The organism is Kitasatospora misakiensis (assembly GCF_042656005.1).
Classification (GTDB): domain Bacteria; phylum Actinomycetota; class Actinomycetes; order Streptomycetales; family Streptomycetaceae; genus Kitasatospora; species Kitasatospora misakiensis.
On the sequence record NZ_JBHSOF010000021.1, the window covers coordinates 55070 to 110866 of the forward strand.

The 55797-nt window shown below is 75.3% G+C and carries 51 protein-coding genes and 1 riboswitch (2 of these 52 only partly in view); of the genes, 25 read left to right on the forward strand and 26 right to left on the reverse strand.

Annotated elements, in window-relative coordinates:
• From ACFP3U_RS17935 to ACFP3U_RS17945, 3 genes are all read left to right on the forward strand, one after another.
• Positions 1–1534, forward strand: partial view of a DUF58 domain-containing protein gene (locus tag ACFP3U_RS17935; RefSeq protein WP_380226544.1) — the 3' portion only. It extends 68 nt beyond the left edge of the window; the window shows 1534 of its 1602 coding nt (coding positions 69–1602); its start codon lies off the left edge, out of view; it ends in the stop codon at positions 1532–1534.
• Positions 1531–2142, forward strand: a complete 612-nt coding sequence (locus ACFP3U_RS17940) for a hypothetical protein (protein ID WP_380226545.1) — start codon at positions 1531–1533, stop codon at positions 2140–2142. The genes ACFP3U_RS17935 and ACFP3U_RS17940 overlap by 4 nt, the downstream gene beginning before the upstream one ends.
• A 199-nt stretch (positions 2143–2341) precedes the next feature.
• Positions 2342–3652 (forward strand): serine hydrolase domain-containing protein, encoded by a 1311-nt coding sequence (locus ACFP3U_RS17945; RefSeq protein WP_380226546.1) that lies wholly within the window; start codon positions 2342–2344, stop codon positions 3650–3652.
• Positions 3653–3727: 75 nt separating this feature from the next.
• Here the strand turns inward: ACFP3U_RS17945 and ACFP3U_RS17950 are convergent, their stop codons facing one another.
• The 5 genes from ACFP3U_RS17950 to ACFP3U_RS17970 form a co-directional block, all read right to left on the reverse strand.
• Positions 3728–4210: a hypothetical protein gene (locus tag ACFP3U_RS17950; RefSeq protein WP_380226597.1), complete on the reverse strand. Its 483-nt coding sequence runs from the start codon at positions 4208–4210 to the stop codon at positions 3728–3730.
• 188 nt (positions 4211–4398) lie between these two features.
• On the reverse strand, positions 4399–7395 hold the full coding sequence (locus ACFP3U_RS17955) for a bpX6 domain-containing protein (RefSeq protein ID WP_380226547.1): 2997 nt from the start codon (positions 7393–7395) through the stop codon (positions 4399–4401).
• The gene (locus tag ACFP3U_RS17960) at positions 7392–9158 is read right to left on the reverse strand and encodes a hypothetical protein (RefSeq protein WP_380226548.1); all 1767 of its coding nucleotides are present in this window, start codon (positions 9156–9158) and stop codon (positions 7392–7394) included. Before ACFP3U_RS17960 ends, ACFP3U_RS17955 begins: the two co-directional genes overlap by 4 nt.
• A complete protein-coding gene (locus tag ACFP3U_RS17965) occupies positions 9155–9553 on the reverse strand; it encodes a bpX5 domain-containing protein (protein ID WP_380226549.1) in 399 nt (132 codons plus the stop codon). The genes ACFP3U_RS17960 and ACFP3U_RS17965 overlap by 4 nt, the downstream gene beginning before the upstream one ends.
• A gap of 44 nt (positions 9554–9597) precedes the next feature.
• Positions 9598–10791, reverse strand: a complete 1194-nt coding sequence (locus ACFP3U_RS17970) for an AAA family ATPase (RefSeq protein WP_380226550.1) — start codon at positions 10789–10791, stop codon at positions 9598–9600.
• Positions 10792–11004: 213 nt separating this feature from the next.
• On the opposite strand from ACFP3U_RS17970, the gene ACFP3U_RS17975 reads away from it, so the two are divergent.
• Positions 11005–11913: a CAP domain-containing protein gene (locus ACFP3U_RS17975; protein WP_380226551.1), complete on the forward strand. Its 909-nt coding sequence runs from the start codon at positions 11005–11007 to the stop codon at positions 11911–11913.
• 54 nt (positions 11914–11967) lie between these two features.
• Here the strand turns inward: ACFP3U_RS17975 and ACFP3U_RS17980 are convergent, their stop codons facing one another.
• A complete protein-coding gene (locus tag ACFP3U_RS17980; protein WP_380226552.1) occupies positions 11968–12477 on the reverse strand; it encodes a DUF4240 domain-containing protein in 510 nt (169 codons plus the stop codon).
• An 84-nt stretch (positions 12478–12561) separates the two neighbouring features.
• Positions 12562–14271: an MFS transporter gene (locus tag ACFP3U_RS17985; protein ID WP_380226553.1), complete on the reverse strand. Its 1710-nt coding sequence runs from the start codon at positions 14269–14271 to the stop codon at positions 12562–12564.
• A 260-nt stretch (positions 14272–14531) separates the two neighbouring features.
• On the opposite strand from ACFP3U_RS17985, the gene ACFP3U_RS17990 reads away from it, so the two are divergent.
• A complete protein-coding gene (locus tag ACFP3U_RS17990) occupies positions 14532–15185 on the forward strand; it encodes a transcriptional regulator (protein ID WP_380226554.1) in 654 nt (217 codons plus the stop codon).
• A 5-nt stretch (positions 15186–15190) separates the two neighbouring features.
• Here ACFP3U_RS17990 and ACFP3U_RS17995 read toward each other — a convergent pair whose 3' ends face one another.
• Positions 15191–15742, reverse strand: a complete 552-nt coding sequence (locus tag ACFP3U_RS17995) for a hypothetical protein (RefSeq protein ID WP_380226555.1) — start codon at positions 15740–15742, stop codon at positions 15191–15193.
• 159 nt (positions 15743–15901) lie between these two features.
• On the opposite strand from ACFP3U_RS17995, the gene ACFP3U_RS18000 reads away from it, so the two are divergent.
• A complete protein-coding gene (locus tag ACFP3U_RS18000) occupies positions 15902–17212 on the forward strand; it encodes a phospholipase D-like domain-containing protein (RefSeq protein ID WP_380226598.1) in 1311 nt (436 codons plus the stop codon).
• 13 nt (positions 17213–17225) lie between these two features.
• Here the strand turns inward: ACFP3U_RS18000 and ACFP3U_RS18005 are convergent, their stop codons facing one another.
• Positions 17226–18443 (reverse strand): ROK family transcriptional regulator, encoded by a 1218-nt coding sequence (locus ACFP3U_RS18005; protein ID WP_380226556.1) that lies wholly within the window; start codon positions 18441–18443, stop codon positions 17226–17228.
• A gap of 343 nt (positions 18444–18786) precedes the next feature.
• Between ACFP3U_RS18005 and helR the strand changes: the two genes are divergently transcribed.
• On the forward strand, positions 18787–20976 hold the full coding sequence (helR, locus tag ACFP3U_RS18010; protein WP_380226557.1) for an RNA polymerase recycling motor ATPase HelR: 2190 nt from the start codon (positions 18787–18789) through the stop codon (positions 20974–20976).
• A 203-nt stretch (positions 20977–21179) separates the two neighbouring features.
• Here the strand turns inward: helR and ACFP3U_RS18015 are convergent, their stop codons facing one another.
• Positions 21180–22127, reverse strand: coding sequence for a LysR substrate-binding domain-containing protein (locus ACFP3U_RS18015; RefSeq protein ID WP_380226599.1), 948 nt, complete (start codon positions 22125–22127; stop codon positions 21180–21182).
• 107 nt (positions 22128–22234) lie between these two features.
• Here ACFP3U_RS18015 and ACFP3U_RS18020 point away from each other — a divergent pair, with 107 nt between their 5' ends.
• The gene (locus ACFP3U_RS18020; RefSeq protein ID WP_380226558.1) at positions 22235–23152 is read left to right on the forward strand and encodes an NAD(P)H-binding protein; all 918 of its coding nucleotides are present in this window, start codon (positions 22235–22237) and stop codon (positions 23150–23152) included.
• Between the two features lie 63 nt (positions 23153–23215).
• Here ACFP3U_RS18020 and ACFP3U_RS18025 read toward each other — a convergent pair whose 3' ends face one another.
• The gene (locus ACFP3U_RS18025; protein ID WP_380226559.1) at positions 23216–24073 is read right to left on the reverse strand and encodes an SDR family NAD(P)-dependent oxidoreductase; all 858 of its coding nucleotides are present in this window, start codon (positions 24071–24073) and stop codon (positions 23216–23218) included.
• Positions 24074–24200: 127 nt separating this feature from the next.
• Between ACFP3U_RS18025 and ACFP3U_RS18030 the strand changes: the two genes are divergently transcribed.
• Positions 24201–24665, forward strand: a complete 465-nt coding sequence (locus tag ACFP3U_RS18030; protein ID WP_380226560.1) for a MarR family winged helix-turn-helix transcriptional regulator — start codon at positions 24201–24203, stop codon at positions 24663–24665.
• A 63-nt stretch (positions 24666–24728) separates the two neighbouring features.
• On the opposite strand, the gene ACFP3U_RS18035 is transcribed toward ACFP3U_RS18030, so the two are convergent.
• The 4 genes from ACFP3U_RS18035 to ACFP3U_RS18050 all read right to left on the reverse strand — a co-directional run bounded on the left by ACFP3U_RS18035 (position 24729) and on the right by ACFP3U_RS18050 (position 28619).
• Positions 24729–25922, reverse strand: coding sequence for a trans-sulfuration enzyme family protein (locus ACFP3U_RS18035; protein ID WP_380226561.1), 1194 nt, complete (start codon positions 25920–25922; stop codon positions 24729–24731).
• Positions 25923–26139: 217 nt separating this feature from the next.
• Complete coding sequence (locus ACFP3U_RS18040; RefSeq protein WP_380226600.1) at positions 26140–26994, reverse strand: alpha/beta fold hydrolase; 855 nt, start codon at positions 26992–26994, stop codon at positions 26140–26142.
• A gap of 182 nt (positions 26995–27176) precedes the next feature.
• The gene (locus tag ACFP3U_RS18045; protein WP_380226562.1) at positions 27177–27989 is read right to left on the reverse strand and encodes an MBL fold metallo-hydrolase; all 813 of its coding nucleotides are present in this window, start codon (positions 27987–27989) and stop codon (positions 27177–27179) included.
• A 42-nt stretch (positions 27990–28031) separates the two neighbouring features.
• Positions 28032–28619, reverse strand: a complete 588-nt coding sequence (locus tag ACFP3U_RS18050) for an NADPH-dependent FMN reductase (protein ID WP_380226563.1) — start codon at positions 28617–28619, stop codon at positions 28032–28034.
• Positions 28620–28760: 141 nt separating this feature from the next.
• On the opposite strand from ACFP3U_RS18050, the gene ACFP3U_RS18055 reads away from it, so the two are divergent.
• From ACFP3U_RS18055 to ACFP3U_RS18065, 3 genes are all read left to right on the forward strand, one after another.
• Positions 28761–29651, forward strand: a complete 891-nt coding sequence (locus tag ACFP3U_RS18055; RefSeq protein WP_380226564.1) for a pirin family protein — start codon at positions 28761–28763, stop codon at positions 29649–29651.
• A complete protein-coding gene (locus ACFP3U_RS18060; protein WP_380226565.1) occupies positions 29648–30853 on the forward strand; it encodes an MFS transporter in 1206 nt (401 codons plus the stop codon). Before ACFP3U_RS18055 ends, ACFP3U_RS18060 begins: the two co-directional genes overlap by 4 nt.
• 122 nt (positions 30854–30975) lie before the next feature.
• Entirely contained in the window at positions 30976–31668 is a 693-nt protein-coding gene (locus ACFP3U_RS18065) for a TetR/AcrR family transcriptional regulator (RefSeq protein ID WP_380226566.1), read from the forward strand.
• A gap of 72 nt (positions 31669–31740) precedes the next feature.
• Here the strand turns inward: ACFP3U_RS18065 and lepB are convergent, their stop codons facing one another.
• The 4 genes from lepB to ACFP3U_RS18085 all read right to left on the reverse strand — a co-directional run bounded on the left by lepB (position 31741) and on the right by ACFP3U_RS18085 (position 36213).
• Positions 31741–32733, reverse strand: coding sequence for a signal peptidase I (gene lepB / locus ACFP3U_RS18070; protein WP_380226567.1), 993 nt, complete (start codon positions 32731–32733; stop codon positions 31741–31743).
• 146 nt (positions 32734–32879) lie between these two features.
• The gene (locus ACFP3U_RS18075; protein WP_380226568.1) at positions 32880–33941 is read right to left on the reverse strand and encodes a helix-turn-helix transcriptional regulator; all 1062 of its coding nucleotides are present in this window, start codon (positions 33939–33941) and stop codon (positions 32880–32882) included.
• Between the two features lie 162 nt (positions 33942–34103).
• Positions 34104–35276 (reverse strand): magnesium and cobalt transport protein CorA, encoded by a 1173-nt coding sequence (locus ACFP3U_RS18080; protein ID WP_380226569.1) that lies wholly within the window; start codon positions 35274–35276, stop codon positions 34104–34106.
• A 375-nt stretch (positions 35277–35651) separates the two neighbouring features.
• A riboswitch (M-box (ykoK) riboswitch) is annotated at positions 35652–35830 on the reverse strand.
• Positions 35831–36024: 194 nt separating this feature from the next.
• Positions 36025–36213 (reverse strand): hypothetical protein, encoded by a 189-nt coding sequence (locus tag ACFP3U_RS18085; protein WP_380226570.1) that lies wholly within the window; start codon positions 36211–36213, stop codon positions 36025–36027.
• A gap of 198 nt (positions 36214–36411) precedes the next feature.
• Here ACFP3U_RS18085 and ACFP3U_RS18090 point away from each other — a divergent pair, with 198 nt between their 5' ends.
• The gene (locus tag ACFP3U_RS18090) at positions 36412–36552 is read left to right on the forward strand and encodes a hypothetical protein (protein WP_380226571.1); all 141 of its coding nucleotides are present in this window, start codon (positions 36412–36414) and stop codon (positions 36550–36552) included.
• Between the two features lie 214 nt (positions 36553–36766).
• A complete protein-coding gene (locus tag ACFP3U_RS18095) occupies positions 36767–38368 on the forward strand; it encodes an ABC-F family ATP-binding cassette domain-containing protein (protein WP_380226573.1) in 1602 nt (533 codons plus the stop codon).
• A gap of 188 nt (positions 38369–38556) precedes the next feature.
• Here the strand turns inward: ACFP3U_RS18095 and ACFP3U_RS18100 are convergent, their stop codons facing one another.
• Both ACFP3U_RS18100 and ACFP3U_RS18105 read right to left on the reverse strand, forming a co-directional pair.
• Complete coding sequence (locus ACFP3U_RS18100) at positions 38557–39063, reverse strand: DinB family protein (protein WP_380226574.1); 507 nt, start codon at positions 39061–39063, stop codon at positions 38557–38559.
• A 42-nt stretch (positions 39064–39105) separates the two neighbouring features.
• Complete coding sequence (locus ACFP3U_RS18105; RefSeq protein ID WP_380226575.1) at positions 39106–39843, reverse strand: lysophospholipid acyltransferase family protein; 738 nt, start codon at positions 39841–39843, stop codon at positions 39106–39108.
• Positions 39844–40048: 205 nt separating this feature from the next.
• On the opposite strand from ACFP3U_RS18105, the gene ACFP3U_RS18110 reads away from it, so the two are divergent.
• Positions 40049–41545 carry a bifunctional phosphatase PAP2/diacylglycerol kinase family protein gene (locus ACFP3U_RS18110; RefSeq protein WP_380226576.1) on the forward strand — a complete coding sequence of 499 codons (1497 nt, stop codon included), beginning with the start codon at positions 40049–40051 and terminating at the stop codon, positions 41543–41545.
• Positions 41546–41635: 90 nt separating this feature from the next.
• Here ACFP3U_RS18110 and ACFP3U_RS18115 read toward each other — a convergent pair whose 3' ends face one another.
• On the reverse strand, positions 41636–42748 hold the full coding sequence (locus ACFP3U_RS18115) for an ABC transporter substrate-binding protein (protein ID WP_380226577.1): 1113 nt from the start codon (positions 42746–42748) through the stop codon (positions 41636–41638).
• Between the two features lie 302 nt (positions 42749–43050).
• Here ACFP3U_RS18115 and ACFP3U_RS18120 point away from each other — a divergent pair, with 302 nt between their 5' ends.
• Entirely contained in the window at positions 43051–43257 is a 207-nt protein-coding gene (locus ACFP3U_RS18120; protein ID WP_380226578.1) for a hypothetical protein, read from the forward strand.
• A gap of 126 nt (positions 43258–43383) precedes the next feature.
• Here ACFP3U_RS18120 and ACFP3U_RS18125 read toward each other — a convergent pair whose 3' ends face one another.
• Positions 43384–44568, reverse strand: coding sequence for a DUF6745 domain-containing protein (locus tag ACFP3U_RS18125; RefSeq protein ID WP_380226579.1), 1185 nt, complete (start codon positions 44566–44568; stop codon positions 43384–43386).
• A gap of 131 nt (positions 44569–44699) precedes the next feature.
• Positions 44700–45026 (reverse strand): hypothetical protein, encoded by a 327-nt coding sequence (locus ACFP3U_RS18130; RefSeq protein ID WP_380226580.1) that lies wholly within the window; start codon positions 45024–45026, stop codon positions 44700–44702.
• Between the two features lie 205 nt (positions 45027–45231).
• On the opposite strand from ACFP3U_RS18130, the gene ACFP3U_RS18135 reads away from it, so the two are divergent.
• From ACFP3U_RS18135 to ACFP3U_RS18175, 9 genes are all read left to right on the forward strand, one after another.
• Positions 45232–45780 (forward strand): hypothetical protein, encoded by a 549-nt coding sequence (locus ACFP3U_RS18135; RefSeq protein ID WP_380226581.1) that lies wholly within the window; start codon positions 45232–45234, stop codon positions 45778–45780.
• A gap of 82 nt (positions 45781–45862) precedes the next feature.
• A complete protein-coding gene (locus ACFP3U_RS18140; protein WP_380226582.1) occupies positions 45863–46573 on the forward strand; it encodes a hypothetical protein in 711 nt (236 codons plus the stop codon).
• A gap of 491 nt (positions 46574–47064) precedes the next feature.
• On the forward strand, positions 47065–48018 hold the full coding sequence (locus tag ACFP3U_RS18145; RefSeq protein ID WP_380226583.1) for an STM4015 family protein: 954 nt from the start codon (positions 47065–47067) through the stop codon (positions 48016–48018).
• A 119-nt stretch (positions 48019–48137) separates the two neighbouring features.
• On the forward strand, positions 48138–49091 hold the full coding sequence (locus tag ACFP3U_RS18150) for an STM4015 family protein (protein WP_380226584.1): 954 nt from the start codon (positions 48138–48140) through the stop codon (positions 49089–49091).
• Between the two features lie 13 nt (positions 49092–49104).
• Positions 49105–50331, forward strand: coding sequence for an STM4014 family protein (locus ACFP3U_RS18155; protein WP_380226601.1), 1227 nt, complete (start codon positions 49105–49107; stop codon positions 50329–50331).
• Between the two features lie 74 nt (positions 50332–50405).
• Positions 50406–51284 (forward strand): STM4013/SEN3800 family hydrolase, encoded by an 879-nt coding sequence (locus ACFP3U_RS18160; protein WP_380226602.1) that lies wholly within the window; start codon positions 50406–50408, stop codon positions 51282–51284.
• Complete coding sequence (locus ACFP3U_RS18165) at positions 51281–52741, forward strand: STM4012 family radical SAM protein (RefSeq protein WP_380226585.1); 1461 nt, start codon at positions 51281–51283, stop codon at positions 52739–52741. The genes ACFP3U_RS18160 and ACFP3U_RS18165 overlap by 4 nt, the downstream gene beginning before the upstream one ends.
• A gap of 11 nt (positions 52742–52752) precedes the next feature.
• Positions 52753–53670: an STM4011 family radical SAM protein gene (locus ACFP3U_RS18170; protein WP_380226586.1), complete on the forward strand. Its 918-nt coding sequence runs from the start codon at positions 52753–52755 to the stop codon at positions 53668–53670.
• A gap of 102 nt (positions 53671–53772) precedes the next feature.
• Positions 53773–54156 (forward strand): VOC family protein, encoded by a 384-nt coding sequence (locus ACFP3U_RS18175; protein ID WP_380226587.1) that lies wholly within the window; start codon positions 53773–53775, stop codon positions 54154–54156.
• Positions 54157–54232: 76 nt separating this feature from the next.
• Here ACFP3U_RS18175 and ACFP3U_RS18180 read toward each other — a convergent pair whose 3' ends face one another.
• Both ACFP3U_RS18180 and ACFP3U_RS18185 read right to left on the reverse strand, forming a co-directional pair.
• Positions 54233–54688, reverse strand: coding sequence for a hypothetical protein (locus ACFP3U_RS18180; RefSeq protein WP_380226588.1), 456 nt, complete (start codon positions 54686–54688; stop codon positions 54233–54235).
• Between the two features lie 197 nt (positions 54689–54885).
• Positions 54886–55797, reverse strand: partial view of a DNRLRE domain-containing protein gene (locus tag ACFP3U_RS18185; RefSeq protein WP_380226589.1) — the 3' end only. It continues 7086 nt past the right edge of the window; only the last 912 of its 7998 coding nucleotides appear in the window; its start codon lies off the right edge, out of view; its stop codon occupies positions 54886–54888.

Here is a 55797-nt window from a genome sequence, read left to right on the forward strand (position 1 = left end):
CAGGCTGGCCGCCCAGGCCGGTGCGGCCGGCGGTGGGCCCGGTGCCCCGTCGGGCGCGCGGCCGGTGCGCGCGCTGGCGGTGACCGCCCCCGAGCCGCCCCGCCGCGGTGGCGCGACAGCGGGCTCCGCCGGAGAGGTCCACCCGCCCCGCCTCCGGACCCGGTCCACGCCGGCCGCCCGCCGCTCCGCCCCGCCGCCCGGGACGGTTCCGGACCCGGTCACCGCCCGGATCCTCGCCCGCAGCACCCGGGCCACCCTGCACGGCCTCCCCCACGACCCGCCCTCCCCGCACTGGCGGATCACCGAACGCACCCTGCGGCTGCTGACCGTGGCCGCCGCCGCGACCGCCGCCGCCCTGGCCACCGGGCACGCCTGGCTGCTGGCGCTCGCCGCGGCACCCGCCGTCCTGCTCGCCCTGGCCGCTCCCGGCGCCGGCCGGCCCACGAAGCTGACCACCGCCGTCGGCACCGAACCGCGGCGCTGTTTCGAGGGCGAGCGGATCACCGTCCGGGTCGACCTCCGGCACGACGGGACGACCGGCGGGCTCGACCCGGTGATCGCCCTCGGCCGCGGGCTGGAGCTGGAGTCGGTCGCGGTCGGTCCCGCCGTCCTGGCACTCACCGTCCGGGCCGACCGCTGGGGACGCTGGGCGCTGGGCACCATCGACATCGACGTGTCCGACGCCGGCGGCCTGACCTGCCGCACGGTGCGGGCCGACCTCGGCGAGGTGGACGTCTTCCCGGTGCCCACCGCGGCCCGGCTGACCCCGGTCCCGGTGCGGCTGCCCGAGCGGATCGGCGAGCACACCACCGCCCACGAGGGCTCCGGCATCGAGGTGGTCGGCGTCCGCCCGTACGTGCCGGGCGAACGTCAGCGGCGCATCCACTGGCCGTCGACGACGCGGCGCGGCAGCGTCCAGATCAACCAGTTCGCCGCCGAGCGGGCCGCCGACGCGGTCGTCCTGCTGGACGCCCTGGGCGACTTCCACGACGCGGCCACCAGCAGCTCCAGCCTGGACGAGAGCCTGCGCGCGGCCACCGGGCTGACCCGCGCCTATCTGCGGCGCCACGACCGGGTCGGCCTGGTCGCGGTCGGCGGGCAACTGCGCTGGCTCACCGCCGACACCGGCGTGCGCCACCTCCACCGGATGGTGGAGAGCGTGCTGGAGGTACGCCGGGACCGCGCCCTGCGCGACTCCGTCCCGCCCCGGCTGCCGCTGCCCGCACTACCCCGGCACGCCCTGGTGTACGCCTTCACCCCGCTCGCCGACCAGCGGATCCTGGAGGTCCTCGGCTGGATCGGCGAACGCGGCAACCCGCTGGTGGTCGTGGAGGTCCCGGCGGGCGAGCCGACGGTGGAGCCCGGCGACGAGATCGGGGCGGTCGCCCTGCCGCTCTGGCGCGCCGAGCGCGACGCGATGCGCCGGGCACTGCGCAACCGCGGCGTCCCCGTCGTCCAACACACCCCCGGCGAGGCGCTGGACCTGGCGCTCGCCCCACTGCTGCGCCGCCGGATCGGAGGCCGGAGCCGATGAACTCCCCTACCGTCACTGCTCCCCCGACGGGCTCCAGCACCCGCCGCGCACGCCACACGCTCCGGGCCGAACGGGCCGCCCTGCGGTGCACCGGTGCGCTGCTGGCCCTCGCCGCAGCCGGGGCGGGCGGCGTGCCGGGCGGGGTGGTCGACCGGGCGGGCTCCGCCGGCGTCCCGGTCGCCGCCGCCCTCGCCATGTTCGGCGCGTGGGCCGCCGTCCCGTCCGAGGAGTCGCCGCGCCCCGCGTTCACCTGGCCCGCCCGCCTCGCCGCCCGCCGCACCACCGTGCTCGCGACGGCCGCCGTCCTGCTGGCCGCACCCGGCGACCCGGGCCCCTGGCGGGCCGCCGGCCTGGTCGTCCTGCTGACCGCCCACCTGCTCCTGGTCGACGCCTTCGGCCCGCACCGCCGGACGCCCCGCCCGGCCCACGCGCTCGCCGCCCTCGCCGCGGCGCTCCTCGTCCTGCCCGTGGCCCTCGCCGCCACGCCCGCCGGGGAGTGGTCCCGTCCGATCGCCCTCCTCGGCATCACCGCCGCCGCCTGGGGCATCGGCCGCGCCCTCCGCCCACCCCGGCCGGGCGCGGAGGAGACGGGGGAACCGGGGGTTTGAAGACGGACCCCAGGCCGTCCCGCGCACCACGTCAAGCCACCTGGCGATGATCTGACGGTACGTCATCTCCGTCGATCGGCGGGCGGCCCGGTCCTCGGGGCTCATGCGTGATGACCCCCCGGAGGACGATGCGCACGGGGTGCGGCGGCTGCGAGGGTGGTGCCGGCGGCCCGGGACCGGGCCGGAAGGGGCGGGCATCATGACCATCGTTCAGGCTGGAACACCGCGCAGGCGCGGCCGGTTGGGCACCCGGCTGGCCGCCGTCGCCCTGGCCGGTGCCACCGTCGTCACGCTCGCCCCGACCGTGGCGGTGGCGGCGGCCGGGACGGACGCGTCCGTGACGGAGCGCCGACCCCGGGTCGAGGGGCAGCGGGAGCTGCGGGACCTCGTGGAGCACGGCGGGACGACCGCCGCGCTCGCGGAGATCCGCCTCCCCGGCCGCTCCCCGTGGCGGGGCGCCGCCGGGACCGCCGACCTCGTCACCGGGCAGCCGGCCAGGTCGGACGGCCGGTTCCGGATCGGCAGCGTGACCAAGACCTTCGTGGCGACGGTCGTCCTCCAACTGGTCGGCGAGGGCCGGCTCCGGCTCGACGATCCGGTCGAGCGGCACCTGCCGGGGGTCGTCCCGAACGGCGCCGCGATCACCGTCCGGCAGTTGCTGAACCACACCAGCGGCCTGTTCAACTTCACCGAGGACGAGCGCTTCCTGGTCACGGACGAGGCCAAACTGCGGGACTTCGCCTACGGGGGGTGGCGCTACCGGGACTACCGCCCGCAGCAGTTGGCCGCCGTCTCCGCCGAGCACCCGCCGTACTTCGCGCCCGGGCAGGGCTGGCACTACTCCAACACCAACTACGTGCTCGCCGGGATGATCGTCCGGAAGGTCACCGGGCACAGCTGGCAGCACGAGGTCGAGCGCCGGATCGTCCGGCCCCTGCACCTGGACGGCACGGTCTTCCCGGGCTCGGAGACCGGCCTCGGCGGCCCGCACGCCCACGCGTACCTCGACATGCCGGCCGGGCCCGCCGACATCACCCGGCTCAACCCGTCCGTGGTGGACGCGGCCGGCAACGGCATCTCCACCACCGCCGACCTCAACCGCTTCCACGCCGCGCTGTTCGGCGGCAGGCTGCTGCGGCCGGCCGAGCTGACCGCGCTGACGGACACGGTGCCGACCACGTTCGAGGGCGCGCGGTACGGGCTCGGTGTGCTCCGCATCGACCTGGGCCCGGGCTGCGAGGCGGCCTGGGGCCACGACGGCAGCCTCCCCGGCTGGAGCACCCTGCTGCTCGGCAGCCTGGACGGGCGGCGGCAGTTCGCGCTGTCGCACAACCCGTTCCTGGGCAAGGACACCTCGGCGAGCAGCGAGCCGATCGATTCGCTCATCGCCAAGACGCTCTGCGGCCCGGGGACGGGCCAAGGCGCCGCCGCGGAAGCCACCCCAGTCCCGAGGACGCTCCCCCGCACCGACCCGGAGCCGCGGGTCGGGCCCGTCCCGGCCGTCCGCTGAACCCCGCCCGCCCTGCCGGGCCGCCGTGGCGCGGCCCGGCAGGGCGGGCGGAGGGGCGGTGGTCCGGCCCCGGGGTCAGACCTCGTCCGTGACGGCCAGGGCGTCGGCGATCAGGCGGGTGGCGAAGTCGTGGTCGTCGCCGACGATCCGGTTGATGTGCTCCGCGAGGAGCACGGAGGTGGCTTCCAGCGGGTTCATCTCGGCCCTGGTCCAGTCCCCGTACTGCGCGCGCCACAGGTTGGGGCTCAGCCCGGTGCCCGCGGCGATGAGGAGGCCGGCCATGGTGGGGATGACCTCGGGGCGGAAGGTGTTGGGCATCATCCGCATGGTGGCCACCAGGGTCGGCACGATGTGCTCGACGACCTCCTTGTCGTGCCGCTCGCAGACCACCCGCAGCCAGTCCATGTACATGTAGATGAGCGTGCAGACGCCCTCGAGCAGCGCGTCGGCCTCCGCGGGGCCCAGGGAGGCGGCGAACTGGTCGACCATCCGCTGCTGTTCGGGGTCGGTGCCGGTTCGGCCGTCGTAGATGGCCTTGAGCCGCGAGTCGATCACCATGAGCGCGGTGCTCACATCACCGACGGGCGCGTTGGCGGGGTCGCAGGGCGATGACGATGACACAGATCCTCCTCGGGCGGACGCAGTGAGTAGCGTCGCATGTTCGCAGGGTGGTGTGTCGAGGAAAACCGGAATCCCGGCCCAGCTGATGCCCGGTCAGCGGACGCCGGGCGCGCGGTCGGTGGGGATCAGCGCACGGTCACCCGGAGGTTGGCGAGCAGGGTGGTGCCGTCGGCGGAGGTGGCGAGGACCCGGCCGGAGCGGTGCCGGTAGGTGACGGTGTCGGCGTGTCGGCGCACCTCGATCCGGCCGCCGGACGCGTTCGGGACGAGGACGGTGAGCGCGGGCTCGGAGCACGGGCCGGTGCCCGCGGCGGCGACCAGACCGGTGCCGTCCTCGCTCGTGAGGGTGAGCGCCCAGTGGTCCCCGTCGGTGGCGGGGGCGAGCCGGGCGCGGCCGTCGACGGACAGTTCGGCGTCCGGGAGTTCGGAGGTCCAGCGCAGGACGGTGCGCCCGGGGCCCAGGCCGCCCTCGTCGTCCATCGGCCCGGGGTCCACCGGTTCGGCGGTGAGCAGGCCGCCGGCGGCGAGGGCGACCGGGTCGAGCGCGTCCGCCGGGTCCGTCCGGTACAGCAGCTCCGTCAGGGTGTCGTCCACCCGCAGGCGGGCGCGCAGTTCCCAGCCCGGCAGGTCCCAGCGCCACACCTCGGTGAGCGAGGAGCGCGCGGTCGACGGGGTGCGGACGATCGCCGCGCAGCCGCTAGGGGTCCGCGTGATGCCGCCCAACAGCCGGTGCTCGCCGCCGAGTTCGCGCCACACGGCGGTGGGGCGCGGGGCCAGGGTGTCGAGCACGACGATGCCGCCGTCGGCCTCGGCGAGCAGGTGGCGGCCGTCGTAGGACGGCGCGAACTGCCGGGCCCGCAGGGTGATCCAGGGCCGGACGGTGCGGGTGGCGAGGTCGAGCCGGGCGAGTCCGCGCAGGTCCGGGCCGTGGTCGGTGACCAGCAGGGCGCTTCCCCCGTGGTCGGCGAGGACGAAGCGGTCGGTGGGCGTGTCCCAGTGGGCGCGGGTGCGGCCGTCCGGGCCGAGCAGCCGGGCGCCGGCCTGGCCGCAGGCGACCAGCAGGGAGCCGGAGGCGAGCAGCGCGGCGTCCAGGACCGGCAGCGTGCCGGGCCGGTCGGCCGCCGTGTACCCGGGGGCGGTGCCGCCCGGCCGGGGCAGTGGCCGGGGGCGGGGCAGGTCGGCGGCGGTCAGCGGGTCGGCGCGGTGCAGCAGCTTGTCGAAGAGGGGGTGCTCGGCCGCGCCGGCCGGGCCGCCGTGGGCGCCGAAGCCGCCGTCGCGGACGGCGGCGCGGGCGGCGGTGGTGGCGAGTTCGCGGTCGGTGGCCTGGTCGGCGGCGGGCAGGCCGGCCAGGGTGGCGGCCAGCGCGGAGCGGCCGGTGGTGCCGGGGTCGCCGTCGCCGTCGAGGACGGCGCGGGCGGGCGCCCGGGTGGCGTCCCCGGCGCCCAGCGCCAGCAGGTACGGCAGGGCCCGGCCGCGAGTCGGGCCGCCGAGGGCGACGGCGTCCCGCAGGTCGGCGGCGACCGTGGGGCGCAGTCCCTCGTCCGGCCAGACCGCCTCGACGGCGCCGAGCCGGTCGCCGGCCGCGCGGCAGTGCTCGGCCCAGGCCGCGCGGAGCCCCCGGGCGGCCTGGGGGTCGGTGGCGGTCAGGCGGTCGACGGCGGCGGCGAAGGCGCTCCGGCGGTGGGCGGTGCGGACGGCCCGCTCGTGCTCGCCGGCCCGCCACCAGAGGCGGACCACCAGATCGGCGGCGAGGCTCCGGCCCTCGGCGAGTTCGGCGGCCTGCGCGCTGCGGCCGTGCCGGTCGAGCAGGGCGACCGCCTCGGCGGGCGCGTCCAGCAGGTCGGCGAGGACGAAGGCGGCCTCGTCGAACCGCTCCTGCTGCTCCAGCCGCTCGGCGGCGTGCCGGTAGAGCTCGGTGAGGTGCTGGTGGACGCTGAGGCCGCCGAACGCGCTCGTGGCGGCCGGACCGACGCGGTGCGGGGTGGCGCGGAGCTGCCCGGTGAAGCGCTTGGGCAGGGCGAGGGAGAACCAGGTGCGCGCGGCCGCCCGGCCGTCCTGCCGCTTGCCGGCGAGCGGGACGGCGTCGCGCAGGGCGTCCTCCCAGCGGTGCTGCTCGAAGGCCCGGGTGAGTTCGCTCAGGTAGCGGACGTGCCGCTCGTGGAGCAGGTGGGCGGCGGGGGTGCGCAGGGTGAGGCGGGCGAGCAGGTCACCGAGCCAGGGGCGGCCGGTCCGGCGGGGGGCGGGGGCGCCAGGGCTCGACGGCGCTCCGGTGGAGGTGCCGCCGTCCGCGGTGGCGGTCGCGCTGCCCGTGCCGCTCCTGGCGCTCCTGTCGCGCCTGGCTTCGGCCCAGCGGGAGAGCAGCAGATAGGTGACGGCCGCGGCGACCGAGGTGTAGACCACGACACCCGGGTCGATGGCGCTGCCCTCGAAGAGTCCGAGGCCGTAGAGCACGATGAGGAGCATCGGCAGCAGCACCACCAGGACGACGACGACCGTCGCGCTGCGGTCGTCCAGGGCGGACTGCGAGCCGACGCGCCGCCTGGCGGAGCGCCGGGCGAGCGCGCCGTCGGCGGGCAGGGCCTCGGCGGCGGGCGGCTCGACGGCGGCCAGCCGCCGGGCCCGGGCGGAGGTCGGCCGGATGCCGGCCGCCGCCCTGAGGTCCGGCCGGAGGGTCACGGGCAGGGACTCCTCGACGGGCGCCGCGCCGGACGCCGGGGCGACGCCGAGCGGGCCCGGCCGGTGCAGGGTGAGGCCGGTCAGGAGGAGCCAGTCGGCGGGATCCGGCGACGGCAGCCCGTCGATGGTGTGAGTGACCGTCAGATCGCCCTGTATGAGGATAAGTTGACCGGCCCCAGCGGCCGTATGGAAAGGCGCTCCGACGGCCGCCAGCGCGCCGTGCCCGGTGCGTTCCAAGGGAACCCCCGGGGCCCGGTCGGCCCGGGTGCGGACCGGGTCCGGCAGCTGCAGGAGCCACCGGCCGTCCGGCAGTTCGTTCAACCGCGCGCCCTCGCACCAGAGTTCCAGGACGCGCTCCGCGGCCTCCGGCACGCCGATCAGCGGCACGTCGAGCACGAAGCCCGCCGCCAGGACGGTCCCCGTGGCGCGCCCGGTGGGGGTGTTCACTCGTTGCTCCCGATCACGTGGTGGATCCGGCCGGTGGTGGCGTCGCCGACCACGACCCGGCCGGGCGGGCACTCGCTCGCGATCAGCGGCAGGGTGGGGTGCACGGCCGGCGGGGTGTCGCCGCCGGAGAACCGGCTCAGGGTGCGGACGCTGTCGGCCCGGATCGCGCGCACCATGCGGCTGCCGGGCGCCCAGGTGATCAGCACCGGCTCGCGCCGGTCGTGGACCAGGCCGACCACCTCGGCGTTCTCCCGGAACGACAGTCGCCGCTCCTCGCCGAGCCTGGTCCAGACGGTCCACGTCCGGCCGTTGTCGGACCAGGCGGCCGTGCCGCCCGCGTGCACCAGGTGCCGGGCCCGCGCCGCCTCCGGCTGCGGCGTCCGGTCGAACAGCCGTGGCTCGCGGTACCGTTCGAAGCCGTGCGGGCCCTCCGTGCGGCGGCCCACCGGCCCGTCGTCGGTGACCGCGCCGTCGGGCGCGATCCGCCGCCACCGGCCGGCGATCGGGACGAGCAGGTCCTCCCCGGAGCGCAGCAGCGGCAGCACGGGGCGGCTCGCCAACTGCTCCGCGACCGTCCCGTCGAGGCCGAGGAAGGCCGGGTCGAGGACGAACTCCGCCGTCCCGCCGATCGGTCGCCCGCTGACGTAGCGGAGTACCCGGCCGCGGTGCAGGTGCAGGGCGATCAGCCGTCGGCCGGTCCGGCCTGCGGCGATCACCTGGCCGTTCAGGCGGTGCGACTTGGACCGGGTGACGGCGGCGTTCCTGTACTCGGCGTCGCGCACGTCCGTGGCGAGCAGGGTCCCCCCGTCCAGGCCGCCGCGGACGAGCAGGACGGGGGCGTCGGTGGTGAAGACGGGCATGGCCCGGCCGAGCGGGCCGGCCCCGTCGGCGGGCGGCGGGACGACGACCGGCCCGTTCCGCCGGAACTCCGCGCCGCGCAGCGCCCGGACGGCGATGTCGGCGGCGGGCAGCGCCAGTTCGAGCGCGGTGCGGTCGAGGCGGACGGTGACGTGGGTGGCGCCCGCCGGGCCCCAGCGGGTCGCCTCGGCGGCGAGGACGCGCGGCTGGACGGCGGACGGGCCCGGGGCGGCGGACGGGAGCCGATCAGCGAGCCCGTCGGCCAGTCGGTCGACGAGTCGCTCGGCCAGCCGCTCGGCGAGTCGGGGCGAGGTGAGCAGCCAGGCCCGGTCGGCGGCGTCCAGGTCGGCGACGGCGTCCCGCACGTCCTCGGCGGTCGGCTCGGCGGTGCGGCGGGCCGCGAGCCAGACGGGCAGCAGGTCGGCGGGTTCGCCGGAGATCCAGCGGCCGGGCCGGTCGCCGAGCACGCCCACCAGCAGTTCGCTGCCGTGGGCGGCGGCCCGGCGGTGCAGCACGAGCAGCGCGGCCAGCTGGACCAGTCGGCCGGGCCCGGCCTGGGACGGGCCGGCGTCGACCAGCACGACCGTCCGGCCGCGGGCCTCGGTGGTGCGGAACTCGGGTTCGAGGTAGAGGAGTTCGCGGTCGACGAAGCGGCGCAGGAACTCCTCGGGGTGCTCCTCGGCGAGCAGCCACTCGCTGGGCAGCAGCTGTTCGGGCCGTCCTGACCGGCCGAGCCCGCCCGTGCCGTCCGGCTCCCCCGGCCCGTCGGTCACCGGTTCGCGGGCGCCGACGAGCGCGTCCAGGCGTCGCACCAACGGCCCGAGGGCGACGGCGAGTTCGAGGCTCAGGGCGGACAGCGGCCCGGCCCAGGGGGCGAGGGCGGCCGGCAGCCGGGTACCGCTCACCACCCGGCCCGCGAGGCGAGGGGCGCGAGGGCGTCCGGGTCGGTGGCGGGGGCGGGCGGGGCAGCGACCAGGGCGTGACCCGGGACGAGCGCGCAGAGGTCGCCGGGCCGGGCCCCGAGGGCGGCGCGCCAGAGGGTGGCGGCGGGGCGCGGGCGGGCGGTGGTGGGGAGGAGCAACTCGCCGTCGTGGCCGAGGTAGTGGGCGCCGTCCGACCACGGGAGGTCGCGTTCGTCCCCGAGGACGAGCAGGGTGGTGTCGTCGGCGAGCACGCCGAGCCGGGCGCCGTCGGTGAGCCGCTCCCGGGTGGCGGCGGCGAGGGCCGGGACGGCGTCGCCGACCGCGAGGACGGCGGCGGCGGTCAGCGGGGGCTCGCGGCGCTCCCAGGTCAGCGCCACGGCGACTGGGGCACTGGCGGGCGCTGGGTTCGGGTGGTCGGCGGTCACGAGGGGGCGACCGCCGCGACGAGTTCGGCGCGTATGCCGGCGAGCGCGTCCGGCAGGTCGGCCGGGGCGAACCCGGCGTCGATCTCGCGCAGCGCGGCCTCCAGGCGGAGCCGGGAGTCGCGGCCCTCGGGCAGGTCGCGGTGGTCAGCGAGCAGGGCGGCGCCGGTGCGGGCGAGTCGTTCGGCGCGGGCGGCCGTGCTGCGCGAGAGCTCCTCGGCGGCGTTGGCGAGGCTCTGGTTGGCGGCCTTCTCGATGAGGTCGGCGAGGGTGTCGCGGGCCAGCGCCTGGGTGTCGGCGGTGGGGGCGATCAGCGGCAGGACCCACAGGTCACGGGCGGTGGCGGTGGTCCGGCCGTCCAGCACGGCCGCGGCCGCGACCAGTCGCTGCGAGCGGACGGCCCGTCGGTCGCCGACCGGCACCCCCACGGAGCGCAGCCGGCGCAGCGCGGTGGCGAGCAGCGGGGTGACGGCGTCGAGGTCGCAGCCGCGGGCGGCGGCGGCGAGCCGGTCGAGCGCGCCGAGCAGGCCGTCCGGGCCGAGCGGGTGGTCCGGGTCGCCCTGGCGGAACGGCGCGGGGGCCGCCGGGCGGCGGCCGGCCTCCAGGAGCTCCTCCAGCCGGGCGTCGGCGACCGGGTCGACGAAGACCCGGGCGAGGAAGCGGTCGGCGAAGGCGGCGAGCGCCGGATCCTCCGGCAGGTGGTTGGCGGCGCCGACGCAGACCCGCAGCGGGCTGGCGAGCACGGTGCCGCCGCGCCGGAAGACGCGCTCGTTGAGCAGGCCGAGCAGGGTGTTGAGGACAGCCGTGGAGCCGAGGAAGACCTCGTCGAGGAAGGCGATGTCGGCCTCGGGCAGCATGCCGGCGGTCTCGAACTCGACCCGGCCCTCGCGCAGGCTGCGCAGGTCGACCGGGCCGAACAGCTCGTTGGGTTCGGTGAACCGGCCGAGCAGGTACTCGAAGTAGCGGCCGCCGAGCTGTCCGGCCACCCGCCGCACGGCCTCCGACTTGGCGGTGCCGGGCGGGCCGACGACCAGCAGGTGCTCACCGGCGACCGCGCAGAGCGCCACCACCTCGCCGACCGTTTCACGGTCGACCATGCCGCGGCCGGCGGCGGTCACGGCGGCCGCGATCAGCTCGGAGTCCTGGCGGAGCGCGGCGGCGGGGGCGTCGGACGGAGTACGGATGTCGGTCACGAGCACCGGAGTCTACGGGGCCCGGATCCGCCGTCACCAGCGGGTTTCCGCCGGCACCGGCCGCTGGCCGCTACCCGGCGCGCCCGGGCCGGCGTAGACGCGTGATGTACGGCGGATGTACCGAGCGCTGATCGATCGTCGACACCCGCCTGGTGTCCTGCTCGGGCCCGCGGCCGCCGTCGGACGCGGGCCATCGAGCTGAAGGAGAACACCGTGTCAGACACCTCCGCCCCGGTCACCGGCGTCGGCAGCAGGCTGGCGAGGCTGGCGCTCGCCGCGTGCACGCTCTCGGTGAGCGGTCTCGCCCTGGTCGCCGCACCGGCGAACGCCGCCACGACGGACGTGGTCGAGCAGTCGATCACGATCCAGGACCACCAGAACCACCACGCGCTGGCCACCGCGGACGGGGAGGGTTCCCGGATCGTCGCGCGCTCCTACCGGGACGCCTCCACCCAGTTCTGGATCTCCAACAAGCCTAACGGCCGGGTCGACTTCGTCCGCAACGTCAACGGCACCGAGCGCGTCGTCGAGATGGACCTCAACGACGGCCGGACCACCCAGTTCATCCACTGGTGGGCGGGCGACAACCAGCAGTGGACCCTGGAGAACGCCGCGGAGGGCGGCACCTACCTGCACAACGCCCGGGACAACCGCTGCCTGACCTACCACGGCCAGGACCGCGAGGTCACCGTCGAGACCTGCGACGGCACCATGTCCCAGCGGTTCGACCTGGTGCCCGGTTCCGGCACCACCCCGCCGTCGACGCCCTCGGCCGAGCAGCGCTTCCTCCAACGCCTGAACGAACTGCGCGCCCAGTACGGCAAGGCGCCGGTCCGGCTCAACCCGACCCTCGCCCAGGCCGCCCAGTGCAACGCCGGCCAGATGGACCAGCGTCACGTCTCCGGCCACTTCTGCGACTCGGCCGGCGTCGCCAAGGGCCTCGGGTACAACGCGCGGGCCTGGGGCGAGATCGCCTTCTACGGCCCCACCAGCGTCGACGCCGCCTTCGACGGCTGGGTGAGGTCCCCCCTGCACCTCGGGATCATGGTCGGCGACTACGCCGAGGTCGGCCTCTCCCACGTGGGCGCGGCCTCCTGGAACGCCGACTTCGCCACGCGCTGAGCCGTCCACGGCGGCGGGCGGACGGCGGCGGGCGGTGGACGCGGCGGTGGACCGCTAGAGGTTCGGCCAGCCCTCGCGGTTGGAGCAGGACTCGAAGTCGTAGCGGGTGACGTGCTCCCATTCCTCGCCCGTCGCCGTCTCGTAGGCCTCCTCGTGGGCGTACAGCAGGGACTCGCCGCTGCGGAAGGAGTGCGCGGCGAACAGCGCCGGGTCGGCACGCACCTGCTCGTACGCGGCGCGGCCGGCGGCGACCACGGCGGCTCGGGCGTAGAGGAAGCCGTCGTCGCTCAGCGGCAGCGGCTCCTCCTCGGGGTCGTCCGGGTCCACGGCCCGCTGGGTGCCGTACTCCTCGCGATCGAGACCGTACAGGGCCTCGGCGAAGCGTTCGCCGAAGCCGACGATCTCCTCGACCGGCCCGGCGGCGAGGGCCGCGGTGAGCCGCTCGCAGCCGTCGTCGAAGGTGGCGCACACGGCGACCGCGGGCGCGCCGCCGATCAGGTCGATCAGTTGCCAGAAGCGCTCCCAGGGCAGTTCGGGCGCCGGTGCCTCGTCGATCGTGCTCACGATGGTGCTCTTCCGTTCCGTCCTCGGGTGGATCGGGGACATCGTGGCACAGGCCACCGACATCCCGGCCGCGCCGACGGACCACTACAGCGACGAGCCCTCCGCCGCCGGCTGAACGGTCGGTGGCCGGCCCTCGCCCTCGGCCTGCGCCGGTAGCGGCACCGGTAGCGCCAGCGGCAGCGGTCCGGCGGTGGCGTCGAAGGCGTGCGTCACCTCCGGCGCCGTGCCCGGGCGGAGCAGCGCCCGGGCCGCCTCCTCGTCCCGGCGGTCGGCGGCCGTCAGCCGGCCGCCGTGCTGGGCGAGGTGCTCCGCCCAGGAAGAGACCAGGTACGTCTCGACGAAGCGCTCGGGCTCGCCGCCGTCCTGGTAGAGGCCCCAGCTGAGCGCCCCGGTCCGGCGGCGCGAGGCGGCGACCCGGCGCATCCGCTCGGCGAAGGCGGCCCGGTCCGCCGGCGCCACCCGGTACCCGACGGTGACGAGCACCGGCCCGTCCGCGCGCCCCGGTTCGAACACCAGCGGCGGCACCGGCCAGTGGCCGGACGGCGTCGGATCGACCCCCTCGCCGCCAAGCAGCGGCAGCCGACGGCCGGCCACCGCGCCCGCGAGCAGCAGGGCAGCGGCGGCCAGCAGGGCGACGCCCGGCCCGGGTCCGTCCGCCAGCAGCCCCCACAGCGGGGCCGCCAGCGCCTGACCGCCCTGGAAAACCAGCAGATAGACGGCCAGCCCACGGGCCCGCACCCAGCCGGGCAACCGGGTCTGCACCGCCGCGTTCAGGGTGGACAGCGCGCCGATCCAGGCGACCCCGGCGGGCAGCAGCACGAGGCCGACCAGCCAGGGCGCCCGTACCGTCGCCACGACGGCCAGCACCCCGGCGAGCACCACCGTGCCCGCCGTCAGCGTGCCGTTGGCCCCCAGCCGGCGCCGGAGGACCGGCAGCGCGAACGCCCCGCCCACCGCGCCGACCCCGACCGCCCCGAGCAGCAGCCCGTACCCCCCGGGGCCGAGCCCCAGCGACTGCCGCGCGACCAGCGGCAGCAGCGCCCACAGCGCCCCCGCCCCGGGGACGAACAGCGCGGTGCGCAGCAGCACCCGCCGCACACCGGGCGCGTGCCGCACATACCGGCGGCCCGCCTGCACGGCCGCCGACAGCCCCTCCTCCCGGAGCGCGGCCGGGCCGGTCGGCGCGGGCCGGCGCCAGCGCAGCAGCACCGCGACGACGCAGAGGTAGGAGACGGCGTTGAAGGCGAAGACCCAGCCCGCGCCCGCCGCCGCGACCACCGCGCCGCCGACGGCCGGGCCGACCGCCCGGGCGAGGTTCATGCTGACGGCGCCGAGCGCCGCCGCCTGGGCGAGCTGCGGGCGCTCCACCAGCTCCGGCTGGACGGCCTGCCAGGCCGGTCCCATGACGGCGGTGCCGCAACCGAGCAGGAAGGTCAGGCCGAGCAGCGGCCCGGGGGCCAGGGCGTCCGCGAAGGCCAGCGCCGCGAGGACGGTGGCGACGGCGAACATCGTGAACTGCGCGGCCAGCAGCACCGAGCGGCGGTCGTGACGGTCCGCCAGGACGCCGGCGGGCAGGGCGAGCAGCACGACCGGCAGGCTCGCGGCGGTCTGCACCAGGGCCAGCAGCGCGGCGTCGTGCCCGACCAGCAGCCACTGGGCGCCGACGGTCTGCATCCAGCCGCCGACGTTGGAGACGAGTTGCGCGATCCACAGGGCGCGGAAGACCCGGGACGCGAGCGGCGCCCACGCCGAGTCGTCGGCCGGGCGTCGGGCGGGGGGTGTCACTGTGCTCATACCGGTCCGTTGCGGGTGGGGGTCGGGGGCCACGGGCCCGACGGAACGGCGGCCGGAGGTACGGCGGTCCGGCGTCGGCAGAACGGAGGCTAGGGCGGGCCGGGCACCCGGGTGTGCCGCTGGACGCACCGACACTGCCCCGAGAGCGCACTGGCCTAGGGCCCGTCCGGACCGTCCACGGCGTGCCACAGGACGGGACGGGTCCGGCACGGTAGTAATGAGGACCCGGGGGCCGGACCAGCGACACGGAGGCGCCGCACATGCCGTCGGACCAGTCGATCGAACACCAACTGCGGGACCTACGCGCCGAATTGACGCCACCCGGCGAAGATCAGCCCGCCCTGGTACGGGAGTTCGCGACCGGCCGGGGGCGACTCGGCGCGCTCGCCGTGCTGGCCGCGCAGCAGGAGCGGATCATCGCCTCCGATCGCCGCAGCCTGCTGCTGCTCGCCACCCGATGCGCGGACGAGCCACTGGGGGCCTGGTTCGCCGGGCTCGCGGACGGGGAGAGCGCGGCCCTGCGGACGCTGCCCGCCCTGGCCGCCGCCTGCGGGCCGGCGACGGACCGGGAGCCGTTGGCGGGCTGCCAGGCCTATCCGGCGTACCTGGCCTGGCTGGCGCTGAACGGCCGCCCGCCCGCCGTCGCGGCGGCGCTGGTTGCCAACTTCACGGCCTGGGGCGGCTACTGCGCGGCTCTGGCGGGGGCGCTGCGGCGGTTCCACGGGTTCGACGAGGAGGCCTGCGCCTTCTTCGACTTCTTCGCGCAGCCCGCCACCGCGCTGGAGCAGGCGGCGGCCGAGGCCCTAGGACCGGCGGGGCTCACCGGTCCGGACCTCGCCGCCGCCCGCGAGTACGGTCGGCTGCTCCAGGCCTACGAAGGGCTGTTCTGGAGCACGCTCGCCGAACTCCCCTGAGGTGATCAGGCCTGCCAGTGCGGCTTGCCGCTGACCATCCGGCAGGTGATCACGCGGCCACCGGCCTCGTGGGTGGTCCGGCCGAGGTCGGCGTCGCGGCAGAACTGGCCGGCCTTGTAACAGTTGCCCGCGTTGGACTTGATCTCGCAGTCGCCGGTGGCGGCGGGCTTGGTCTCGGCGGGCGTCGGATCGGTGGTCGCCTTGGGCTGCGGGGTCGCCCTGGTGGGCGTCGGCTGCGCCTTGGCCGGGGCGGTGGGCGCGGCCGGCTCAGGCACGGCGGCCTTGGTCGGCTCGGGCGCGACGGTGGTCGGCGTGACGGTGGTCGGCACGGCGGCCGGGGGCGGCGTCGGGACGGGCGCGGCCGGCGGCGTGGTGGCCACCGGCGCCGGCGCGGCCGGGGTGGTGGCAGCGGGCGGGGTGGTGGCGGGCGCGGAGACCGCGACGGTGGCGGTGTCCGCCGTCGTCGGGTCACAGCCGGTGAGCGCCAGGCCGACGGTGAGGACGAGTCCGGCGACGGCGGCCAGGCCGCGACGACCACCGCGCATCCGTGAAGACATGGACGTGAACACTCCGTTCCATTTGAAAAGAGAGTGGTGAGTCAATCAGAGCTGTCACACAATCCGTCCATCGTTCAAGCACTTGTGAGCAGATCGAGACCTGGTGATCACGGAGCGTCGATCCACCGGGGCCGCGCACTACACTGCGCGTCCGTGATCATGAACAGAAACGTTTCAGCACTCGCCCTCGCCGCCGCGCTCGCCGCCGGCACCCTCGCGGGCACCACGGTCGCGGGCAGCACCGCCGCGGCCGCTGAGCCGCAGGCTCAGCCGACGCTGACCACCGGGGCCGTCTTCAACAACCCGACGGACACCGCCCAGCAGAACGCGATCTTCGCGCACCTCTCGCACCTGATCGACGGCGCGGTGCCGGGGTCCACCATCAAGACCTCCCAGTACGTGCTGGGTTCCGACTGGCTGGCCGACCGGCTGACGGCGGCGCACCTGCGCGGGGTCAACGTCGAGGTGCTGCTCGACAGCGCCAGCCCGAAGCACTGGGCCGGCGGCACCACGTACACCAAGCTGGTCCAGGGACTGGCCCAGAAGACCGCCAAGTCCGGGACGTCGTGGGTGAACGTCTGCCCGGACAACCAGGCCTGCCTGGCCCTCGACCCCAACCCCAAGGACACCTACTACAGCAACAACCACAACAAGTTCTGGCTCTTCTCCGCCACCACCGGCAGTTCGACCGGCACCGTCCCGGTCAACGACGTGGTCGTGCAGACCTCCGCGAACCAGACCCCCTGGGACCGGACCACCGCCTGGAACGACGCCCTGACCGTGGTCGGCAACAAGGAGCTGTACGCCGCCTACGCCACCTACTTCGGCGACCTGGAGGCGGCGCGCGCGGACCGCAGCAAGCAGGTCGCCGACTACCCGACGGCGTACCAGGCGGGCAGCGCCAAGGTGTACTTCTTCCCCCGCTCCGGCACGGACGTCGTCCTCGACATCCTCAACACGGTCGACAACCCGGTGAACGGCCGGCCCGCCTGCTACGGCAACTCCGCCGGCTTCGGCACGACCGACGGCCGCACGGTGATCCGGATCGCCATGCACCAGATCTCCCGCATCGAGATCGCCCGGAAGCTGTGGGAGCTCGACGACGCCGGCTGCTACGTCGACATCGTCTACCGCGATCTCGACACCAACGGCACCGCCGTCCGCGACCAGCTGACCAAGCCGACCAGGTTCGGCGGCATCGCCCTGCACCGGCTGAACGACGACGCGGCGGGCCGCACCGCGACGCACTCCAAGTACCTGCTGGTGGAGGGCGGTTACAAGGGACTGCCGGACCAGAAGATCGTCTGGACCGGCAGCCACCCGTACACGTACATGGGGCTGACGAGCAACGACGAGGCGCTGCTCAAGTACGAGGACGCCGCGGTGCACGACGCCTACCGGGAGAACTTCCAGACCCAGCGCGCCGCCGCCGACCGGCAGACGGCACAGACGGCGCAGACGGCGCCGTAGCGGCCCGGCCCGGTCAGTCCACCAGGGCCGAGCGGCGCTCGAACACCTCGGGCCGGGCGCGGTCGAGGGCGGTGGCGACGGCGCCGAGGAGGACGGCCTCCTCGCCGAGGCTGCTCGGCGCGAGAGCGGGCCGCATCGGGGTGAGGCCGTGCAGGGCCTGGCCGAGGGGTTCGAGCAGGAGGTCCGCGCTGGCGCCGATGCCGCCGCCGAGGACGATCAGGTCCGGGTCCAGCACGGCGGACAGCACGGCGAAGGCGTAGGCGAGCCGGTCGGCCGCGCGGTGCACGGCGGTGGCGGCGAGCGGGTCGCCGGCGCGGGCCGCGTCGAAGACCTGCCTGGCCGTCAGCGGGCCCGTCATGCCGAGGTCGAGCGCCGTCCGGACGACGGCGTCCGCGGCGGCGGCCTGCTCGACGGTCCCGCCCGGGGTGCCGTCGGGGTGCGGCGGGAGCGGGACGAGGCCCACCTCGCCGAGCGCGCCGTGCGCGCCGACCAGCGGTTCGCCGTCCTTGACCACGCCGACGCCGATTCCCGTCCCGACCAGCACATAGGCGAACATCCGGCTGCCGCTCCCCCGGCCGGCCCCCAGGGTGTACTCGCCGAGCGCGGCGAGGTTGGCGTCGTTGCCGACGGTGATCCCGGTCCCCAGACCGGCCGCGATCCGGTCGAACAGCCCGGGTCTGCCCCAGCCGGGCAGGCTGGTCGCGTACCGCACGCCGCGCCGTTCCTCGTCCCAGACCCCGGGGGTGGCGATCACCGCGTGCACGATGCCGGACGCCGCGACCCCGGCCTCGGCGGTGGTCTCCCGGGCCGCGGCCACCACGGCGTCGGCCACCGCGTTCGCCGTCCGCCCCTTGTTCGGGACGTCCCGGCGGGCCACGATGTCCCCGGCGAGGTCCGCGACGGCGACCCGCAGCCGGGCCCGGCCGATGTCGACGCCGAGCACGTGCCCGGCGAGCGGGTCGGGCTCGTACAGGACGGCGGTGCGCCCGCGCTCGGGGACGAACCGCCCGGCCTCGCGGGCCAGCCCGGCCTGTTCGAGGGCGGCCAGCGCGGTGGAGACGGTGGGCTTGGACAGCCCGGTGTCGCGGGCGAGTTGGGCGCGCGAGGACGGGCCGCCGAGGCGCAGCCGTTCGAGCAGCAGCCACTCGTTGTTGCTGCGCAACCGCTGCCGGTTCCACGGCTGCGCCGGCGCGGGGCCCGGCGGAACGGTGGTCGGCAGGTCGCGGCTCATCAGGTCCTCCGGTCTGGGGCGCTGCTTCCGGGCACGCCGCTCGGCGCCCCGGCCTGGGCACCAGCCAGTATGACCCGTCGTCAGGGCGCTCACCGGTGGGTTTCCGTCCGGGGTGGACACGCGCGGACACGCGCGGACGGGACGCGGAGGGGAGGAAGGGAAGCGCGGCGGGAGCGGTAGGGCGTCACACTCCTCTTGCCACTCTCAAGATATAGCGCAAGGGGGGCCTTGCCGCAAGGCCCCCGTCCTGCCGCACAATCGTCAACCTCACCGCTACCGGCCCACCTGGGAGTTTTGCTCAGTGCACCAGCCCCTGTCGGATTCACGGATCGGAACCGCTGCCATGACCACCCTCACCACCAGCGCGTTCGACCTCCCCGACCGTCTCGCCCCCAAGGCCGACCCCGCGCTGATCGGCCGGGACGAGCGGCACTTCGCGGCCGTCGCGGAGAGCCTGGAGCGGGCGATCGCCGAGGCCTCCGACACCCTCGACGCCGCGCGCCGGGCCCCCGGCGGCGCCGGCCGGGCCGCGATGGACCGGGATCTGGAGGTCCACCGCCTGACCGGCCGGCTGCGCGCCCTACGCCGCTTCGGGCTGGACCTGTGCCTGGGGCACATCGTCCCGGCGGAGGACGCGGAGCCGGTGTACATCGGGCGCCTCGGTCTGACCGACAGCGAGGGCCGCCGGCTGCTGCTCGACTGGCGTTCGCCCGCGGCCGAGCCGTTCTTCGCCGCGACCCACGCCAACCCGATGGGCCTGGCCAGCCGCCGCCGCTACCGCTGGACGGGCAGCCGGATCACCGACTACTGGGACGAGGTGTTCGCGGCCGAGGGGCTCGACGGGCACGCCGCGCTGGACGACCAGTCCGCGTTCATCGCCACGCTGGGCAGCAGTCGTTCGGAGCGGATGCGGGACGTGCTCGCGACCATCCAGGCCGACCAGGACACCATCGTCCGGGCCGGCTCGCGCGGCGCGCTGGTCGTCGACGGCGGCCCGGGCACGGGCAAGACCGTGGTCGCCCTGCACCGCTCCGCCTACCTGCTCTACTCCGACCCGCGCCTCGGGCACCGGCGCGGCGGCCTGCTGTTCGTCGGCCCGCACCAGCCGTACCTGGACTACGTCGCCGACGTGCTGCCCAGCCTCGGCGAGGAGGGCGTACGGACCTGCACGGTGCGGGACCTGCTCCCCGAGGGCGCGGGCGCGACGGTCGAGCGCGACCCGGAGGCGGCCCGGCTGAAGGCCTCGGTGGACATGGTGCGGGCGGTGGAGAAGGCCGTGCGGATCTACGAGGAGCCGCCCACCGAGGGCATGACGGTCTCCACCGACTGGGAGGACCTCTGGCTGAGCGCCGACGACTGGGCCGAGGCCTTCGAGGCGCCCGACCCGGGCACCCCGCACAACGAGGCGCGCGAGCAGGTCTGGGCCGAGCTGGCGGAGCTCCTGCTGGCCAAGATGGACGGCGGCGAGGACATCCCGGTCGAGCTGTTCCTGCGCTCGCTGCGGCGGGACGAGGAGCTGGTCGAGGCCCTGCACCGCGCCTGGCCGCTGCTGGAGGCCGCCGACCTGGTCGGCGACCTGTGGACGGTGCCCGCCTACCTGCGACTGTGCGCCCCGTGGCTCGCCCCCGAGGAGGTGCGCCGGTTGCAGCGCGCCGAGGCGCAGGCCTGGACGGTGTCCGACCTGCCGATCCTGGACGCGGCGCGCCAGCGGCTCGGCGACCCGGAGGCCGCCCGCCGCCGGCGTCGGCAGGAGGCCGCCCTCGCCGCCGAACGCGACCGGATGGCCGAGGTCATCACCGACATCCTCGCCGCCGACGACGACGGCGAGGGGGCCGTCGCCATGCTGCGCGGCCAGGACCTCAAGGACACCCTGGTCGACGGGAGCGCCCTGCCCGCCGCCGACCCGGACCGGCTGGCCGGCCCGTTCGCGCACATCGTGGTGGACGAGGCCCAGGAGCTGACCGACGCCGAGTGGCAGATGCTGCTGCTGCGCTGCCCGTCGCGCAGCTTCACCATCGTCGGGGACCGGGCCCAGGCCCGGGACGGCTTCACCGAGTCCTGGCAGGAGCGGCTGGCCCGGATCGGTCTTGACCGCGCCGAGGTGGCCTCGCTGAGCGTCAACTACCGCACGCCGGAGGAGGTCATGGCGGAGGCCGAACCGGCCATCCGGGCCGCCCTGCCGGACGCCAACGTGCCCACCTCGGTGCGCCGCAGCGGGGTGCCCGTCACCCACGGCACCGTCGACGAGCTGGACGGGGTGCTGGCCGCCTGGCTCGACACCCACCCGGAGGGCACGGCCTGCGTCATCGGCGACGCGGCCTTCGCGGCGGAGTTCGCTGCGAGCTGCCGCGAGGAGTTCCGGGCCACGCCCCGGATCCGCGCGCTCACTCCGCGGCTGGCGAAGGGCCTGGAGTTCGACCTGGTCGTCCTGGTCGACCCGGCGGGCTTCGGCGAGGGCGTCGGCGGCGCGGTCGACCGCTATGTCGCGATGACCCGGGCGACCCGGCAGCTCGTGGTCCTCACCGGCGCCTGACCGGCCCTCGGCCCCGGCCCGGGTGGCGGTGGCGGTGACACCCCGTCACCGTCACCGCCGTCCTCACCGCCGCAGGCCGACGAGGTGTTTGCAAAATCGCGACTTTGCAAAGTCACGTCGCTTCGGACCAGGCAGCACTAGGCAAAATCGCGTCGCATCGGCTCGGGCAAAACTTTGCAAAGTCATGACTTTGCAAACAGGCCCTACTTCCCCCCACCCGGACGGAGGACCCGGCGCACCGCGCCGCGCAGCCACTGGTGGGCCCCGTCGGCGGTGTGGCGCGGGTGCCAGGCCATACCGATCGTCAGCGGCGGTAGCGGCAGCGCGATGTCCAGCAGGCGCAGTCCCATCGCACGCGCCGCGTCACTGAGCGGCGACGGGGGCTCGCCCGGCAGCGCGACCGGCACCAGGCAGACCACGTCCCCGGCGGCGGCCAGCGCCATCGCCGCCAGGTGCCCGTGCAGGACGACGCTGACCCGCCGGCTGAGCTCCTGCTCGGCCAGCGCCGCGTCCAGCGGACCGGTGAAGCGCCCCCGTCGGCTGACCGCCACATGCTCGGCCGCGGCCAGCCGGGCTGGCGTCAGGGTCCCTTCGGTCAGCGGGTGCCCGGCCCTGACCCCGGCCGCCATCCGCAGCGTGACCAACTCCTCGACCAGGGTCTCCGGGTCGACGTGGCCGATGGATCCGACCTCCAGGTCGATCCGGCCCTCGCGCAGCGCGGGGCCGGCCTCCCACTCCTCGCCCAGCACCCGCAGCGAGACGCCGGGCGCCCGGCGCCGGGCCAGTTCGAGCAGGCCGGGCGCCAGCGCCGCGCCGACCACGTCCGCCGCCTGGACGGTGAAGGTGCGCCGCAGGGCGGCGGGGTCGATCCCGCCGCTCGGGGTGAGCAGCGCCTCCAGCCGGCGCACCACCGCGGCGGCCTCGTCCCGCAGCTCCTCGGCGCGGGGTGTGGGCACCATCGCCTGCCCTGCCCGCACCAGGAGCGGGTCCTGGAGCACCCGGCGCAGCCGGGCCAGGGTGCGGCTCATCGCGGCGGGCGAGGTGTGCAGTCGCGCGGCGGCCCGGGTGACGCTCTGCTCGGTCAGCAGGGCGTCGAGGGCGACCGCGAGATTGGCGTCGAGGTTCGAATCTGGGCTGGTCACCGGTGTTATTCCGTTTCGGGCAATGATTGGATGCTGAAGTTCCCATTGTGGCAACGCGGGTCGGATCCGCACGATGAGGGGGCCGTACGGATCTGCCCCCGAACCGCGAGGAATTCATGATCGTCATCACTGCCCCCACCGGGAACATCGGTCGGCGGCTGCTGTCGCTGCTGGTCGAGGCCGCGCCGGCGCGCGGCGAGGAGTTGCGGGTGGTGGTCCGCGACCCCGCCAGGCTCCCCGACGCCGTGCGCGGCCGGGTCGAGGTGGTCACCGGCTCGCACGGCGACGCCGCGACCGTCGAGCGCGCCTTCGCCGGGGCCGACGCCGTGTTCTGGCTGGTGCCGCCGGACGCCTCGGCCACGCCCGACGAGGGGTGGAGCGGCTTCACCCGCCCGGCCGCCCGGGCCTTCGCCGCGCACGGCGTCGGCCATGTCGTCGGCGTCTCGGCGCTCGGCCGCGGCACCCCGCAGGCCGCCCGGGCCGGACTGGTCACCGCCTCCCTGGCCATGGACGACCTGATCGCCGGCTCCGGCGTGGCCTACCGCGCCCTGGCCTGTCCGTCCTTCTACGAGAACCTGCTGGAGGAGGCCGCCTCGATCCGCGCGGACGGCGTCTTCACCGACACCGTCGCCGCCGACCGTCCGGCCCCGCTGGTGGCCGTCGCCGACATCGCCGCGGCGGCGGCCGAGCTGCTGCTGGACCGCTCCTGGAGCGGCGTCGGCGAGGTCCCGGTGCTCGGCCCGCAGGACCTCTCGCCCCAGGACCTGGCCCGGATCATGACGGAGGAGCTGGGCCGTCCGGTCCGCTACCGGCGCCGGCCGCTCGACGAGTTGCGCTCCGCCCTGCTCGGGTACGGCCTCAACGAGGCGTTCGTCGAGGGCGTCGTCGACATGAAGCGCGCCAAGGACCAGGGGCTGGACGCGGGCGTCGACCGCTCGCCGCAGGCCGGTCCGGCCACCGGCTTCGCGCAGTGGTGCGCGCAGACCCTCAAGCCCGCCGCCCTCGCCGCGCCGGAGGCCGTCGATGCCCACTGAGCCCATCGCGGTCGCCGGGACTGAGCCCATCGCGGTCGCCGGGGCCGCCGCCCCGCGCCGGGCTCAGACCACCCAGCCGGCCGTCATCCCCTGCACGGCGGAGCCGTCCAGGTCGGCGAGCTTGGCGCCGACGAAGGCGCGGGCCCGGTCGGAGGTCTGGAGGCGGAACGGCGGCTTCTCTGCGGTGAGCGCGGTGACGATGCTCCCGGCCGCCTCCGCCGGGGTCTGCGCCTGGTCGAAGGCGGTCCGGGTGCGGGCCACATAGGCGTCCAGCGCGGGCGCGTACGGACCGGCGGCGGCCAGCAGGGCCGGCAGGTCGATGCCCTGACTGGCGACGAACTCGCTGGCCACGGCGCCCGGTTCGACGACCGTGACGGCGACGCCGACGGTGGCGGCGACCGGGGCGAGCGACTCCATGAAGCCCTCGACGGCGAACTTGGCGGCGCAGTAGGCCTCGTTGAAGGGCTGGCCGACCACCCCGCCGACGCTGGTCACGGTGATCACCCGGCCACCGCTCGCCCGCAGGTGCGGCAGGGCGGCGCGGGTCACGTCGACCACGCCGAAGAAGTTGACCTCCATCACCTCGCGGACGGGGGCGAGCCCGTCCTGCTCGACGGTGCCGACCCGCCCGGCGCCCGCGTTGTTGACCACGGCGTCCAGCCGGCCGTGCCGGGCGACGACGTCCGCGAGGCAGGCCGCGACGGAGCCGGCGTCGGTGACGTCGAGCCGGGCGACCTCGATCCGGTCCGCGACGCCGGCCGCCTCGGCCGCCTCGGCCGCCTCGGTCAGCGCACCGGAGCGGCCGGTGTCGCGCATGGTGGCGACGACGCGGAAACCGGCACCGGCGGCGGCGACCGCGGCGGCCAGGCCGATGCCGCTGGAGGTGCCGGTGATGAGGACGATCCGGTCGCTGGTGGTCATCGGGACTCCTTGCCTTGCCCCTGGGCGGCCGGGCCGTCGAGGCCCCGCCCCGGACGGGGGTTTGTGTGCGTGCACACACACCCTAGCAGGATGCGTGCACGTACACGCAAAAGGTAGGCTGACCGCCATGTCGCAGCGCACCGACCTCACCCTGGGAGACCTCACCGCCCGCGACCACGCCTTCTACGGCCTGGTCTGGGCCGGCACCACCCTGAGCGCCCGGGTCGACCAGGCCCTCGCCCGAGCCCACGACCTGCCGCTCTCCTGGTTCGAGGTGATGCTCTGGCTGCACGGCCAGGCCGAACCGGTGGCCGCCTCCGACCTGGGCGCCAAGACGCTGCTCAGCCGCAGCCAGGTCTCCCGGGTCGCCGACGCCCTCCAGGCCCGCGGCCTGGTCGAACGCGCCCCCTCCCCCACCGACGCCCGCTCGGTGCGGATCGCGCTCACGCCGGAGGGGCGGCGGCTCTTCGCCGCCGCCGACGCCACCCGCCGGGCCGCGCTCGCCGAGGTCTTCGACGACCGCCTCGACGACGCCGACATCGCCGCACTGGAGACCGTCTGGGCCAAGCTCAAGCGGCCCGCCGACGGCTGACGGCCGTTCGCCGCGGCGCGCCGGGAGCGCCTGTCCCGACCGGCCCGCCGCTCGGCACCGGGCTCAGAGCTTGGCCAGCGCCTGGTCGAGGTCCGCCCAGAGGTCCTCGGGGTGCTCGATCCCGACGGCGACCCGGACGGTGCCCGGGCCGATCCCGGCGGCGGCCAACTCCTCGTCGGAGAGCTGGCGGTGCGAGGTGCTGGCCGGGTGCAGGACGAGGGTGTGCACCCCGCCGAGCGAGGGCGCGAGCGAGGCGAGCCGGACCGCGCCGACGAAGGTCCGGGCCGCCTCGCGGCCGCCGGCCAGGTCGAAGGAGAGCACGCCGCCCTGACCGTCCGGCAGCAGCCGGCGGGCCAGCTCGTGGTCGGGGTGGCCGGGCAGTCCGGGGTGGCGTACGGCGGTGACCGCCGGGTGGGCGGCGAGCCGGCCGGCCAGGTCGAGCGCGGACTCGCAGTGCCGGCGCATCCGCAGGCCCAGGGTCTGCATCCCGCGCAGGGTCAGCCAGGCGGCGAACGGGTCGAGGGCCGCGCCGAGTTCGACGCCGTGTTCCCAGACCCGGTGGTGCAGCCCGGCGTCGGCGAAGACGGCGATCCCGGCCAGCACGTCGGAGTGCCCGCCCAGGTACTTGGTGGCCGAGTGGACGACGACGTCCGCGCCGTGCTCGATCGGGCGGCAGAGCAGCGGGGTGGTGAAGGTGTTGTCGACCACGCTCAGCACCCCGGCCTCCCGGGCGACGCCGATCAGGGCGGGCAGGTCGGTGACCCGCGTGGTCGGGTTGGAGACCGTCTCCAGGTACAGCAGCCGGGTGGTGGGCCGCAGGGCGGCCCGGACCTCCTCCGGCTCGTCGCCGCGAACGCGGGTGACCGTCACGCCCCAGCGCGCGGCCAGGTCGGCGAGGGTCGCGAACGTGCCGCCGTACAGGCTCTCCTGGGCGATCACGTGGTCCCCGGAGCGGAGCAGGGCGAGCAGCACGGTGTTGATCGCACCCATCCCGGAGGAGGCGGCGAGCGCGCCGCTGCCGCCCTCAAGGTCGGCCACCGCGCGCTCCAGCGAACGGACCGTCGGGTTGCCGAGCCGGTTGTAGAGGAAGGCCCGGTCGGGCCCGCCGAACGCCTCGGCGAGCGCGTCGCTGTCGGGGAACGCGAAGACGTGGCCCTGATGGATCGGCACACCCAGCGACCGGCTGCCGGCCACCTCCTCGACGGGCGGGTGGACGATCCGGCTCTCGGGGCGCAGCCCGTGGTGGAAGTCGTTCATGCCCTCATCCTGGCCGGGCCCGACGGTCCGGACCAGGGCCAATCGCACGCAGGTGGCCCCGGATCCGCACCCGTCGCCGCCGTCGGAGCCGGACCCGCCGCCGCACCAACCCCCCGGCTCGCGGTGTCCGCCCGTTCCTCCTCACCCCCGTGATGGAGGAGGAACGGGCGGACGGTCCCGGGGCTCCGGGGACCGGGCCCGTGCCCGGTCCCCGGGGTCAGAGGTGACGGCCGAGGAAGTCCCGGATCAGCGCGGCGATTTCCGGTCCGTGCGTCTCCAGGGCGAAGTGTCCGGCGTCGAGCAGGTGGATCTCGGCGTCGGGGAGGTCGCGGGCGAAGGCCTCGGCGCCGGCCGGGCCGAAGATCTCGTCGTTGCGCCCCCAGGCGACCAGGGTCGGCGGGCGGTGCGTCCGGAAGTACTCCTGGAAGGCCGGGTAGCCGTCGAGGTTGAACTGGTAGTCCCAGAAGAGCTGGAGCTGGATCTCCTGGTTGCCGGGGCGGTCGAGCCCGGCCTGGTCGAGGGCCCAGGTGTCCGGGGAGATCCGGTCCAGCCGGTCCGCGGGCACGCCGTGGGTGTACTGCCAGTGGGTGGCCGAGGCGGTGAGCAGTTCGCGGACGGCGGGCTCGTGGGTGGCGCGGTCCCCGGCGTGGGCGAACAGCACGTCCCAGAACGGGGTGAAGCCCTCCAGGTAGGCGTTACCGCTCTGACTGATCAGCGCGGTGACCCGCTCCGGGTGCCGGGAGGCGATCCGCAGGCCGATCGGGGCGCCGTAGTCCTGGACGTAGAGGGCGAACCGGTCGATGCCGAGGGCGTGGAGCAGGGCGAGGGTGTACTCGGTGAGTCTCTCGAAGCTGTAGTCGAACGCGTCGACGGGTGGGGTGGCGGACTGACCGAAGCCCAGATGGTCGGGGGCGACGAGGTGGTAGGAGTCGGCGAGGTCGCGCATCAGGTTGCGGAACATCGCCGAGCTGCTGGGGAAGCCGTGCAGCAGGACCAGGGTCGGCCGGGTCGGGTCCCCGGCTTCGCGGTAGAAGACCGGCAGGCCGTTGATCTCCACGGTGCGGTGGCGCACCTCGGTGTGCGCGCCTGCGGTACTGCGGGTCACGTCGGTGCTGCGGGCTGCGTCGGTGCTGTGGGTCGCGTCGGCGGTGCGGGCGGAGGTCGTGGACACGGGTGTGCTCCTCTGCTGGGTCCGGTGCTGACGATCGGTCGGGCGGGGGCGGGAGGGGGTGGTGCTCGGACGCTCGGAGCCGCTCACAGCTGCTCGGGGACGCCGGGGACGAGACGGCGCAGGCGGCCGGCCAGGTCGGGGGCGGCGAAGGCCTCGGCGATGCGGGCCGGGTCCTCGCCGAGGTGCTCCCAGGACTCGTAGTGGACCGGGACCACGGTGCGGGCGCCGAGGGTGCGGGCGAGTTCGGCCCCCTCGCGGGCGCTCATCGAGAAGGCCCGGTCGCCGGTGGACGGGAAGTGCGCGTCGCCCAGGTGCAGGAAGGCCGTGTCGACGGTGAAGCGTTCGGCGATGGCCGCCAGCGCGTCGTGGCGGACGGTGTCGCCGGAGAGGTAGAGCGTGCCGCCCTCGTACTCGACGACGAAGCCGGTGACGGGGCCGGTGACCTCCTCGGTGCCGGCCGGTCCGTGCCGGGCGGGTGTGGCGGTCACGGTGACGGCGGTGGTGCCGGCGGTGATCCGGCGGCTCTCCCAGGTCGCCAGGCCCTCGGCCGCTCCTCCGAGCCGCTCGGCCGCCTCGGGGGTGGTGAGCACGGTGGTGGCGCGGGCGAGGACGGTCCGGCCGGTCGGGTCGAGGTTGTCGGCGTGCTGGTCGTGGGAGAGCAGGACGAGGTCGATCGGCGGCAGTCGGTCGGCGGTGAGCGCCGGGCCGGCGGTGCGGCGCAGCGGACGGGCCGCCGGGTAGTCGGCCGGGCCGGGGTCGAGGGCCGGGTCGGTGAGGACGGTCAGGTCGCCGATCCGCAGCAGGACGGTGGCGGTGCCCAGGTGGGTGGCGGTGACCGGGACGGTGGTGCTGGTGGTGCCAGTGGTACCGGTCGTGGTGACGGTGGTGGCTGACATGACGGTTTCCCCCCGTTCGTTCGTGGTGTCGCTGCCGGACGGTCAGCCGCGGGCCGCGCGCTCCGCCTTGGCGTCGATCTTCTCCTGGAGGGCGGTGAGCAGCCCCTGGAGCAGGCCGATGGTCATCTCGTCGGTGAGGTTGCCCTCCTCGTCGAAGCGCTCGTGTGCCCGGAAGACGATGACCTCGGGCTTCACCACGACGTCGGTCTCCGTCCAGACGAAGACCTGGCGGAGCGCCAGCTGGGCGCGGACGGTGCCGAAGTTGGTCGGCGCGGCGCCGAGGATGGCGGTCGGCTTGCGGTGCAGCGGCAGGCCCTCGGTGCGGGTCCAGTCGGTGCTGATCCAGTCGATGGCGTTCTTGAGCACGCCGGGGATCGAGTAGTTGAACTCGGGGGTCGCGATCAGCAGGCCGTCGGCCTCCGCGACCCGGCGGCGCAGGTCCTGGACGATGGCCGGCCGCAGCTCGGGGGTGTCGAGGTCCAGGTCGTACGGGGGGATGTCGCGCAGGCCCTCGTAGATCTCGATCTCCTGGCCGCCCGGGTTGAACTTCTGCGCGGCATACAGGAGTCGGGTGTTGTGCGAGTCGGCGCGCAGCGAGCCGGAGATGGCGAGGATCTTGGACGCGGTCATGACGGGCTCCTTGGTGGTGATGGTGGGGCTGCCGGTGTGGCTGTCGGTGTCGACACCGAAAAAACTAGACGGATCAGTTCACCATGTCAACTGAACTGTTCAGTCTTGACATTGAACTGAATGGTGTAGTTCAGTCGATCCATGACCACGACACCCGCACAGACCGCTTCGGCGGCCGGGCGCTCCGTCGCCCGCGTCGTCTCCCCGTTCCACACCTTCGAGGGCGCCGGCTTCCCCGTCCGCCGCCCCTTCCCCACCGGCGACCTCCCCCTCCTCGACCCGTTCCTGATGGTCGACCAGGTCGGTCCGGTGGAGCTCGGCCCGGGCGAGGCCAAGGGCGCGCCCCCGCACCCGCACCGCGGCTTCGAGACGATCCAGTACGTCATCGACGGCGACATCGCGAACGCCGACTCGCGCGGCCACCGGGCCGTGGTCCGCGCCGGCGGCGTCCAGTGGCTGACCGCCGGCTCGGGCATCGTCCACGAGGCCCTGCCGACGCCGGAGTTCCTCGCCGCCGGCGGCCGCCAGCACATGCTGCAGATCTGGGTGAACCTGCCCGCGCGGTACAAGGGCGTGCCGCCGCGCAGTCAGAACGCCGAGGCCGCCGACCTCCCGGTGGTCCGGACCGCCGAGGGCGCCGAGCTGACCGTCGTCGCCGGCACGACCCACGGCGTGACCGCGCCCTTCGAGACGCACACCCCGGTCCTGGTGGTGCACGCCCGGCTCGCGGCCGGCGGGTCGGCGGAGTTCACCGCGCCGACCCACCACACCGCCGCGTTCTACACGCTGACCGGGCGGGCCGAGACCGCCGGCGTCCCGCTGCCCGACGGCCACCTCGCCGTCCTCGACCACGACGGCGGGACCTTCACCGTCCGGGCCGTGGACGGACCGGCCGAGGTCCTCGTCCTGGCCGGCGAGCCGATCGGCGAACCGGTCGCCCGCAGCGGGCCGTTCGTGATGAACACGGTGGCCGAGATCCGGCAGGCCGAGCAGGACTTCTCCCGCGGTCTGATGGGTCGGATGCCGGTATGAGCGCCTTCCCGGCCCGCCTCGCCCGTCCCACCGCGCCGAACCGCACCACCGCGCCGGTCCGGTCCGGCCCGCCACACCGCACCGCTGCCCCCCGCACCGCCGTCCGCCGCACCGGTGCCGTCGCGCCGGGGCGGCGGGCCCCGGGGGCGGCGGGCGCGGCCGTGCTGCTCGCCGCCGCCGCGAGCGGGATCTCCGGACCGAGCCTGGCCCTGCCCGCCGCCGCGCCCGCCCTGCACGTCCCGACCGGCTCGGCCGCCTGGCTGATGACCGCGTACGGCCTGGGCCTGCTGCTCCGCACCCCGCTGCTGGCCGCCGCCGCCGGACGGCACGGCCCCGGCGCCCTGATCCGGTCCGGCGCGGCCCTGGTCGCGCTCGGCGCCGCGATCGTCCAGGCCGCGCCCGCCGCCCTGCTGCCGCTGGCCGCCGAGCGGACGATGGAGGCCGCCGGCGCGGCCGGGCTGACCGTCGCGGCCTTCCGGACCGCCGGACGCGACCGCACCGGCCGCTCCACCGGGCTGGTCGCGATCGGCAACGCGGCCGGCGGCACGCTCGGCCTGTTCGTCGGCGCGGGCGCCGCGCAACTGCTCGGCTGGCGGGCCGCCCTGGTCATGCCGCTGCTCGCGCTGGCGGTGCTCCCCGCCGCCCTGCGCTCGGCCGGACGGCGGGACACCCTTAAGGTCGCCAGCGGACGGTTCCGCGACGCGCTGCCCCTGGGGCTGCTGCGCCGGGTCGCCTTCCGCCGGCCGGCGCTGCTCATGCTCGCGGTCGCCACCGTCAACTTCGCCCTGGTGTACGGCGCCCCGCGCCGCGTGGCCGCCCTCACCGGCTGGGGCCCGCTGCCGACCGGCGCCGCCGTCGCGGCCGTCGCGCTCGGCGGGGCGCTGCTCTCCTGGCAACTGGTGCGGTTCGCCCCGGCACTGGGGAGCGGGCGGGTCCGGGTGCTCCTGACGGCGGGTTCGCTGGCGGCGGCCGGCGCCGCGGCCTTCGCCCCCTGGCCGGCGCTCGTCCTGCTCGGCTCGGGTCTCAGTTCCCTGGTCACGGCCGGCGGGCAGGGGGTACTCACGGGCTCCGCGGTCGGCGGTCTCGACCCGGAGCGCCAGGGCGGCGCGATCGGCCTGTTCAACCTGGCCTTCCCGGCCGGGGTCGCCGCCGGTCCGGTGCTCGCGGCCTTTGCCGACCAAACGGTTCAGTTCCTATACTGAACGGTCCAATCACCCGGACCGGTCACTACCACCCCAATCGGTCGGTACCATCCCGTCGCAGTACCCCCCACCCTCTCCGGGAAGTCCCTTCCCACCCCCGACGAAGGACGAAGGACGGACGCATGGGAGCCGAGCGCCAGGACGCCACCGACGAGTACGGCATGCCGATCATCCCCGCGCCGGGCGACGCCGCGACGCGCAAGCGTCAGGCCATCATCGACGCCGCCCTCGCGGAGTTCCTCGCCGAGGGGTACTCGGCCGCCTCCATGGACGTCATCACCAGCCGGTCCGGCGTCTCCAAGGCCACCATCTACAAGCACTTCGGCAGCAAGGAGCGCCTGTTCCTGGCCGTCGTCGGCGGTGTACTGCCCAAGACCTACGCCGATCTGACGCCGCCCGCCCGCGCCCTCGCCGACGCCCCCGACCTGCGCACGGCGCTCGTCCGCCACGCGACCGAGCTGGCCCGGATCCTGCTGCGCCCCGAGATCATGCTGCTGCGCCGCCTGGTGATCGGCGAGATCGACCGCTTCCCGCAGCTCGGCCAGCTCTGGTACCGGGTCACCTACGACATGAACAACGGCCCGCTGGTCGAGCTGCTCACCGGCCTCACCGCCAAGGGCGAGCTGTCCGTGTCCGACCCGAAGCTCGCCGTCCAGCAGCTGGTGGCCACCACCGTCGGCATCCCGCAGCTGGTGCACACCTTCGCGCCCACCACGCCCGTGGACGACGCCGAACTCACCCGGGTCATCGAGGCGGGCGTCGACCTCTTCCTCGCCCGCTACGGCACGACGCCGGACTGGCACGGCCCCGCCTGACACGGAACCGCCGCCGACCCCGGCCCCGGGACAACCGGGGCGGAGACGGCGGCGGGTGCTTACGGCGGGCGCTTACGGCTGCTTCGCCCGGCGGCGCTGCCAGAGCGCGAACGGGACGGCCGCGGCCAACGCGGCGGCCTCCGGCGCCGACGGCTCGGTCGGCCGGTCCCCGGCGCGCCCACCGAGGCCGTCCGCCGCCCCGGCCGCGAGCCCCTTCCGGTCGAAGGTGTCCGGCACCGACAGGGTGTCCCAGCGCGACAGCGGCCAGGCGATCACGAAGGCCCGGCCGATCACGTTCTTCACCGGGACGAACCCGCCGCCCGGCTCGTTGACGTGGAAACGCGAGTCGCGCGAGTCGTTGCGGTGGTCCCCCATCACCCACAGGTGGTCCTTGGGCACCGTCACCACGCCCACCGGTGCGTCCCCGCAGGGCGTCGCGCCCGGGAAGAGGTAGGGCTCGTCCAGCGCCACGCCGTTGACCTTGACCGGGCTGCCCTCCCGGCATTCGACGGTGTCGCCGCCGACCCCGATCACCCGCTTGATCAGGTCCTTCTCGTTGTCGGAGGGCAGCAGGCCGACCGTGCTGAGCGCCGTCCGGATGCCCTCGACGAAGCCGTTGCCCTTGACCCGCGGCACCGTGTCCAGCCAGCCGCCCGGATCCTTGAAGACCACCACCTCACCGCGCTCCGGCTCCGCGCCGAACCACGGGGTGAGCTTGTCCACCAGGACGCGGTCGTCCTTCTCCAGCGTGTGCTGCATCGAGCCCGAGGGGATGGAGAACGCCTGGACGAAGAAGGTCTTGATGCCCAGCGAGAGCACCAGGGCGATACCGACCAGGATCGGCAGCTCCTGCCAGAACGGCCGCTTCTTCTTCTCGGCCTTCCTCCCCGCCTTCTTCCCCGCCTTCTTCCCCGCCGCCCCGGCCCCGTCGCCCTCGGCGCTGCCCGCGCCTGCTTCCTGGCCCTCGTCCCCAACCTCCGCGGTCTCCTGACCACCCGTCGGCCCGGAGCCCGCACCGCCCGCCCCGCCCTGACCACTGCCCGCCGAACCGGCGGTCTCCTCCATGCCCATTCCTGGCCCCCTCCGGACGGCCCGACGGGCCCCGGTGCGGGGCCCCCCGTTGTCAGCTAACGATCGATGGTTCCCGCAGCCGGTCGGGGCTCGTCCCGCCCGCCACCGACCCGTCCGAACGTACACCCCCGGACCCGCCGCTACGACACCCCGCCACCGAGCATGATCCGCGCGACCAGCTCCCGCCGACTGGCCACACCCGCCTTGGCGAACACCGACTTCAGGTGGTCCTGCACCGTGTACGGCTTCATCGCCAGCAGCCGCGACACGTCCCGGGTGTCGCACCCGCGCACCAGCAGCAGCGCCACCTCCTGCTCCCGCGCCGTCAGCCCGTACGCCGAGAGGTACAGCGGCATCGCGTCGGCGGGCGTCGCCGGGGCCGCCACCACCGTCACCTGGTCCTCGGCGCCGCCCTTCAGGGCCGAGCCGTGCAGCACGTACCAACGGCCCTCGCCGTCCCGCACCCGGATCTTCGACTGCGGCACGGGCAGACCGCGGACCACCCGGCGGGCCTGTTCTGCGGCCATCACGAAGGCCGTCGGCACCCGCAGGGAGGTCCGGCTCGGGTCCGCCAGCCGACCGAGCAACTCCTCCGCCGGACCGGAGATCGCGATCGGCCGGTTCCCCCGGCCCAGCACCACCACCGCCGGACCCTCGACCGCCGACCGGTCCGGCTCCCCACCGACCGGCGGCACATGACAGGCCCGCAGCGCGTTGCCGAGATGGCGGGCCGCGAGGTCCGCGAACTCGCGCTGCCGGGCCAGGTACGGCCCCCGGTCGGCCACCCGCATGAAGGCCGCGCAGCCCCACATCCCGCCGTGCGCGTCGAACACCGCCCGCAGTTCGTCGCCGAACCCGGCCGGACCGATCTGCTCCCGGAACCGCACGCTCTCCGCCGGCCGCCCCCGGGTCGCCCGGCTGAGCGTCTCCGCCCGGACCCCGCTGCGCCGGATCGCGGGAAAGGTCGCCACGTCCTCGGCCCACACCTCCAGCCGCACGGCGTTCTCGAACCCCTCCAGACTGAGGTCGTCACTCAGCACCGAGGTCACCAACCCCGTCGCCGGGTCCGCCGAGTGCCAGCAGACCGCGTCGAACTCCAGCACCCCCCGCATCAGTTCATCCGCCCTGCGAAACACCTGCTCGGCCGTCAGCCCCGCCCCGACAAGCTCCCGCAGCCCCTCGACCGCCTGCTGCGCCGCCACCCCACGTCCCCCACGTGATCCCATGCGCCGGAAACTAACACGCACACCGACCACCCGCCCATGCCCCCACCGACGGATCCGCCCCCGCCACCACGGGGACGGCGCCCTCCCCCCTGAAGGGGAGGCGCTTCGCCTCGGCGGCGGAGTCGGCCGGGCTGCCCGCTACAGCCAGTTGCGGCGCTTGAAGATGAGGTAGAGGCTCGTGCAGACGAGGGCCATCAGGGCGATCGCGAAGGGGTAGCCGAAGGCCCACTTGAGTTCGGGCATGGTGGTGAAGTTCATGCCGTAGACGGTTCCGATGAGGGTCGGGGCGAAGAGGATGGCGGCCCAGGAGGAGATCTTCTTGATCTCGTCGTTCTGGACGTGGCCGGCCTCGGCGAGTTGCTTCATCTCCTCGTTCTGGCGCTGGGAGACCAGGGTGGCGTTGACGGTGAGGATGTTCTGCAGCATCTGGCGGAAGCCGTCGACCCGTTCGGCCGCGTAGGTGGCGTGGTCGGCGACGTCGCGGAGGTAGCGGCGCAGTTCCTCGTCGGTGCCGTACTTCTCGAAGCCGGCCTCCAGGCTCCGCATGATCTCCAGCAGCGGGCGGGTGGCGCGCTGGAACTCGATGACCTCGCGGGAGAGTTCGTAGATGCGCCGGGAGACCTGCGGGTCGCCGCCGAACACCTCGGTCTCGATCTCGTCGATGTCGTGCTGGAGGCCGGCGATGACCGGGGCGTAGCCGTCGACCACGGCGTCAAGGACGGCGTAGAGCACGGCTTCGGGGCCGAGGGCGAGCAGTTCGGGGTCGGCCTCCAGGCGGCGGCGGACGGCTGAGAGGTCGGGGGCCTGGGAGTGGCGGACGGTGAGGACGAAGTCGGGGCCGACGAAGAGGTGGATCTCGCCGAAGTCGACCTCCTCCACGTCGTCCAGGTAGCGGGCGGCGCGCAGCACCACGAAGAGGGTGTCGCCGTAGCGCTCCAGCTTGGGGCGCTGGTGGGCCACGATGGCGTCCTCGACGGCCAGTTCGTGCAGGTTGAAGCGCTCGGCGGCCTCCAGCAGCTGGGCCTCGGCGGGGCGGTAGAGCCCGATCCAGGCCATCGTGCCGGGCTTGCCGGGGAGTTCGCGGTAGACGTCGGCGAGGTTGGTGGCGGACGGCAACCGGTGCCCGTCGCGGTAGACGCCGGCGTCGACGACGGAGCGCTCCAGGCTCACGTGCTCGGCCGGCTGGTCCGGGCGCGGGTCCATCGACTGCTCGGGGGCGGGCTGGTTGACGCTGTCGCAGGTCGCCGGGGTGGCGGGGCGGATGAACGGACGCTTGCTCGCGCGCACTGCGCGCACACGCCAGTCGGACATGACGGGGTACCTCCGCGGTTCGGGGGCCGCCGCACCCGGGGACGGGGCAGGTCGCGGGTGCGGGGCGGGGCGGGAGGCGCCCGGCCGTCCTCCACCGCGCACGGCGCCCGGGCCGCGCGCTGCCGCGCCGGGGTCAGCGGCGGGCGGTGCGGCGGCGGGGGTCGGGAGCGGTACGGGAGGAGGGGTGCCGGGTGCCAGGAGATGTGGGGGACGTCCTGGGGAGGGGCCGACTTCGACCCGGACTACTACTGCACTCCATTGCTCTCACCTCCTCGCCGTCGGGGCGCCCGCGCGGGGTCGCCGTGACCGGGCCACCAGGAGGCTCCACACCGCCGAGCGGGCGCGCAGGGGCGCCACGACGTCGGGTGGGCACCCCTTGAATCTCGTCAGAGCTTTGGCACGCCACGGCGTAGCACCCGGGATGGTCCCGAGGGGTGCAGCCACTTGGGGTCACCCCTTAGGCCGGGGAGACCTGTCCTGACCCTGGGCGTCTCTCGACGTCGTGGGGTCAGTGGCCTGTGTCCGTGGCGACGCCTCACCGAACGAGGTGCCTTCACAACCTCCTTGAGTGTAGTACCCGCCGGAAGGCCGCTTCGACCGGGGGTGGGGCCGCGGCTTGCCCCGGAGTACGCCCCGGGTGCCGCACACGCCCCGCGCGGGGCTCGCGGGGGCGTTCCGCGACCGGGTGCGCTCCGGCGCGCGCCGGTATGGCGTTTCGTCAACTCGGCTGCACACGCCGTTGGTTCGATTACCGGCCGACGGACGCGGGCGCCGTGCGGGTCGCCCTTTCGGGTGGTCTGCGGTGGCTGAGCGCGGCCGGGTGGATAGCCGAGTACCCGGCCGCGCTGGCGTTCTTCTCCTGCACCCGGCCGGTGCTGGACTCCGTGGTGCTGGAGCGGGTCAGGACCGAGCCGTCGATCGAGTTCCTGGAGGGCACCGAGGCGGTGGGACTGACCGGTTCGGCGGCCGCGGTGACCGGGGTCCGGGTGCGGGAGCGCGGGCACGACGCCGACCGGAGCGCCGTCCGGGAGCTGCCCGCCGAGCTGGTGGTCGAGGCGAGCGGGCGGACGTCGGCGATGGCTGGCTGCCTGCCTGGCTGCGGGAGCTCGGCTGCCCGCCGGCGCCCGAGGAGCGGGTGGACGCGGGCGTCGTCTACGCGAGCCGCTTCTTCCGGCGCCCGGCCGACGCCCCCGCCGACTGGTCGGCGCTGTACCTGCAGTGCAAGGCGCCGGACACGCCGTACCTGGGGGTGCTGCGGCGGTGTTCCACGAGGTGATGTCGCTGGTCGCCCCGCCGACGGCGCTGTTCCGGCCCTCCGTCCTCGCGGCGGTGCTGCGCAGCGGCTGAGCGGGGCCCCGGGATAATTCGGATGCGCTCCACCGGCGTCGCACGTTAATCTCGGCGCCATGTCGACGCCCCGCGTTTCCTAGCTGACGGACCCGCCTCCACGCCACCCGCGTGTCCGTCAGTCGTTACGGAGCGTCATCCTCATGATCACCACCCGTGGTGTCGACGTGCGCGTCGCCGCCCGCCTCCTGCTGTCCCACCTCACCCTCCACATCGCCCCCGGCGACCGCATCGGCCTGGTCGGCCGCAACGGCGCCGGCAAGACGACCCTGCTCGCCACCCTCGCCGGCCGGCTCCGGCCCGCCGCCGGCACCGTCACCCGTACCGGCCCGGTCGGCTACCTCGCGCAGGATTCCCGCGCCGCCGACCCGGCCGTCACCGTCACCGACCGGATCCTCTCCGCGCGCGGTCTGGACACCGCCGTCCAGGAGCTGCGCGCCGCCGGGAGCGCCATGGCCGATGCCCGCGACGAGCACGCCCAGCGCCGCGCCATGGCCGCCTACGCCCGCGCCGAGGCCGAGTTCCAGGCCCGCGGCGGCTATCCGGCGGAGGCCGAGGCCGCCCAGGTCGCCGCCGGCCTCGGCCTGCCCGGCCGGCTGCTCGACAGCCCGCTCGGCGCGCTCTCCGGCGGCCAGCGGCGCCGGGTGGAGCTGGCCCGGATCCTCTTCGCCGACCACGACACCCTGCTGCTCGACGAGCCGACCAACCACCTGGACGCCGACGCCGTCGGCTGGCTGCGCGGCTTCCTGGCCGGCTACCCGGGCGGGCTCGTCCTGATCAGCCACGACGTGCCGCTGCTGGAGTCCACCGTCAACAGGGTGTTCCACCTCGACCCGCAGCGCGCCACCGTCGACGTCCACAACACCGGTTGGGCCGCCTACCTCGCGCAGCGCGCCGCCGACGAGCGCCGCCGCACCCGCGAGCGCGCCAACGCCGAACGGAAGGCCGCCGCCCTGCACGCTCAGGCCGACCGGATGCGGTCCAACGTCGCCACCGCCGTCAGCGCCCGCTCGATGGCCCGCCGGGCCGACCGGATGCTCGCCGCGCTGGAACCCGTCCGCCAGGCCGAGCGCACCGCCCGCATCCGGCTGCCCGAACCGGCGCCCTGCGGCCGGATGCCGCTCGGCGCGGTCGGCCTCGCCAAGTCCTACGGCGGGCGGACCGTGCTCGACGGCCTCGACCTCGCCGTCGACCGGGGCAGCCGACTGGTCGTCCTCGGGCACAACGGCGCGGGCAAGACCACCCTGCTGCGGATCCTGGCCGGCCGGGAGGCCCCCGACGGCGGGCGCGTCGTCCCCGGGGCGGGGCTGCGGCTCGGCTACTTCGCCCAGGAGCACGACACCCTCGACCCGGCCCGCACCGTCCGGGAGAACCTCGCCGCGGCCGCGCCGGGCCTCGGCGACGGCGAACTGCGGCACGTGCTCGGCGCGTTCCTGTTCCGCGGCGACGACGCCGACAAGCCGGCCGGGGTGCTGTCCGGCGGCGAGAAGACCAGGCTGGCGCTGGCCGGCCTGGTCCACTCGGGCGCCAACGTGCTGCTGCTCGACGAGCCCACCAACAACCTCGACCCGGCCTCCCGCGCCGAGGTGCTGGCGGCGGTGGGCACCTACCCGGGCGCGATCGTGCTGGTCACCCACGACCCGGGCGCGATCGAGGCGCTGCGCCCCGACCGGGTCCTGCTGCTGCCCGGCGGCGACGAGGACCTGTGGAGCGACGCGTACCTCGACCTGGCCACCGCGGGCTGACCCGGTCCGAGCCGGGCGGCTTCGGTGTCAGGGCTTGCCCTCCTCCACACGGAACCGGGCGGAGTGGGCCTCGAACGGTCCCTCCGCCCGGTTCAGGGCGTGCAGCCAGGGCGTCCAGCTCGCGCGGGCGCTCCCGGTGGCCCTCGACGGGGAAGCGCGGGCGACGCGAGCCGGCCGAGCGGTCCTGGCTAGTCGCCGGTGGTGCCGTCGAGCAGCTCGCGCAGGATGTCGAGGTGGCCGTTGTGGCGGGCGGTCTCCTCGGTGAGGTGGAGGAGGATCCAGCGCAGGTCCACATGAAGGCCGTTGCGGATCGGTCGCTTCGCCCGGTCGGCGAGGTCGCTCCCGGCGACCAGTTCGCGGTAGCGGGCGCCCTGCTCGGCGTACTCGTCGAGCAACTGCGGGAAGGGGAAGTCGACGGCGATCCGCATTTCGCGGTCGGGGTCCTCCACGGTCCAGGGGCCCTGGTCCTCCTCGCCGAGGAAGACCACCTGGAACCAGTAGTACTCGACCCAGCGGAGGTGGTTGACGATTCCGCTCAGGGTCATCAGTGGTGAGCCCGGCAGGAGCGCCTTGCGGGCGTTCTCCGGGGTGACGCCCTCGCATTTGGCGCGGACGGTGTCACGGGCGTAGTCGAGGAACGTGGTCAGCTGGGTGCGCTCGTCCCAGGCGGGAGGAGTGTCATTGATTCTGGTCATCGCGGGCCAGCATTCCCAATCGCGTGGCCGCTGTCGACAGGTTTACGGAACGGCGCCCTCCGCCCCTCGGGCGGCGGCCCGGCGGGCGGCCTCCGTCCAGGCTGCGGTGACGGCCTGGTGGGCGCGGGCGGTCGCCCCGGCGGTGTCGGCGGGCAGGTGGAGCGGGGCACCGAGGTGGACGTGCAGGGTGGGGCGGCGGACGGGCGCGGTGGCCAGACCGGCGAGTTGCTTCATCGGCCCGCCCGAGGTGAGCCGGCGGGACCCGGCCTGGCCGAGCGGGACCACCGGTGCGCCGGTGGCGTGCGCGAGGCGGGCCAGGCCGCTGCGGAAGGGGCCGGGCGCCCGTTCGCCGGAGTCCCGGCGGTGGGGCAGCCCGCCCTCGCCGTAGATCAGCACGACCCGTCCGGCCGCCAGTGCCGCGGCTGCCGCGTCGAGCGACTCCGCCGCCCGCGCGGTGCCGCGGTGCACGGCGATGTGCCCCTCGTGGCGCAGCAGCGTGCCGAGCACCGGGATCCGCCACAGGCCGGCGGTGGCCAGCACGACCGGGCGGGCGCCGAGCCGGTGCAGGGCGGCGAGCACCACGGCGGGGTCGGCGAGCGAGGTGTGGTTGGCCGCGACGATGCTGCCGGGTGCGACGGCGGGGACGGGGGCGGGCGCGGCGGGGCCCGCGTGATCAGGGCATGCGGCGTCGGGGTCCGCAGCGTCGGGGCCCGCGGCGTCGGCGGTGATGCGGAGGTGGCCGAAGGCGGGCAGGAGGAGGGCGGCGGTTCGGCTCAGCATGGCGGTGGGGTGCGTCCTCGGTTCCGGTGGGGGCGGGGTCCTGTCCACCAGTCTGTTCGGGTGCCTCGGGCGGCGCCTGAGTACCCGTACTCAACCGTGCCGGGTACCCCGGAGTTCCCCGCGTCGTCCGCCCGCCGTCCGCCCGCCGCCCGGCGCGCGCGTGCTCAGCGCGCGCCGGGCACCGGGCGCGTCTAGGCTGGTTCGGATGAGACGACTGGAGCTCATCGACCAGGCTCTGTTCAACCGGATCGCCCTGTCCCACCGCCCGTTCGGGGCCGGGTCAAAGGTCGGCCGCTCGCTGTGGCGGCTCAGCCACGCCGCCGACCACGGGAAGCTGTGGTTCGGCGCCGCCGCCGTGCTCGGGGCCGTCGGCGGGCGGACCGGACGGCGGGCGGCGTTGCGCGGAGTGAGTGCCCTGGCGCTCGCCTCCTGGACGGCCAATGTGGCCGCCAAGCAGCTGACCCGGCGCCCGCGTCCGCTGCTCGACCCGGTTCCGGTCGCCCGGCGGCTGCTCCGCCAGCCGATCACCACCTCCTTCCCCTCCGGCCACTCCGCCTCCGCGGCCGCCTTCGCCACGGCGGTCGCGATCGAGTCCCCGGCGGCGGCGGCCGTGATGGCGCCGGTCGCGCTGGCCGTCGGCGTCTCCCGGGTCTACACCGGCGCGCACCACCCGAGCGATGTCCTGGCGGGGTTCGCCCTGGGCTCCGCGATCGCGGTGCTCACGCTGCGCTGGTGGCCCCGCTCCTCGCACCTGCGGCCGCCCGCCGGTCCGGCGCGCCGGTCGGCCCCCGCGCTGGCGGAGGGGGCGGGCCTGTCGGTGGTGGTCAACTCCGGTTCCGGCAGCGGCGCGCTGACGGCCGGTGATCCCGAGGACACGGCCGCCGAACTGCGTGCGCTGCTGCCACTGGCCGACGTCCGGCTCTGCGGGCCCGAGGACGACCTGCCCGCCCTCCTCGCCGAGGCCGCCGACCGGGCCGCGGCGGCCGACGGAGCGCTCGGGGTCTGCGGCGGTGACGGCAGCGTCAACCTGGCGGCCGGGCTGGCCGTCGAGCGGGACCTGCCGCTGGCGGTCTTCCCCGGCGGCACCCTCAACCACTTCGCGCTGGATCTCGGCATCGAGGACTTCGAGGCGACGGCCGCGGCCGTGACCACCGGCAGCGCGTGCGGGGTGGACCTCGGCGTGGCCGCCGACGACACCGGGCAACGGTACTTCCTCAACACCTTCAGCCTGGGTGTCTATCCCGAACTGGTCAAGCTGCGGGAGTCGTTGGAGGACCGGCTGGGCAAGTGGCCGGCGCTCGCCGTGGCCACCGCGCGGGTGCTGGTGAACGGTGAGCCGGTCACCGTCCGGGCGGGCGGACGGGAGCGGCAACTGTGGCTGCTGTTCGCGGGCAACGGCGCCTACGACCCGCCGGGCTTCGCCCCGACCCACCGGACCGGGCTCGCCGACGGTCTGCTGGACGTCCGGGTGGTCGACGGCAGCCGGCCGTTCGCCCGGACCAGGCTCGCCACGGCGTTCCTGTCCGGCACCCTCGCCCGCTCCCGCGTCTACCACGCCGCCCGCCTCCGGGGCCTCGATCTGGACGCGCTGGGCGACGCCGACCGGTTGGCGGTCGACGGCGAGTCGGTGCCCGCGACCGGTGCGCTCCGGCTCGCCAAGTCCCGCCGGGCGCTGACCGTCTACCGGCCCGCGGCGAACTGACCACCACCGCCGCCGTACCAGTACGGACGACCGACGCGCCCGGTGGGCGGCCCGCCGGGTGCGGTCAGCCGGCGCGGTCAACCGATGTGGTCAGCCGGTGTGCAGGACCCGGAAGCGGCCGGGTTCCGCCGGGTCCCGGTCGACCACCTGGACCGGCGCCCAGGCCCACTGCCACAGGCCGCTGCCCGACGGCCGGGAGAACCGGATCGGCCCCCGGGTGCCCTCGACCGCGAGGTGCGGCCAGGCTTCGGCGATTCGCGCCCGGTCGGTGCCGTACGAACGCAGCGCCTCGGCCAGGACGGTCACCGTGTCGTAGCCCTCGAAGGCGACAAAGGAGGGCGCTTCGCCCAACCGCTCGCGCAGGGCCGTCCCGACACGTGCGCCGAGGGGGCCGAAGCGCTCGGGCAGGTAGCGCAGGAACGGAACGCCGGCGCCGTCGTCGCCCAACAGCCCCGCCCAGGAGGGGAACTCCGGCTGCCCGGCCGGGGCGCCGACGGTGATCCCGGCGAGGCGCCGGGCGCGGCGGACGGCCTGGACGATCGGCACCGCCGGGTCCGGGTGTCCGACCAGGAGGAGGAGGGCGGTCGCGCCGTCGGCGGCGAGCTCGTCGCAAGCGGCCTCGGGGGTGAGCGCCCGCATGTCGAACTCGACGACGGTGCCGCCGCGTGAGGCGAACCGGTCCCGCAGGATGCCGGTCCCGGACGCCCAGTAGACGCTCGGCTCGGCCGCCACGGCGATGCGGCGGTGGCCGGCGCCGAGCAGGAAGTCGGCGTAGATCCGCCAGCCGTGCGACTGCGCCGGGGCGATGCGGGCGACCCCCTCCGCCGGACGGTCGGTGAGCGCGTCGAGCACCGCCGACGAACACAGGAAGGGCAGGCCGAGGGCGTCCGCCGCAGCGGCTGCGGCGCGTGCGACCACGCTGTGGTACTCCCCCGCCAGCGCGGCCACGCCCAGGCCGGCCAACTCCTCCACGGCCGCCGCGGCCCGCTGCGGATCGGCCGCGGTGTCCCGGACCAGCAGTTCGACCGGCCGGCCGGCGATCCCGCCCGCGTCATTGACCTCGCGGGCGGCCAGTTCGAGCCCGGCGAGCAGGTGCCGGCCCGCCTCGGCCCAACCAGGTCGGGTCAGCGGAACGAGGACGCCGATCCGGACGGACGCTCCGTCGGCGTGCTCCGCCCCGTGCGGCGCTGGTGGTGTGTTCATGCGGTGGCATCTCCCCGTGATCACCTCGGTGGATCATGATCCGCACGCAGCCTATCCAGGCGGCAGGCCCGCGATCCAGGCTCGTTGCGCGCGCCCGCCCGCCGCCCCGCCCGCCGCGACCGGGCGACCGGGTGCTGGACATCGGCCACGGCTCCGGTCCGACCTGGCCTGCTCCGCGCGCCCCACGACGGAGCGGCCGGCGGCGACACGCACCTCACCCCGTTCGGGTGACATTCCGCCCTTTCGCGACGGACCGATCCCTAGGGTTCGAAGCACCGTTGGTTTACGAAGGGAATTACGCCATGTACCGCACCGTCCGTACGTTCGCCGTCCTCATCGCCGCTGTCGGCGCCATCTCCCTCCCCGCCCAGGCCTTCGCCGACGAGGTGACGGTGAACACCACCACCATCACCGTCATCGGGACCGGCAACCAGCTCGCCGACGGCGAGATCACCAACGTCGGCGGCGACGCCATCATCGGCTCCTTCGACGGCATCGACGTCCACTGACCCCACCGCCCCACCCCCCGTTTCCCCACCGAGCCCGCACCGCCCGCGCCCGTCCCCGGCGCGGGCGGTGCCGCGTTCCGGTGGCGGTGGGCCGTCCGGCGGGCCCACCGGTGGGGAAACGCGTGCTCAGGTCTCGCGCTGCGGGCGGTACTCCTCCTCCGTGACGCCGAAGGTCCACGCCACCCCGGCTCGGGCGGTGCGCGTGCTGGGCGGCACCCGCAGCCAGTAGGTGCGGAAGGTGCCGTCGGGCTCGGCGGTCGAGTTGACCACCTCGACCATCATCACCGGCTCGTCGTCGGGCAGTTGGATCCGCCAGAGCACGCCGGTCTCGTCCCGGTGCACCGGTTCGGCGCCGGAGTCGGCGAGGTACCGCTCGTAGCCGTAGTGCTCCAGCAGGACGCGGCGCAGCTCGGCGTTCTCCTCGGTGCGGATCCGTTCGACGGTGACGGCACCGAGCCCGGCCAGGAACTCCGCCGGGACGGGCATGCCCCGCCAGGCGTGCAGGGTGAATCCGTCGGCGTATTCGAGGGCGGGACCGTCGGCGCGGTCGAGCCGGCCCGCCTCGTCGCGGTGCAGGGCCACCGGGCGCTCGCTGACCAGCGCCACCTCCGCGTACGGCCACCACCAGCCGGCGTGGCGCGCCACCTCGGCCAGCGCGGCGATCGCCCCGCCCGGCTCGCCCGCGGACCCGCCGCCCGGTTCGGCGCCCAGCACCCCGGCCGCCTCGAAGGCCGCGAACCAGGGCGCGTCGTGCTGGCCGCGGACGGCGTCGAGCAGGGCGAGCCGGGCGGCGACGCGCTGCTCCTGGGCGTCGCCGGTGTCGGGCTCGGTGTCGGGCTCGGGGGCGAGCCGGTCGAGCAGGGCGCCGCGGATGCGATCGGCGAGCGCGTTGGTCACCGGGCCGAGCTCGCCGCCGGTCAGCGCCCAGAGCGGCGCCCAGCCGGCCGCGCCGGTCCGCTCGACGGCCTGTCGCCGGACCGCGTCCCACGGCAGGGTCCGGACCGTCTCGCGGACGGTCACGGCCCCGGCCGCACGCAGCTCCAGCGCCGCCTCGGCGGCGGCCAGCGGCGAGCCGAACCACCTGATCTCGGCCGGTTCGGCCAGGCCGGCGGCCCGGTAGGCGGCCCGCACCGCGCGCTCGACCCCGGCGCGGTCGGCCGGGCCGGTCGCGGCGGCGGCCGCCCGCCAACGGGCCGTCACCTCGGCCGGCACCCCGATCGCCGACACGAGCGCCGAACCGGCCGCCGCCTCGATCGTCACCTCGGCCGTCACCTCGGCGTGAACGTCCACCGCAGCCTGTCCAGTCACCATCACCCTCACACTCTCCGTTCCCGCCCGGGCGCCCGCCCGGCCGTGCCGCGGACGCCTCGCGCCCGCCCTGCCTCGTGTCCGTCCCGCGTCTGTCGTGCCCCGCCGCCGCGCGCCCCGGCGCGCGGTTGCCGTCAGTCCGCGACCACCCGCACCGCGCCCGGCATGTACTCGCGCTGGCGGACCACCCGGTACCAGCCCTTCGCCAGCGGTATCGCCGCGTGCTCCTCGTGTACCACGCGCCCGCCCTCCGGCAGGTGCAGCCACGCCACCCCGAACGGCCCGGACTCGCGCCGCAGCTCCCCCGGTCCGACCACGGCGTGCGCGTGCCCGGTGACCTCGCCCAGCGCGAGCACCAGCCGGCCCCGCGCATCCCGGGGCTGCGGCGCCAGCGACCCCACCCGGGCCGGCAGCACAGCCTCCCCCACCGGCACCAGCAGTACGTCTCCCTGACGGAACATCAGCTCTCCCTCGCCGATCCGACGACGCATCGGATTTCCACGTCTCGGACCTTAGGGCAGGGGTCTGACAACGACCCCCGATGCCCGGGTGACCTGGGTGAACGGTGGGGCTGATGAGGCAGGAGGTCAGTGGCGGTCGATAGTCTGTGCGACCGTCGGCCCCGGGGGTCGACCCGTACATGTACCAACAGGGGGATCTGTCACCATGTCATCTCGTCGCACCGCCCTGGCCGCCGTCACCGCGGCCGCCGCCGTCCTGGTCCTCGCCGCCTGCGGCCCCGACGACGGCTCCGACACCGCGGCGGCGCCCGCCCAGTCGTCCGCCGCACAGCCCCCGGCCGCTCAGCCCTCAGCCGCCCAGCCCTCGGCCGGCCAGCCGTCCGCCGCCGCGCCGGGAGGCGCCTGCGCCACGCCGAAGCCGAACGGCAACCACCGGGTGATCCACCCGGTCAAGCAGCCGCGCCAGGACACCGTGACGTACCAGGAGACCGGCTACGTCTGCGCCGGCGCCACCGGCGCGTGGCAGCCGACCGGGGCTCAGAAGGCGCTGATGTTCGCCCAGGAGGTGAAGGCGCAGCTCCAGCCCGGGTCGGGCCAGTACCGGACCGTGGTGGTCGGCGAGCTGTGGAACCACATCGGCGCGTGCCTGGAGCACAGCCCGGACGCCGGTGTCTGCAGCCCGGGCCTGAACTACGAGATCGCCCTGGACGGCGAGGGCAAGATCAACGAGATCCGGGAGGTGTTCGCGGCCTGAGCCGCGGAGCCCGGCGGGCCCGGCGGGCCTGCCGGGCCCGCCCGGTCGTCGGCGCCCTCAGGTGCACCAGAACAGGAACGGTGTGCAGGTTTGCGTCGCCCGCGGGCTCGGCGTGCCCGTCGGCGTCCCCGTGCCCGACGGGGGCGCGGTGGACGTCGAGGGCGGGCTCGGCACGGACGGCGGTGCGGTCGCCGGAGCGCTGCTCGGCGCCGGCGGCGCGGGCGGCGCCGAGGCGGGCGTGCTCCGGCCCGGCGTGCCGCCGGTGGCCGACGTCGGGGCGCCGCCGTTCCCGCCCGCCGGGGACGACGGGGCGGCGGACCCGGAGGCCGGGGAGGACGAGCCGGACGCGGAAGGCGTCCTGCTGGCGGGAGGCTGGGTGGCCGAGGAGGTCGGGGCCGGGGCCGACGAGGCCGAGGACGCCTGCGGCTGCGCGGAGGCGCCGTCCGGCGACCCGGCGGTGACCGACGGCCCCGTGGCCGCCTCGGCCGGCATCTCTTCGGACCCGTTCGCCACCAGCGCCGCGGCCCCGAGCCCCACCACGGCCACACCGAGCACGGACATCACGAGCCGCCCGGGCCGCCGCTGGGTCCGCCGGACCGCCCGCCGGGAGCCCGCCCGACCCTCGGCCGATCCGCCGCCGTCGACGGCCGCATCCGGGGCGTCCGACGGCGGACGCACAGCGTCCGGGCCCTCGGGTCCGGGCGGCGCCAGGTCGTCCGGGCCGGTCGCGGGCGCCCCACAGCCGGGGCAGGCCAGGGCACCGTTCAGGTGGCGGCGGCAGGGCGCGCAGTAATTCATATGATCTTCCCTGTGCTGCCGGACAGCGGACTCACACCGGTCGCCGTCCTTCGCCGCCGGCCGCGCACGTAGTCGTGCACATGCGGAGCCTAAACACCGAGGCCGTGAGGATTCCATGCTTCCCTGTGAGGCTTCTGGAGAGATGGTGTGTCGGCCGACCGCGCACCGTCCGCCGCCCCGACCGGCCCTCCGGGCGCACACCTCCGGCCCGTCGGAGCCGGACCGGCCCGACCCGCACCGCCCCGACCGATGACGCGGAGCCGGTGTCCAGCAGAGCCGGTTCCACCGGGCTCCCCCACCCGACCGACCTCAACGGCCGCCGACTGCGGCGGACCGGTGCCGAATTGACGTGCGCTCAACGACTCCGGCGGGAGCCAGCGACGGCCGGGGACCCGGGCGCCGCCCCACGGCCGCCCCGGGCGAGGGATTGTCGGTCCCTGCTGGTAGACAGTTGCCCGGCCCGCACAGACGCCCGAGGAGCAGCGCATGACGGTCAACAAGCACATCGAGGACTTCCACGGCCTGCCTGTCCTCGACTTCGTCACGGTGGTCGACGGCGGCGCCGAGCTGCCCGAGCCGGGCGCCGTCGCCTGGAAGATCGCCGTCGAGTACGACGCCGAGCAGGACTGGATCGCGCGCTGGGGCCAGTTCCTCGACCGGGTGGACACCACCGCGGTCACGGCGCTGGTGGTCGGCGAGTGGTCGCACGACGGTCCGGACAGCTTCGCCGGGCCGCTGGCCGCCATCCTGGAGGCGGCCGAGCGGATGCCGGCGCTGCGCGGGCTGTTCATCGGGGACATCACGTACGAGGAGAACGAGATCTCCTGGATCGAGATGGTCGACGTGACGCCGGTGCTGACGGCGTTCCCGCTGCTCACCGAGCTGGTAGTGCGCGGCGCCGCCGGGGACTACGCCGGCGACGAGGGCATCGGGCTGCAGCCGGTGCGGCACGAGCACCTGCGGGCGCTGCGCTTCGAGTCGGGCGGGCTGCCCGGGGAGGTGCCGCGGGCGGTCGCGGCGAGCGAGCTGCCCGCGCTGGAGCGGCTGGAGTTCTGGCTCGGGGTGGCGAACTACGGCGGCACGACCCAGTTGGCCGACCTGGAGCCGTTCCTGGACGGCACCCGGTTCCCCGCGCTGCGCCACCTCGGTCTGCAGAACAGCGAGATCCAGGACGAGATCGCCGCCGCCCTCGCGCACGCCCCCGTGGTGGCCCGGCTGGAGTCGCTGAACCTGTCGATGGGCGTGTTCTCCGACCAGGGCGCGACGGCGCTCCTGGACGGCCAGCCGCTCACCCACCTGAAGTCCCTCGACCTGCACCACCACTTCCTCTCCGAGGCCATGCAGACGAGGCTGCGCGAGGCCCTGACGGGGGTGGAGATCGACTTCTCCCAGGGCGGGAAGCCGGGCGAGCGGTGGCGGTACGTGGCCGTCGCCGAGTAGCTCGCCGACCCGGCCCGCTCCGGCCGCCCGATCGGGCCCGGTCACCCGCCCGTCCACCTGCTCCTCCACCCGTCCGTCCGTTCCGCCACTCGCCGCTCACGCCGCCCAGGGGGGCACCCGTGTTCATCACCCGCACCATCGACCACTTCCTTCACCTGCCGGTCGTCGACTTCTCGGTCGACAAGCCCCGCCGGAACGGCCGGGGCGAGCGGATCGACCTGCCGGAGCCGGGCACCGTCGCCTGGCGGCTGACCGTCCCGTACGGCTCGAAGAGCGGCTTCGACGCCGTCTGGTCCGCCTTCCTGGCGGCGGTCGACCCGGCGACCGTCCGCGCGCTGCTGCTCGGCCCCTGGTGGATCGAGGAGTACGTCCCGGTGGCCGACGCACTCGCCACGATCGTCGCCGACGCCGGCCGGTTCCCCGCGCTGGAGGGCCTGGTCATCGCCGACGTCAGCTACGAGGACTGCGAGATCTCCTGGCTGGAGATGTCGGACGTCACGCCCGCCCTGACGGCGTTCCCCGGGCTGACGGACCTCGTGGTGCGCGGCGGCAACGGGCTGATGCTCGCCCCCGTCCGGCACGAGCGGCTGACCCACCTGCGGTTCGAGACCGGCGGGCTGCCCGCCGAGGTGGTCCGAGCGGTCGCGGCGAGCGAACTGCCCGCCCTGGAGAGCCTGGAGCTGTGGTTCGGCGTCGACGAGTACGGCGGCGACGCGACGATCGACGACGTCGCGCCGATCCTGACCGGCACCCGGCTGCCCGCACTGCGCCACCTCGGCCTGGAGAACAGCGAGTTCCAGGACGAGATCGCCGCCGCCGTCGCGCACGCCCCGGTGGTCGCGCAGTTGGGGACGCTGAGCCTGGCCATGGGCGTGCTGAGCGACGAGGGTGCGGCGGCGCTGCTGGACGGTCAGCCACTGACCCACCTGAAGTCCCTCGACCTGCACCACCACTACCTCTCCGAGCCCATGCAGGAGCGGGTCCGGCAGGCCCTGCCGGGCGTGGACGTCGACCTCTCCGAGGCCGAGGAGGAGGACGACGGCGAGTGGCGCTACGTCGCGGTGTCCGAGTAGGCGGACGACGGTGCTGACGACCACGCAGAACATCGGCCCGGCCCCGGCCCGGGCGGAGCACCGGCTCCCGCCGTCCGGGCGGCTGACCGTGCTCGGCAATCCCGGCCACCGCCGGGTGACGCTGTTCGCGGCCGCCGCCCGGGCCGCCGGGCTGCCCGAGCCCGCCGTCCTGCCCTGGATCGACCTGGTGCGCGGCACCCACCGGCTGCCCGAGGGCACCGTGCTGCGGATCGAGTCCCCGGGCGAGGAGGAGGCGGTGGACGCGCTGCTGCGAGGCCCGGCGCTCGGCGCGGAGTACGCGCCGACCCGGGTCGAGGGCGGGGCGGCCTGGTACGCGGGGGTGACGGCCGCGCTGCGCGCGCTGGCCGGGAGCCCCGGGGTCCGGCTGCTCGGCGATCCGGAGGAGATCGCCGTGATGTTCGACAAGCGGCGGACGCACGCACTGCTGTCCGCGGCCGGCGTCCCGGTGCCTCGCGCGCTGGGCGGCGGCGCCGTCGCCGGCTGGGAGGACCTCCGCGCGCGGCTGGACGCCGCCGGGCTGCGCCGGGTCTTCGTCAAGCCGTCCCACGGCTCCTCCGCCTCGGGCGTGGTGGCACTGGAGTTCGGGCCGCGCGGCCAGCTGCGGGCCACCACCTCGGTGGAGCTCGCCGACGGCCGGCTGTACAACTCGCTGCGGGTCCGCCGCTACCAGGAGGAAGGGCAGGTGGCGGAGCTGGTGGACCGGCTCGCCCCGGACGGCCTGCACATCGAGCAGTGGGTCCCGAAGGCCTCCCAGTCGGGCCGCTCGGCCGACCTGCGGGTCGTCGTGGTCGCCGGGCGGGCCACCCACGTGGTGATCCGCACCAGCGCCCAGCCGATGACCAACCTCCATCTCGGCGGCTCCCGGGGCAGCCTGGAGCTGGTCCGGGAGGCCGCCGGTCCGGCCTGGCCGGACCTGCTGGAGACGGCGGAGCGGGCGGCAGCCTGCTTCCCGAACTCCCCGATGGTCGGCGTCGACGTGCTGCCGACCGCCGGCTGGCGGCGCTCGGTGGTCGGCGAGGTCAACGCGTTCGGCGACCTCCTGCCCGGGCTCACCGGCCTGCCCGGGGGCCCGGCCGAGGGCCTCGACACCTACGCCGCACAGCTCGCCGCCCTCGGCGCCGCACCGAGCGCGCCGCCCGCACCGCCCGCACCGCCGGAACCGCCAAGGACTCCGACGCACCCCACGCACCCGATCGACCCACGTACGGAACAGTCCTGATGAGCCACCGCACCGCCCCCGCCGCCGGCCCTCCGGCCTCCCCGGCCTCCGAGCCCCTTCCCGCCACGCCCGACATGAACGCCGTGGTGGGCAGCCACGACCTGCTGCTCGTCACCCTGGACACCCTGCGCTTCGACATCGCCGAGGAGTTGGCCGCCGCCGGGCGGATCCCCCACCTCGCCGCCCACCTGCCCGGCGGACGCTGGGAGCGGCGGCACTCCCCCGGCAGCTTCACCTACGCCGCCCACCAGGCGATCCTGGCCGGCTTCCTGCCGACCCCGGCCTCGCCCGACGGGCCGCACCCGCGACTGTTCGCCGCCCGGTTCGCCGGTTCGGAGAGCACCGCGCCGCGCACCTGGGTGTTCGACGCCCCGGACCTGCCGGGCGCGCTCGCCGCCCACGGCTACCGGACGGTCTGCATCGGGGGCGTCGGCTTCTTCAACAAGCAGGGCCCGCTGGGTTCGGTGCTGCCTGGCCTCTTCCAGGAGAGCCACTGGGCGCCGGAGATGGGCGTCCCCTCGCCGACCTCCTTCGAGGCGCAGGTCGAGCGGGCCGAGCGGGTGGCGGCGGAGCAGCCCGCCGAGCAGCCGCTCTTCCTCTTCGTCAACGTCTCGGCGCTGCACCAGCCGAACTGGTTCCACCTGCCCGGCGCGACGCGCGAGCACGGCGACAGCCGGGAGAGCCACGCCGCCGCGCTGGAGTACGTGGACGCCCACATCGGGCGACTGTTCGCGGCGATGAGCGCGCGCCGGCCGTGCTTCGCGATCGTCTGCTCGGACCACGGCACGGCCTACGGGGAGGACGGCTACACCGGCCACCGGATCGGGCACGAGGTGGTCTGGACGGTGCCGTACGCCCACTTCACGCTCCCGGCGAGCGGCCCCTCGCCTGCCGTTCCCCCCGCGCCCGGCGCCTCCACCGTGCCTGCCGCGACCGCCGAGGAGACCGCATGACCACCGCGCCCGCCACCGCCACCGCCGCCGCCGAGCCCGGGTACGGGTACGGGGCCGCCGCCCCGGAGCCCTCCCACGACTCCCCGTACCAGTCGTACGTGTACGCCTACCCGCACAAGACGGCGTACCGCGCGCTGCCGGACCGTCCGCCGCTGCGCGAGCTGTGGGCGGGCGAGCCGCAGCACGCGCTCTCGCTCTACCTGCACATCCCGTTCTGCGAGGTGCGCTGCGGCTTCTGCAACCTGTTCACCCGGATCGGCGGCCCGGACGGCCTGACCACCGCTTACCTGGACGCCCTCGACCGGCAGGCGGGCGCCGTCCGTGAGGCGCTGGGCGAGGGTGCCCGGTTCGCGCTGGCCGCGTTCGGCGGCGGCACGCCGACCTACCTGAGCGCCGCTGAGCTGGAGCGGCTCTGCGACATCGCCGAGCACCGGATGGGTGCCGACCTGCGGGCGATCCCGCTGTCGGTCGAGGCCTCCCCCGCCACCGCCACGGCCGACCGGCTCGCCGTGCTGGCCGAGCGGGGCACCACGCGGCTGAGCCTGGGCGTGCAGTCCTTCGTCGACACGGAGGCGCGGTCGGCGGTCCGGCCGCAGAAGCGCGCCGAGGTCGAGGCCGCGCTGGGTCGGATCCGCGACGCCGGCTTCCCGGTCCTCAACATCGACCTCATCTACGGCATCGACGGCCAGACCGAGGCGAGTTGGCTCCGTTCGCTGGACGCCGCGCTCGCCTGGCAGCCCGAGGAGCTGTACCTCTACCCGCTCTACGTCCGGCCGCTGACCGGGCTGGCCCGGCGCGGGGAGGCGGAGAGCCCCGCCCAGTGGGACGCCCGGCGGCTCGCGCTCTACCGGGCCGGCCGCGACCACCTGCTCGGCCACGGCTACGAGCAGGTGTCGATGCGGATGTTCCGCCGGGTGGCCGCGCCGCAGGCCGGGGTGAGCGAGTACGCCTGCCAGACCGACGGCATGGTCGGCCTCGGCTGCGGCGCCCGCTCCTACACCTCCCGCCTGCACTACTCCTTCGACTACGCGGTGGACGCCACCGAGGTCCGCCGCATCATCGACGAGTACGTGGCCACCCCGGCGTTCGACCGCGCGCTGGTCGGCCGGGTCATGACGCGGCCGGAGGCGCGGCGGCGGCACCTCGTGCAGTCGCTGCTCCAGGCCGAGGGGCTGGCGCTCGCCGAGTACCGGGACCGGTTCGGCAGCACGCCGGCCGAGGACTTCCCGGCCGAGCTGGCGGCCTTCACGGCACGCGGCTGGCTGGCCGACGGTGCCGGCGACGGTCACGACGGCGGCACCGCCGGCCACGACGCCGGCCACGACGCCGGTCGTGGCACGGACCGCGGCGCGCGGCTGAGGCTCTCCCCCGAGGGCCTGGCGCACTCGGACGCGGTCGGGCCGATGCTGTTCTCCCCCGAGGTCCGCACGCTGATGGCGAAGTACGAGGCCAAATGACCTTCCTCGGCATGCCGGGCGCCACACCGTCCCCGGCACCCGCTCCCGCTCCCGCACCCGGACCCGCACCCGGACCGCTCGACCTCAGCCTGCTCTACCGGGGCCCGCTGGCCTCCTGCGACTACGACTGCCCCTACTGCCCGTTCGCCAAGCGGCGCGACACCCCGGCGCAACTCCGCACCGACCGCGCCGCGTTGGAGCGGTTCACCGGCTGGGTGGCCGGCCGCGGCGGCACCGGTGACACGCTCTCGGTGCTGTTCACGCCCTGGGGCGAGGGGCTGGTCCGGTCCTGGTACCGGCGGGCCATGGTCGAGTTGAGCCGACTGCCGCACGTGCGCCGGGTCGCGATCCAGACCAACCTCAGCTGCCGCACCGGCTGGCTGGCCGAGGCGGACCTCGACAGCCTCGCGCTCTGGGTCACCTACCACCCCGGCCAGATCGACCACGACCGCTTCCTCGCCAAGTGCCGCGAACTCGACGCCCTGGGCGTGCGGTACAGCATCGGCGTGGTCGGGCAGCCGGAGCACCTCGCGGCGGCCCGGCGGCTGCGCACCGAGCTGCCTCCGGCGGTCTACCTGTGGATCAACGCCGCCGAGGGCCGCACGTACACCGACGCCGAGGCGGCCGAGTGGACCGCTCTCGATCCGCATTTCGGCTACAGCCGGCACGCCCACCCCAGCGCGGGCCGGGCCTGCCGCACCGGTGAGTCGGTGCTGTCGGTGGACGGCGACGGCACGGTCCGCCGCTGCCACTTCGTGCGCGAGGAGCTCGGCAACCTCTACGACGGCTCCTACCGGGCCCGGCTCGGACCGCGGGCCTGCCCGCTGCCGGTCTGCGACTGCCACATCGGCTATGTGCACCTGGAGACGCTGCCGCTGTACGACGTCTTCGCGGGCGGTGTGCTGGAGCGGATCCCGCACATCCGGTGACGCCGCGGGCACCCTGCGACGCGCCCCGGATCCGGCCCGCCTCCGGCCTGGCAGGGTCCGGGTCGGCGTACCTAGGCTGGAGGGGAGGAGGAGGCGATCAGCATGCTTGGAGACGCACCCCTGGTGGCGATCATTCCCGCCGCCGACCTGGCCCGGGCGAAGGCTTTCTACACCGACACCCTCGGCCTCAAGCTCACGGACGCGGGTCCGGAGGGTGACCTGACCTTCGAGTGCGGTGGCACCGAGTTCGGCATCTACGAGACACCCAGCGGCGGCCAGGCCGCCCACACCCTGGCCAGCTTCAAGGTCCCCGACCTCGACTCGGAGATGGCCGAGCTGCGCGGCAAGGGCATCGTGTTCGAGGAGTACGACATGCCCGGCCTGAAGACGGTCGACGGCGTCGTCGAGGCGGAGGGCATGCGCGCGGCCTGGTTCAAGGACAGCGAGGGCAACATCCTCTGCCTGAACGAGCGCACCGGCGGCTAACCCGCACGCACAGCCCGCACAGCCGTCGGCCGACACACAGCACCACCGCCCAGGGCAGCCCCGAGCCGCGTCAGGCTCACACCCCGGCCGCGGCCTCGCGCAGTCGGCGGATCTCCGGATTGCGGCGCAGCTCGGGGAACCGCTCGCCCAGGCCCCGGACCACCTCGCCGAGGAAGGCCCGGGCGGCCTGGGCGAACTCGGCGTAGTCCACCGTGCCCCGGCCGTCGCGCTCGCGGCGGATCCGGACGGTGTCGCCGCGCCGTTCGAAGTGGTACTCGCCCGCGCCGCCGACGGCCGAGTACCGGGCGCGTCGGGCTTCGGCCAGTTCCCCGGCGGCGGTGAACAGGCCGAGCGCGAGGTCCAGCACCGGTCCGGGGCCGCTGAAGTCGGCGCCCTCGATCCGGAAGGTGCAGGGGCCCCGGAACGCCTCGTAGGTGAGGTCGTAGAGGTCCGCGGTGGCGAAGTCCATGGTGCCGTGCGGCCCACGGTCGGCGCCGCCGGTGTCGGCGGCGGAGAAGGACAGTTCGATCATGATGCTCGCATTCTCGCAGGTCACCTCACCACCACGGACCCGTCCTGCGGCGGCGGATCGGTGAAACGGCGCACTGGTGAAACGGCGGATCGCCGGGGGCTGACGGCGCAGCCCCCGGCGATCCGGTCAAACATCTCAACGTGTCAACAGCTCAACGTGTCAACACACCAACGCGCCAACACGTCAACGTCCCGTCATCAGTACGGGTGAGCCGTCCGGGCCGTCCTCCTCCCCTTGTGGTTCTTCACGACCACCCGGATCCGCGTGGTGTGCCGGCCGTTGCCGTCCCGGCCGACGATCCGGCCGAAGTCGTGCTCGTAGATCCGGCCGTCGCGGCCACCGGTGTTGGGCCGGCTCTTGCCCTTCTTGATGGTGGTGTGGATCAGGTACTTGACCTCACGCGTGCTGCGCGAGCGGAACCGGCTCTTGCCCGCGACCCGGGTCTTGGCGCCGTGCCCGCCCAGGATGTGCGGCAGGTCGATGCGGCACGCGTTCTTGTTGTGCGCGACGACCCAGTCGTCACCGACCCGGACGCTGTAGGTGTGCTGGTCGCCGATGGTGAGGTTGACGACCAGCTGGTCGGCGACCTCGCCGAGGTCGTTCACCCGGGTGACCGGGACCTCGGTGCCGGCCGGCGTCACCAGGGAGTCGCCGACGCGCACCTGCACGGCGTCGGTCCAGCCCTTGCCGCTCACCCAGACCGGGTGCTCGGCGGTGACCCGCAGCGCGTCCGCGCCCTCAGCGTCATTCCCACCAGTAACGGTGTCGATGTCGACGAGGTGCTTGGTGCCGTACCCGTAGATCACCGACAGCACCGGCTCCGGCCGGGTCTGCCCCGTCGCGGGGTCGGTGGAGAGCACCAGGTCGCCGACCTGGACCTCGCCGATCGGCAGCTGCCCGCCGCCGGCCATCAGCACCGGGGTGCTCGGGTCGAAGGAGTTGCAGCCGGTCCGGCGGAACACCGAGCGGACCCGGGAGGCGACCCGTCGCACGCGCGCCGCGCCGCGGGAGTAGCGGGCGGCGGCGAAGCCGGCCCGCACCGCCGTGTTGGCGCCGACCAGGCCGGCCGCCGCGGTGATGCTCATCTCCGCGGCCTTGCGCCAGTTGCC

What these genes read in the sequence shown, in the direction of transcription:
- ACFP3U_RS17940 (WP_380226545.1), top strand. Translation starts at nt 1,531, where the DNA reads ATGAACTCCCCTACCGTCACTGCTCCCCCGACGGGCTCCAGCACCCGC.
- ACFP3U_RS17945 (WP_380226546.1), top strand. Translation starts at nt 2,342, where the DNA reads ATGACCATCGTTCAGGCTGGAACACCGCGCAGGCGCGGCCGGTTGGGC.
- ACFP3U_RS17950 (WP_380226597.1), bottom strand. Translation starts at nt 4,210, where the DNA reads ATGGTGATCGACTCGCGGCTCAAGGCCATCTACGACGGCCGAACCGGC.
- ACFP3U_RS17985 (WP_380226553.1), bottom strand. Translation starts at nt 14,271, where the DNA reads ATGAGCACAGTGACACCCCCCGCCCGACGCCCGGCCGACGACTCGGCG.
- ACFP3U_RS17990 (WP_380226554.1), top strand. Translation starts at nt 14,532, where the DNA reads ATGCCGTCGGACCAGTCGATCGAACACCAACTGCGGGACCTACGCGCC.
- ACFP3U_RS17995 (WP_380226555.1), bottom strand. Translation starts at nt 15,742, where the DNA reads ATGTCTTCACGGATGCGCGGTGGTCGTCGCGGCCTGGCCGCCGTCGCC.
- ACFP3U_RS18000 (WP_380226598.1), top strand. Translation starts at nt 15,902, where the DNA reads ATGAACAGAAACGTTTCAGCACTCGCCCTCGCCGCCGCGCTCGCCGCC.
- ACFP3U_RS18005 (WP_380226556.1), bottom strand. Translation starts at nt 18,443, where the DNA reads ATGAGCCGCGACCTGCCGACCACCGTTCCGCCGGGCCCCGCGCCGGCG.
- helR (WP_380226557.1), top strand. Translation starts at nt 18,787, where the DNA reads ATGACCACCCTCACCACCAGCGCGTTCGACCTCCCCGACCGTCTCGCC.
- ACFP3U_RS18020 (WP_380226558.1), top strand. Translation starts at nt 22,235, where the DNA reads ATGATCGTCATCACTGCCCCCACCGGGAACATCGGTCGGCGGCTGCTG.
- ACFP3U_RS18025 (WP_380226559.1), bottom strand. Translation starts at nt 24,073, where the DNA reads ATGACCACCAGCGACCGGATCGTCCTCATCACCGGCACCTCCAGCGGC.
- ACFP3U_RS18030 (WP_380226560.1), top strand. Translation starts at nt 24,201, where the DNA reads ATGTCGCAGCGCACCGACCTCACCCTGGGAGACCTCACCGCCCGCGAC.
- ACFP3U_RS18035 (WP_380226561.1), bottom strand. Translation starts at nt 25,922, where the DNA reads ATGAACGACTTCCACCACGGGCTGCGCCCCGAGAGCCGGATCGTCCAC.
- ACFP3U_RS18045 (WP_380226562.1), bottom strand. Translation starts at nt 27,989, where the DNA reads ATGTCAGCCACCACCGTCACCACGACCGGTACCACTGGCACCACCAGC.
- ACFP3U_RS18050 (WP_380226563.1), bottom strand. Translation starts at nt 28,619, where the DNA reads ATGACCGCGTCCAAGATCCTCGCCATCTCCGGCTCGCTGCGCGCCGAC.
- ACFP3U_RS18055 (WP_380226564.1), top strand. Translation starts at nt 28,761, where the DNA reads ATGACCACGACACCCGCACAGACCGCTTCGGCGGCCGGGCGCTCCGTC.
- ACFP3U_RS18060 (WP_380226565.1), top strand. Translation starts at nt 29,648, where the DNA reads ATGAGCGCCTTCCCGGCCCGCCTCGCCCGTCCCACCGCGCCGAACCGC.
- ACFP3U_RS18065 (WP_380226566.1), top strand. Translation starts at nt 30,976, where the DNA reads ATGGGAGCCGAGCGCCAGGACGCCACCGACGAGTACGGCATGCCGATC.
- lepB (WP_380226567.1), bottom strand. Translation starts at nt 32,733, where the DNA reads ATGGAGGAGACCGCCGGTTCGGCGGGCAGTGGTCAGGGCGGGGCGGGC.
- ACFP3U_RS18080 (WP_380226569.1), bottom strand. Translation starts at nt 35,276, where the DNA reads ATGTCCGACTGGCGTGTGCGCGCAGTGCGCGCGAGCAAGCGTCCGTTC.
- ACFP3U_RS18095 (WP_380226573.1), top strand. Translation starts at nt 36,767, where the DNA reads ATGATCACCACCCGTGGTGTCGACGTGCGCGTCGCCGCCCGCCTCCTG.
- ACFP3U_RS18100 (WP_380226574.1), bottom strand. Translation starts at nt 39,063, where the DNA reads ATGACCAGAATCAATGACACTCCTCCCGCCTGGGACGAGCGCACCCAG.
- ACFP3U_RS18105 (WP_380226575.1), bottom strand. Translation starts at nt 39,843, where the DNA reads ATGCTGAGCCGAACCGCCGCCCTCCTCCTGCCCGCCTTCGGCCACCTC.
- ACFP3U_RS18110 (WP_380226576.1), top strand. Translation starts at nt 40,049, where the DNA reads ATGAGACGACTGGAGCTCATCGACCAGGCTCTGTTCAACCGGATCGCC.
- ACFP3U_RS18115 (WP_380226577.1), bottom strand. Translation starts at nt 42,748, where the DNA reads ATGAACACACCACCAGCGCCGCACGGGGCGGAGCACGCCGACGGAGCG.
- ACFP3U_RS18120 (WP_380226578.1), top strand. Translation starts at nt 43,051, where the DNA reads ATGTACCGCACCGTCCGTACGTTCGCCGTCCTCATCGCCGCTGTCGGC.
- ACFP3U_RS18125 (WP_380226579.1), bottom strand. Translation starts at nt 44,568, where the DNA reads ATGGTGACTGGACAGGCTGCGGTGGACGTTCACGCCGAGGTGACGGCC.
- ACFP3U_RS18130 (WP_380226580.1), bottom strand. Translation starts at nt 45,026, where the DNA reads ATGTTCCGTCAGGGAGACGTACTGCTGGTGCCGGTGGGGGAGGCTGTG.
- ACFP3U_RS18135 (WP_380226581.1), top strand. Translation starts at nt 45,232, where the DNA reads ATGTCATCTCGTCGCACCGCCCTGGCCGCCGTCACCGCGGCCGCCGCC.
- ACFP3U_RS18145 (WP_380226583.1), top strand. Translation starts at nt 47,065, where the DNA reads ATGACGGTCAACAAGCACATCGAGGACTTCCACGGCCTGCCTGTCCTC.
- ACFP3U_RS18160 (WP_380226602.1), top strand. Translation starts at nt 50,406, where the DNA reads ATGAACGCCGTGGTGGGCAGCCACGACCTGCTGCTCGTCACCCTGGAC.
- ACFP3U_RS18165 (WP_380226585.1), top strand. Translation starts at nt 51,281, where the DNA reads ATGACCACCGCGCCCGCCACCGCCACCGCCGCCGCCGAGCCCGGGTAC.
- ACFP3U_RS18170 (WP_380226586.1), top strand. Translation starts at nt 52,753, where the DNA reads ATGCCGGGCGCCACACCGTCCCCGGCACCCGCTCCCGCTCCCGCACCC.
- ACFP3U_RS18175 (WP_380226587.1), top strand. Translation starts at nt 53,773, where the DNA reads ATGCTTGGAGACGCACCCCTGGTGGCGATCATTCCCGCCGCCGACCTG.
- ACFP3U_RS18180 (WP_380226588.1), bottom strand. Translation starts at nt 54,688, where the DNA reads ATGATCGAACTGTCCTTCTCCGCCGCCGACACCGGCGGCGCCGACCGT.